The organism is Aquamicrobium sp. (assembly GCF_023954335.1).
Lineage (GTDB): Bacteria > Pseudomonadota > Alphaproteobacteria > Rhizobiales > Rhizobiaceae > Aerobium.
Map to the genome: position 1 here is coordinate 1 of NZ_JAMLIE010000004.1, position 56317 is coordinate 56317.

55 protein-coding genes and 1 pseudogene (1 of these 56 cut by a window edge) are annotated in these 56317 nt (G+C 67.1%); 21 read left to right on the plus strand and 35 right to left on the minus strand.

Features of this window, described 5'->3' with window-relative positions; genetic code table 11:
• Positions 1–748: phosphotransferase family protein (locus M9945_RS19575; RefSeq protein WP_367946023.1), on the minus strand; the 748-nt coding region annotated here is incomplete at its 3' end.
• Between M9945_RS19575 and M9945_RS19580 the strand changes: the two genes are divergently transcribed.
• On the plus strand, positions 632–892 hold the full coding sequence (locus M9945_RS19580) for a hypothetical protein (RefSeq protein WP_367945888.1): 261 nt from the start codon (positions 632–634) through the stop codon (positions 890–892). The genes M9945_RS19575 and M9945_RS19580 overlap by 117 nt on opposite strands.
• On the opposite strand, the gene M9945_RS19585 is transcribed toward M9945_RS19580, so the two are convergent.
• From M9945_RS19585 to M9945_RS19605, 5 genes are all read right to left on the minus strand, one after another.
• Positions 886–2283: an NAD(P)(+) transhydrogenase (Re/Si-specific) subunit beta gene (locus M9945_RS19585; RefSeq protein WP_367946024.1), complete on the minus strand. Its 1398-nt coding sequence runs from the start codon at positions 2281–2283 to the stop codon at positions 886–888. The genes M9945_RS19580 and M9945_RS19585 overlap by 7 nt on opposite strands.
• Positions 2283–2594 carry a hypothetical protein gene (locus M9945_RS19590; RefSeq protein WP_367945889.1) on the minus strand — a complete coding sequence of 104 codons (312 nt, stop codon included), beginning with the start codon at positions 2592–2594 and terminating at the stop codon, positions 2283–2285. The genes M9945_RS19585 and M9945_RS19590 overlap by 1 nt, the downstream gene beginning before the upstream one ends.
• A 4-nt stretch (positions 2595–2598) precedes the next feature.
• Positions 2599–3021, minus strand: coding sequence for an NAD(P) transhydrogenase subunit alpha (locus tag M9945_RS19595; protein ID WP_367931816.1), 423 nt, complete (start codon positions 3019–3021; stop codon positions 2599–2601).
• Positions 3021–4352 (minus strand): Re/Si-specific NAD(P)(+) transhydrogenase subunit alpha, encoded by a 1332-nt coding sequence (locus M9945_RS19600; protein WP_367945890.1) that lies wholly within the window; start codon positions 4350–4352, stop codon positions 3021–3023. The genes M9945_RS19595 and M9945_RS19600 overlap by 1 nt, the downstream gene beginning before the upstream one ends.
• An 89-nt stretch (positions 4353–4441) precedes the next feature.
• Positions 4442–4669, minus strand: a complete 228-nt coding sequence (locus M9945_RS19605; RefSeq protein WP_367931810.1) for an aa3-type cytochrome c oxidase subunit IV — start codon at positions 4667–4669, stop codon at positions 4442–4444.
• Between the two features lie 321 nt (positions 4670–4990).
• On the opposite strand from M9945_RS19605, the gene M9945_RS19610 reads away from it, so the two are divergent.
• Entirely contained in the window at positions 4991–5638 is a 648-nt protein-coding gene (locus M9945_RS19610) for a hypothetical protein (RefSeq protein ID WP_367945891.1), read from the plus strand.
• A 3-nt stretch (positions 5639–5641) separates the two neighbouring features.
• On the opposite strand, the gene M9945_RS19615 is transcribed toward M9945_RS19610, so the two are convergent.
• From M9945_RS19615 to M9945_RS19665, 11 genes are all read right to left on the minus strand, one after another.
• Complete coding sequence (locus tag M9945_RS19615) at positions 5642–6475, minus strand: ABC transporter ATP-binding protein (protein ID WP_367931808.1); 834 nt, start codon at positions 6473–6475, stop codon at positions 5642–5644.
• Between the two features lie 174 nt (positions 6476–6649).
• On the minus strand, positions 6650–7960 hold the full coding sequence (locus M9945_RS19620; protein ID WP_367945892.1) for an ABC transporter substrate-binding protein: 1311 nt from the start codon (positions 7958–7960) through the stop codon (positions 6650–6652).
• Between the two features lie 143 nt (positions 7961–8103).
• On the minus strand, positions 8104–9180 hold the full coding sequence (locus M9945_RS19625) for a branched-chain amino acid ABC transporter permease (RefSeq protein WP_367945893.1): 1077 nt from the start codon (positions 9178–9180) through the stop codon (positions 8104–8106).
• A 10-nt stretch (positions 9181–9190) separates the two neighbouring features.
• Entirely contained in the window at positions 9191–10150 is a 960-nt protein-coding gene (locus M9945_RS19630) for a branched-chain amino acid ABC transporter permease (protein ID WP_367928988.1), read from the minus strand.
• Between the two features lie 33 nt (positions 10151–10183).
• Positions 10184–10324, minus strand: a complete 141-nt coding sequence (locus tag M9945_RS19635; RefSeq protein WP_367928989.1) for a DUF3096 domain-containing protein — start codon at positions 10322–10324, stop codon at positions 10184–10186.
• Between the two features lie 15 nt (positions 10325–10339).
• Entirely contained in the window at positions 10340–11176 is an 837-nt protein-coding gene (locus M9945_RS19640; protein ID WP_367945894.1) for an ABC transporter ATP-binding protein, read from the minus strand.
• Positions 11173–13149 carry an AMP-binding protein gene (locus M9945_RS19645; RefSeq protein ID WP_367945895.1) on the minus strand — a complete coding sequence of 659 codons (1977 nt, stop codon included), beginning with the start codon at positions 13147–13149 and terminating at the stop codon, positions 11173–11175. The genes M9945_RS19640 and M9945_RS19645 overlap by 4 nt, the downstream gene beginning before the upstream one ends.
• 258 nt (positions 13150–13407) lie before the next feature.
• Complete coding sequence (locus M9945_RS19650; RefSeq protein ID WP_367945896.1) at positions 13408–14082, minus strand: Crp/Fnr family transcriptional regulator; 675 nt, start codon at positions 14080–14082, stop codon at positions 13408–13410.
• 127 nt (positions 14083–14209) lie between these two features.
• Positions 14210–15001: a hypothetical protein gene (locus tag M9945_RS19655; RefSeq protein WP_367928993.1), complete on the minus strand. Its 792-nt coding sequence runs from the start codon at positions 14999–15001 to the stop codon at positions 14210–14212.
• Positions 15002–15187: 186 nt separating this feature from the next.
• Entirely contained in the window at positions 15188–17500 is a 2313-nt protein-coding gene (locus M9945_RS19660) for a putative bifunctional diguanylate cyclase/phosphodiesterase (protein ID WP_367945897.1), read from the minus strand.
• 74 nt (positions 17501–17574) lie between these two features.
• Positions 17575–21051, minus strand: a complete 3477-nt coding sequence (locus M9945_RS19665; RefSeq protein WP_367945898.1) for an indolepyruvate ferredoxin oxidoreductase family protein — start codon at positions 21049–21051, stop codon at positions 17575–17577.
• Between the two features lie 344 nt (positions 21052–21395).
• Here M9945_RS19665 and M9945_RS19670 point away from each other — a divergent pair, with 344 nt between their 5' ends.
• On the plus strand, positions 21396–21908 hold the full coding sequence (locus M9945_RS19670) for a TRAP transporter small permease subunit (RefSeq protein WP_367945899.1): 513 nt from the start codon (positions 21396–21398) through the stop codon (positions 21906–21908).
• A gap of 6 nt (positions 21909–21914) precedes the next feature.
• Entirely contained in the window at positions 21915–23306 is a 1392-nt protein-coding gene (locus M9945_RS19675; RefSeq protein ID WP_367945900.1) for a TRAP transporter large permease subunit, read from the plus strand.
• Between the two features lie 105 nt (positions 23307–23411).
• On the opposite strand, the gene M9945_RS19680 is transcribed toward M9945_RS19675, so the two are convergent.
• Positions 23412–24509 (minus strand): TRAP transporter substrate-binding protein, encoded by a 1098-nt coding sequence (locus M9945_RS19680; protein ID WP_367928998.1) that lies wholly within the window; start codon positions 24507–24509, stop codon positions 23412–23414.
• Positions 24510–24725: 216 nt separating this feature from the next.
• Between M9945_RS19680 and M9945_RS19685 the strand changes: the two genes are divergently transcribed.
• Complete coding sequence (locus M9945_RS19685; RefSeq protein WP_367945901.1) at positions 24726–25367, plus strand: exopolysaccharide biosynthesis protein; 642 nt, start codon at positions 24726–24728, stop codon at positions 25365–25367.
• An 86-nt stretch (positions 25368–25453) separates the two neighbouring features.
• Complete coding sequence (locus M9945_RS19690; RefSeq protein WP_367929000.1) at positions 25454–26227, plus strand: gamma-glutamyl-gamma-aminobutyrate hydrolase family protein; 774 nt, start codon at positions 25454–25456, stop codon at positions 26225–26227.
• An 8-nt stretch (positions 26228–26235) separates the two neighbouring features.
• Here M9945_RS19690 and M9945_RS19695 read toward each other — a convergent pair whose 3' ends face one another.
• From M9945_RS19695 to M9945_RS19715, 5 genes are all read right to left on the minus strand, one after another.
• A complete protein-coding gene (locus M9945_RS19695) occupies positions 26236–26646 on the minus strand; it encodes a hypothetical protein (protein ID WP_367945902.1) in 411 nt (136 codons plus the stop codon).
• 64 nt (positions 26647–26710) lie between these two features.
• Entirely contained in the window at positions 26711–27691 is a 981-nt protein-coding gene (locus M9945_RS19700; RefSeq protein ID WP_367945903.1) for a 2-hydroxyacid dehydrogenase, read from the minus strand.
• Positions 27692–27733: 42 nt separating this feature from the next.
• Complete coding sequence (locus M9945_RS19705) at positions 27734–28753, minus strand: LacI family DNA-binding transcriptional regulator (RefSeq protein WP_367946025.1); 1020 nt, start codon at positions 28751–28753, stop codon at positions 27734–27736.
• Between the two features lie 72 nt (positions 28754–28825).
• Positions 28826–29767, minus strand: coding sequence for a DMT family transporter (locus tag M9945_RS19710; RefSeq protein ID WP_367945904.1), 942 nt, complete (start codon positions 29765–29767; stop codon positions 28826–28828).
• Positions 29768–29856: 89 nt separating this feature from the next.
• The gene (locus M9945_RS19715; protein ID WP_367945905.1) at positions 29857–30360 is read right to left on the minus strand and encodes a MarR family winged helix-turn-helix transcriptional regulator; all 504 of its coding nucleotides are present in this window, start codon (positions 30358–30360) and stop codon (positions 29857–29859) included.
• A gap of 69 nt (positions 30361–30429) precedes the next feature.
• Between M9945_RS19715 and M9945_RS19720 the strand changes: the two genes are divergently transcribed.
• From M9945_RS19720 to M9945_RS19735, 4 genes are all read left to right on the plus strand, one after another.
• Complete coding sequence (locus M9945_RS19720) at positions 30430–31203, plus strand: creatininase family protein (RefSeq protein WP_367945906.1); 774 nt, start codon at positions 30430–30432, stop codon at positions 31201–31203.
• Between the two features lie 84 nt (positions 31204–31287).
• Entirely contained in the window at positions 31288–32346 is a 1059-nt protein-coding gene (locus M9945_RS19725) for a GTP-binding protein (RefSeq protein ID WP_367945907.1), read from the plus strand.
• Positions 32347–32358: 12 nt separating this feature from the next.
• A complete protein-coding gene (gene imm45 / locus M9945_RS19730) occupies positions 32359–32766 on the plus strand; it encodes an Imm45 family immunity protein (protein ID WP_367945908.1) in 408 nt (135 codons plus the stop codon).
• A complete protein-coding gene (locus M9945_RS19735; protein ID WP_367945909.1) occupies positions 32767–33741 on the plus strand; it encodes a WD40 repeat domain-containing protein in 975 nt (324 codons plus the stop codon). It begins immediately after the preceding gene.
• Between the two features lies 1 nt (position 33742).
• Here M9945_RS19735 and M9945_RS19740 read toward each other — a convergent pair whose 3' ends face one another.
• Positions 33743–34198, minus strand: a complete 456-nt coding sequence (locus M9945_RS19740; RefSeq protein ID WP_367945910.1) for a hypothetical protein — start codon at positions 34196–34198, stop codon at positions 33743–33745.
• 105 nt (positions 34199–34303) lie between these two features.
• Between M9945_RS19740 and M9945_RS19745 the strand changes: the two genes are divergently transcribed.
• Both M9945_RS19745 and M9945_RS19750 read left to right on the plus strand, forming a co-directional pair.
• Positions 34304–35686 carry an aspartate aminotransferase family protein gene (locus M9945_RS19745; RefSeq protein ID WP_367945911.1) on the plus strand — a complete coding sequence of 461 codons (1383 nt, stop codon included), beginning with the start codon at positions 34304–34306 and terminating at the stop codon, positions 35684–35686.
• A pseudogene (locus M9945_RS19750) lies at positions 35683–37074 on the plus strand (glutamine synthetase family protein). Before M9945_RS19745 ends, M9945_RS19750 begins: the two are co-directional and overlap by 4 nt.
• A 4-nt stretch (positions 37075–37078) precedes the next feature.
• On the opposite strand, the gene M9945_RS19755 reads toward M9945_RS19750, so the two are convergent.
• Positions 37079–37954 carry a MurR/RpiR family transcriptional regulator gene (locus M9945_RS19755; protein ID WP_367929012.1) on the minus strand — a complete coding sequence of 292 codons (876 nt, stop codon included), beginning with the start codon at positions 37952–37954 and terminating at the stop codon, positions 37079–37081.
• A gap of 143 nt (positions 37955–38097) precedes the next feature.
• Here M9945_RS19755 and M9945_RS19760 point away from each other — a divergent pair, with 143 nt between their 5' ends.
• The 4 genes from M9945_RS19760 to M9945_RS19775 all read left to right on the plus strand — a co-directional run bounded on the left by M9945_RS19760 (position 38098) and on the right by M9945_RS19775 (position 41912).
• The gene (locus tag M9945_RS19760; RefSeq protein WP_367945912.1) at positions 38098–38940 is read left to right on the plus strand and encodes an N-formylglutamate amidohydrolase; all 843 of its coding nucleotides are present in this window, start codon (positions 38098–38100) and stop codon (positions 38938–38940) included.
• A complete protein-coding gene (locus M9945_RS19765; protein WP_367945913.1) occupies positions 38933–39445 on the plus strand; it encodes a TRAP transporter small permease subunit in 513 nt (170 codons plus the stop codon). The genes M9945_RS19760 and M9945_RS19765 overlap by 8 nt, the downstream gene beginning before the upstream one ends.
• Entirely contained in the window at positions 39442–40767 is a 1326-nt protein-coding gene (locus M9945_RS19770) for a TRAP transporter large permease subunit (protein WP_367945914.1), read from the plus strand. The genes M9945_RS19765 and M9945_RS19770 overlap by 4 nt, the downstream gene beginning before the upstream one ends.
• Before the next feature lie 77 nt (positions 40768–40844).
• Positions 40845–41912: a TRAP transporter substrate-binding protein gene (locus M9945_RS19775; protein ID WP_367945915.1), complete on the plus strand. Its 1068-nt coding sequence runs from the start codon at positions 40845–40847 to the stop codon at positions 41910–41912.
• A 139-nt stretch (positions 41913–42051) separates the two neighbouring features.
• Here M9945_RS19775 and hupB read toward each other — a convergent pair whose 3' ends face one another.
• The 10 genes from hupB to M9945_RS19825 form a co-directional block, all read right to left on the minus strand.
• Entirely contained in the window at positions 42052–42324 is a 273-nt protein-coding gene (hupB, locus tag M9945_RS19780) for a DNA-binding protein HupB (protein WP_367929017.1), read from the minus strand.
• A 195-nt stretch (positions 42325–42519) separates the two neighbouring features.
• Positions 42520–44943: an endopeptidase La gene (gene lon / locus M9945_RS19785; protein WP_367929018.1), complete on the minus strand. Its 2424-nt coding sequence runs from the start codon at positions 44941–44943 to the stop codon at positions 42520–42522.
• Positions 44944–45287: 344 nt separating this feature from the next.
• Positions 45288–46559: an ATP-dependent Clp protease ATP-binding subunit ClpX gene (clpX, locus tag M9945_RS19790; RefSeq protein WP_367929020.1), complete on the minus strand. Its 1272-nt coding sequence runs from the start codon at positions 46557–46559 to the stop codon at positions 45288–45290.
• Positions 46560–46853: 294 nt separating this feature from the next.
• A complete protein-coding gene (locus M9945_RS19795) occupies positions 46854–47480 on the minus strand; it encodes an ATP-dependent Clp protease proteolytic subunit (RefSeq protein ID WP_367929021.1) in 627 nt (208 codons plus the stop codon).
• A gap of 137 nt (positions 47481–47617) precedes the next feature.
• Positions 47618–48721, minus strand: coding sequence for an NAD(P)/FAD-dependent oxidoreductase (locus tag M9945_RS19800; protein ID WP_367945916.1), 1104 nt, complete (start codon positions 48719–48721; stop codon positions 47618–47620).
• 208 nt (positions 48722–48929) lie between these two features.
• The gene (locus M9945_RS19805) at positions 48930–49286 is read right to left on the minus strand and encodes a cupin domain-containing protein (RefSeq protein WP_367945917.1); all 357 of its coding nucleotides are present in this window, start codon (positions 49284–49286) and stop codon (positions 48930–48932) included.
• A gap of 36 nt (positions 49287–49322) precedes the next feature.
• Positions 49323–50606 carry an O-acetylhomoserine aminocarboxypropyltransferase gene (locus tag M9945_RS19810; RefSeq protein ID WP_367945918.1) on the minus strand — a complete coding sequence of 428 codons (1284 nt, stop codon included), beginning with the start codon at positions 50604–50606 and terminating at the stop codon, positions 49323–49325.
• Between the two features lie 42 nt (positions 50607–50648).
• Positions 50649–51170 carry a CoA-binding protein gene (locus M9945_RS19815; protein ID WP_367945919.1) on the minus strand — a complete coding sequence of 174 codons (522 nt, stop codon included), beginning with the start codon at positions 51168–51170 and terminating at the stop codon, positions 50649–50651.
• Positions 51167–51655 carry a VOC family protein gene (locus M9945_RS19820; RefSeq protein WP_367945920.1) on the minus strand — a complete coding sequence of 163 codons (489 nt, stop codon included), beginning with the start codon at positions 51653–51655 and terminating at the stop codon, positions 51167–51169. Before M9945_RS19820 ends, M9945_RS19815 begins: the two co-directional genes overlap by 4 nt.
• A gap of 10 nt (positions 51656–51665) precedes the next feature.
• Entirely contained in the window at positions 51666–52490 is an 825-nt protein-coding gene (locus M9945_RS19825; RefSeq protein WP_367945921.1) for an enoyl-CoA hydratase, read from the minus strand.
• A gap of 250 nt (positions 52491–52740) precedes the next feature.
• On the opposite strand from M9945_RS19825, the gene M9945_RS19830 reads away from it, so the two are divergent.
• The 5 genes from M9945_RS19830 to argC all read left to right on the plus strand — a co-directional run.
• Positions 52741–53199, plus strand: a complete 459-nt coding sequence (locus M9945_RS19830; protein ID WP_367945922.1) for a PaaI family thioesterase — start codon at positions 52741–52743, stop codon at positions 53197–53199.
• A gap of 251 nt (positions 53200–53450) precedes the next feature.
• On the plus strand, positions 53451–53915 hold the full coding sequence (gene rplM, locus M9945_RS19835; protein ID WP_367945923.1) for a 50S ribosomal protein L13: 465 nt from the start codon (positions 53451–53453) through the stop codon (positions 53913–53915).
• The gene (gene rpsI, locus M9945_RS19840) at positions 53915–54391 is read left to right on the plus strand and encodes a 30S ribosomal protein S9 (RefSeq protein ID WP_367945924.1); all 477 of its coding nucleotides are present in this window, start codon (positions 53915–53917) and stop codon (positions 54389–54391) included. Before rplM ends, rpsI begins: the two co-directional genes overlap by 1 nt.
• 213 nt (positions 54392–54604) lie before the next feature.
• Positions 54605–55555, plus strand: a complete 951-nt coding sequence (speB, locus tag M9945_RS19845; RefSeq protein ID WP_367945925.1) for an agmatinase — start codon at positions 54605–54607, stop codon at positions 55553–55555.
• A 57-nt stretch (positions 55556–55612) separates the two neighbouring features.
• A protein-coding gene (gene argC / locus M9945_RS19850) for an N-acetyl-gamma-glutamyl-phosphate reductase (protein ID WP_367945926.1) crosses the window boundary here: on the plus strand, positions 55613–56317 show its 5' portion. It continues 234 nt past the right edge of the window; the window shows 705 of its 939 coding nt (coding positions 1–705); its start codon is at positions 55613–55615; its stop codon lies beyond the right edge, outside the window.

A 56317-nucleotide genomic window follows, 5' to 3' on the forward strand; every position in this document is an offset into this window, starting at 1 on the left:
CGACCGCCCGCTGCGAGAACCAGTCGAGGACGAGGTCGCGGGTCCAGTCGACGGCGCCGCCGGTCTCGATCTCGCCGGCCAGCTCCGACAGCCGCATCGCCGCGGTGTGCAGGAAGACGCGCCTGCGCTCGACCGCGCGCCCGGTCAGCCGCTCATAGGCGCGGATCGTCCTTGCCGTCAGGTCGGGGTCGATCAGGGAAACCGGCGCGAACTCGCGATGGACCGGGCCGATGCCGGAATCGGCGAAATCGAAGATGCCGTTCAAGACGCCCCGCTCCGCGTCGAAGGCCATGTTCCAGCCATGCGCGTCGAAGAAGCCGTAACGCTCGCCGAGCGGGTCGGCACGAAGCGCGCGATACGCATCGAGCGCGGCACGGGCCTGTATGCGGCATGCCGGCGGCAGCAGGTCCCACACCGGCTCCAGCGTTCCGTCGCGCGTGTCCCATACGCCGACGGGAAGCGCGCCCGCTGCCAGCATCTCGGCCGGGTCGAACGCGTGAAGCTGCGCGAAGAACAAGGCGAGGTCGTCGGCGAGCCGGTCCCGCGCAGCAACGCCGAGCCGCCGGTAGCTGTCCGGCAGCAGCGTCTCGCCCGGCAGCTTCGCATGCGCCGAAAACAGCGGCGGCCCCTCGTGCAGCGTCATGCGCGGCACCGGCAGCGCAAGGTGCGGCGCGACGGCGGCGAGCAGCCGCGCTTCGCGCCGCAGCGCGGCGCGGGCTTCCTCGCCTTCTGGGAACTTGAAGATCAGGCGGCCGTCCGCCTCGACCGCGAGGCTGTGCCAGCCCTTGCCGGCGACCGAGAACGCCGCGCCGGCAAGCTCGGGATGGGCCGAAACGACAGCCCGGCGCAGATGCGCCGGGACGTCCTGCGGAACCGATGGACCGATCAGTGATCCATCGCCTTGACGATTTCCTCGGTCATCTTCTTGGCGTCACCGAGCAGCATCATGGTGCCGTCCTTGTAGAACAGCGTGTTGTCGATGCCGGCATAGCCGGAGCCGAGCGAGCGCTTGACGAAGAGGCACGTGCGCGCCTTGTCGACGTCGAGGATCGGCATGCCGTAGATCGGCGAGGTCTTGTCGTCGCGCGCCGACGGGTTGGTCACGTCGTTGGCCCCGATGACATAGGCGACGTCGGCCTGCGCGAACTCGGAGTTGATGTCCTCGAGCTCGAACACCTCGTCGTAAGGCACGTTGGCCTCCGCCAGCAGCACGTTCATGTGGCCCGGCATGCGGCCGGCGACCGGATGGATGGCGTACTTGACCTCCACCCCGTTGGCCTTGAGCTTGTCGGCCATCTCGCGCAGCGCGTGCTGCGCCTGCGCCACCGCCATGCCGTAGCCCGGCACGATGATGACCTTCTGCGCGTTCATCATCAGGTAGGCGGCGTCGTCGGCCGAGCCCTGCTTGACCGTGCGCTCGATGCCGTCGTCGCTGGCCGCCGCCGTCTCGCCGCCGAAGCCGCCGAGGATGACGGAGATGAACGAACGGTTCATGCCCTTGCACATGATGTAGGACAGGATGGCGCCCGACGAGCCGACCAGCGCGCCGGTGATGATCAGCGCCAGATTCCCGAGCGTGAAGCCGATGCCGGCCGCCGCCCAGCCCGAATAGGAGTTGAGCATCGACACCACGACCGGCATGTCCGCGCCGCCGATCGGGATGATGATCAGCACGCCGAGCAGCAGCGACAGCGCGACGATCATCCAGAACACCGTGTTCGACTGGGTCGAGACCAGCATGAAGACGAGGACGACCAGCGCGATGGCGATCGCCGCGTTCACCACGTGGCGGCCCGGCAGCATGATCGGCTTGCCGGACATGCGCCCGTCGAGCTTCAGGAAGGCGATGATCGAGCCGGTGAAGGTGATCGCGCCGATGGCGACGCCGAGGCTCATCTCGACGATGGCCTGGGTGTGGATGTGGCCGACCGTGCCGACGCCGAAGCTTTCCGGCGCATACATGGCGGCGGCCGCAACCAGCACCGCGGCGAGGCCGACGAGCGAGTGGAAGGCGGCGACGAGCTGCGGCATCGAGGTCATGGCGATGCGCTTGGCGATCACGGCGCCGGCGCCGCCGCCGATGGCGATGCCGGCGACGATCAGCACCAGCCCGCCGAAGGAGGGCGCGGCGAGGATCAGCGTCGTGGCGACCGCGATGGCCATGCCGATCATGCCGTAGAAATTGCCCTGGCGGCTGGTCGTCGGGTGCGACAGGCCGCGCAGCGCCATGATGAACAGCACGCCGGAGACGAGATAAAGGAAGGAAGCGAGGTTTTCCGACATCATTTACTCTCCCCGGCGGAGGAAGGCGAACCGGCCTTGATGGAATTGTGGATCGCCAGCGCCTGCACCGCCATCGCGGCAAACAGAACCACGCCGCCGAGGATGAGCAGGGTCGCGCCCTGCCCGAGGCTCGCCGCGGCAACCCCGCGCGACAGGAAGAACAGCGCCAGCACCGGCAGCGCCAGATTGACGAGGAACAGATGCCCCTTCAGCGCATAGATCCTGTCGCGCCACCTGTACGCGCCAAGGGCGAACAGGATGATGCTGGCATAGAAGAGGAGCTGGAAGACGGGAACGAGATAGTCTCTCATCGCCTCACTTCTCTTTCTTCTTGTACATCGCCAGCATGCGCTGGGTGACGAGGAAGCCGCCGAAGATGTTGACCGAGGCCAGCACCAGCGCGACGAAGCCGAAGCCGGTGGCGAGGCCCGAGGCCGAGATGCCGACGGCCAGCAGCGCGCCGACGACAATGACCGACGAGATCGCGTTGGTGACGGACATCAGCGGCGTGTGCAGCGCCGGCGTCACTGACCACACGACGTAGTAGCCGACGAAGATCGCCAGCACGAAGATCGCGAAGCGGAAGACGAAGGGGTCGATGCCGGTCGCGGCGGTCGCGCCGGCGGCGATGGCTTCCGCCGCCTGCCCTGCCCGCTCGTCCTGAAACGCCATCCGCACCGCGGCGGCCGCCTGCTCAAGCTGGTTTATCGCCTGTTCCAGAGCGCCATTCTGTTCCATCATGCGCCTCCCTTGCCCGTGGTGGCCCTATCGGTGGTGGCCTTCGCCGCGCGCGGTTTCTTTGCTGCGGCCTTCGCCGCCGGCTTCTTCGGCGCGGCCGCCTTGGGCGCGGCGGCCCTCGGCGCGGTGGCCTTGGGTGCAGCGGTGGCCTTGGGTGCGGCGGCGGCCTTCGCCGTCGCGGGCGCGGCGTCGGCCTTCACGACCGCGAAATTCGGATGGACGATCCTGCCCTCGTGGGTCAGCAGCGTCGCCTTGACCAGCTCGTCCTCGGGGTTGACCTTGAGGGTCCTGGTCTCCTTGTCGACCAGCGTCTCGACGAAGGCGTAGAGGTTCTTGGCGTAGAGCAGCGAAGAGGAGGCCGACACCCGGCCCGGCACGTTGAGGTGGCCGACGATGCGCACGTCGTTGGCCGTGGTCACGACCTTGCCCGGCACCGCGCCCTCGACATTGCCGCCGCGCTCGACCGCGAGGTCGACGATCACCGAGCCCGGCTTCATCGACGCGACCATGGCGGCCGAAACGAGCTTGGGCGCCGGCCGGCCGGGGATCAGCGCCGTGGTGATGACGATGTCCTGCTTGGCGATGTGCTCGGCCGTCAGCGCTGCCTGCTTGGCCTGATATTCCTTCGACATCTCCTTGGCGTAGCCGCCCGCCGTCTCGGCCTGCTTGAACTCGTCGTCCTCGACGGCGATGAACTTCGCGCCGAGCGAGGCGACCTGCTCCTTGGCGGCGGGGCGCACGTCGGTCGCCGTCACCACCGCGCCGAGACGGCGCGCCGTGGCGATGGCCTGAAGGCCGGCGACGCCGACGCCCATGATGAAGATCTTCGCCGCCGGCACCGTGCCGGCCGCCGTCATCATCATCGGCAGCGCGCGGTCGTACTCGGCCGCGGCGTCGATCACCGCGCGGTAGCCGGCGAGGTTGGCCTGCGAGGACAGGACGTCCATCACCTGCGCGCGGGTGATGCGCGGCATGAACTCCATGGCGAAGGCGGATACGCCGGCCTTGGCCAGCGCCGCGACCGCGTCCTCGTTGCCGTAGGGGTCGATCGTTGCGATGACCAGCGCGCCCTTCCGGTAGCCGGAAAGCTCGGCCGCATTCGGCCGGCGCACCTTCAGCACCAGATCGGCCTTGGCGACGTCCGACGCCGCGCCGATCGTCGCGCCCGCGGCGGCGAAGTCGGCGTCGGGAATGCGCGAGGCCGCGCCCGCGCCCTTCTCGACGACCACGGAAAAGCCGAGGCCCGCCAGGCGCTTCACCGTGTCGGGCGAAGCCGCCACGCGCGTCTCGTTCGCGTCGATCTCTTTGGGAATGAAAACAGTCTGCGCCACCGGAAATCCTTTCAGGGGAACCCCCTCCGAACACCGACGGCCCGTCTTGCGGGCCGCCGGGAATAGTCCTCGCCTGATGTCAGACGGCGTCAGCGCAGGATGAAGGCGCCGACAGCGACAAGCAGGACGTAGAGGATCGTCGCGGAGATGAAGCCTGCCGAGGTGAAGAAGCCGAACGCCATGGCGATCAGCAGCGCCACGGTCGCAAGCGTCCCGTATTTCGTCAGCGCGAGGAAGACGGAATAGGTCTTCTCGTGCTCGGCGTAATCCATCTTGGCGCCCAGTTCGACGGGGCCGTCAGAGGCATGGTCTGCCATGGTCGAATTCCCTCCGCATAGCGTGATACCCGCTGATAGCGAAAACGGAACCGAAGGGCAATGGTGCGCTTGCAGCTCGATGCGGCCTTGGCCGAAGCCGACCGGACGGGCGCGGCATGCGTCATTTTCGACACGCCCGACGCGAAATCGCGCCGGCCTCCGAAACGTGATTGGGCGCGGCGGCCGGGCGGGACTATGTCGGGACGCGGCGCGGAACGATCCGGCGCGCAAGGGTGCCGGCTTCGCGCAGCATCCGGACACGGGCGGCCGTTCGCCCCGTTCCCTACGGTCACACGGCTTCACTCTCGCACAGGTTCACCGATGCGGACTCTGTTTCTCCATGCCGCCATGGCGGCGGCGCTTACGATCCTGCCCCCGATCCCGGGGGCGGCCGCGCAGGAGCGCCCGCTGATATGGGAGTTCACGCGCAACGCCCCCACCGCCTACACCGCCCGGCTGGGGAGCCGCCTGCCCATCGGCGCGGACGCCGGCATGGGCGCGGAGATCGGCGTGCGCGGGCCGGACCTGATGGCCTCGCGCCAGCCCGTCACATGGTGGGCGATGCTGAAGACGGAAGGGACGGAGCTGCGCGGGACGACGCGCACCACGCGCATCGACCTGCGCGCGTCGAAACTTTCCGGCAGGCGCACGCTGTCCGTGAACAACGTCCTTGCCGGCCGGCTGGGTGTGCTCGACACGCAGTTCGTCCATAACCTCGCGCTCGACCACAACCCGGCAGGGAGCGAACGGGTCGACATCCGCACGACGCGCAGCATCCGGCTTTCGTCCCTGCGCACCGGCGGCGTCCTCGTCGCGCGCGCCTCGCGCACAACGCAGACGCAATGGGTCACCAGCATCGGCGTCGAGCAGCCTTTCCGCGACGCCGTCCGCTTCTCGGCCACGGTCGAGCACCCCGGCCCCCGCGACTGGCGGGGCAGACTCGGCGCGAGCTACAGCCGCCGCTGGTAGAGGTCAGGCCAGCCAGCGCTTGCGGCGCTTGTAGTGCTTGACGTCGCGGAACGACTTGCGCCCCTCGCCGCCGACGCCGAGATAGAATTCCTTGACGTCCTCGTTCTCGCGCAGGGCCTTCGCCTCGCCGTCGAGCACGATGCGGCCCGATTCGAGGATGTAGCCGTATTTGGCGTAGCGCAGGGCGATGTTGGTGTTCTGCTCGGCGAGCAGGAAGGAGACGCCCTGCTCCTCGTTCAGCTTGCGCACGATCTCGAAGATCTCCTCGACCAGCTGCGGCGCGAGGCCCATCGACGGCTCGTCTAGCAGGATCATCTTCGGCCGGCTCATCAGCGCCCGGCCGATGGCGGTCATCTGCTGCTCGCCGCCTGAGGTGTAGCCGGCCATGGACGAGCGCCGCACCTTGAGGCGCGGAAAATACTGGTAGACCATGTCGAGGTCTTCGCGGATCGCCGCCTGGCCGTCGCGGCGCGTGAACGCCCCGGTGAGCAGGTTGTCCTCGACGGAAAGATGGCCGAAGCAGTGCCGGCCCTCCATGACCTGGATGCAGCCGCGCCGCACGAGGTCGTTGGGCGACAGCGCCTGCACCTCGTCGCCCTCGAAGACGATGCTTCCCTTCGTCACCTCGCCGCGCTCGGCGTGGAGAAGGTTCGAGATCGCCTTCAGCGTCGTGGTCTTGCCCGCCCCGTTGGCCCCGAGCAGCGCCGTGATGCCGCCGCGCGGCACCGAAAGTGACACGCCCTTCAGCACCAGGATGACGTGATCGTAGATCACCTCGATGTTGTTGACCGACAGGATGGTGTCGGCGGGATCGGAAGCGGGTGCTGGCGCGGTCATGACGGCTCCGGTGCGGCTTTCCCTTCTCCCCGCTTGCGGGGAGAAGGTGGCCCGAAGGGCCGGATGAGGGGCGGCGCCTTCGGTGAGGTTGGGAAATACATCGTCAAGGCCGGCGCTGCCCCTCACCTGCCTGCCGGCATCCTCTCCCCGCGAGCGGGGAGAGGAGAGCCTTCATTACGAGCCGCATTCCTCGTTGATCGGCCACGGCGCGTTCGACTCGGCGTATTTCTTCGCCTCGGTCTCCACCAGCGGCGCGATCATGTCGGCATCGGCCACGAGCAGGTCGGAGACGGGATTGAACTTCGCCCCGTCCCATTCGAGCATCCAGCCGCCGGCGCTGCCGGTGTGGTTGGAGCACGAGGTCGAGAACGGGCCGACCATGCCGGTGAAGCCGAGCTCCTCGAGCGCCGCCTCGTCGAGCTTCAGGTTCTCGAGCCCCCAGCGCAGCTGCTCGGCGTTGACGACCTTGGTGTCGAAATGCGCCTGCGCCGCCTTGGCCGCCTCGACCGCGAACATCGAGATGACGATGCCGCGCTGGTAGAAGACATAGTCGAACTCGTTCGGCGGCAGCAGCGACTTGCCGGCGTCGACGACGTGCTTCTTGACGTCCTGCATCACCTTGGATTCGGAGTTCGGCACGTTCCACGAGATCGAGCGGTAGCCCTTGCCCGCCTCGCCGACGGTCTTGAGGTCGGCGTCCGAGCCCGACCACCAGATGCCGACGAACTTCTCCATCGGGAAGCGCGTCTTGACGGCTTCCGTCAGCGCGCCGGCGTTCATCGCGCCCCAGCCCCACATCAGCACGAAGTCGGGGTTCTCGCGGCGGATCTGCAGCCACTGCGCCGACTGGTTCTGCATTTCCGTCACGCCGACCGGGATCGGCAGGAAGGTGAAGCCGTGCTTGGCCGCATAGGCTTCGAGCAGCGGGATCGGCTCCTTGCCGTAGGGCGCGTCGAGGTGCAGCAGCACGATCTTCTTGCCCTTCAGGCTGTCGAGATCGCCGCCCGAGACGTGGCCGAGGATCATCGACGCGCCTTCCCAGTAGGAAGCCGGCGGGTTGAACGCCCACTGGAACACCTTGCCGTCCTGCATCGGCGAGAAGCCGTAGCCGGGCGCGAGGATCGGGATCTTGTCGACATTGGTGCGCGGCAGAACCTGGAGCGTGATGCCGGTCGACCAGGGTTGGGTCACGATGCTCTGGCCCTTGGTCTGCTCGTAGCACTCGGCGCCCTTTTCGGTGTTGTAGCCGGTCTCGCACTCGTCATAGACGATCTCGACGCCGTTGATGCCGCCGTCGCGCTCGTTGAGCATGATCATGTAGTCGCGCTGGCCGTTCATGACCGGCGTGCCGGTCGCGGCGAACGGGCCGGTGCGGTAGGACAGGTTGGTGATGTGGATCGAGTCCTGCGCCAGCGCCGGCGCGGCGAGCATCGTGGCCGAGGCAAGGGCCGCCGACAGGACAGTCATTTTCCGAAGCATCTTCATTTCGTCTCCTCCACTCGTTCGTTTCTCCAAACCGGATCGGGCGAACTCACCCCGTTTTCCCGGCGGCCGGAACGCCACCTTTGGTAGATTGCGGCCCGAAGACCGCCTTGGTTGGACCGCGGCCGGAAGGCCGCCTGATCGCGTCAGTGCGGGAAAGGCCAGATGATGAGCTTTTCCCTGATGATCGCCCAGTAGCGGGCGAGGCCGTGCGGCTCGAGGATCAGGAACGTGATGATCAGCGCACCGATGATCATGATGTTCAGATGCTCGACCATGGACGGCGAGATCGGCAGGCCGAAGGCGCGCGGCACGGTCGACAGGATGACCGGCAGCGCCACGATCAGGATCGCGCCGAGATAGTTGCCGAGGATCGAGCCGAGCCCGCCGATGATGGCGATGAACAGCACCCGGAACGACAGCGGAATGTCGAACAGCACCGCCTCGGCCGCGCCGCGCCACAGGAACACGAACAGGGCGCCGGCGACGCCGACGATGTAGGACGACACGAAGAAGGCCGAGAGCTTGGCCTTCATCAGGTTGATGCCGACCAGCTCGGCGGCGATGTCCATGTCGCGCACCGATTTCCAGATGCGCCCGATCCGCCCGCGGGTGATGTTGATGGCGAAGAAGGTGATGACGCAGACCAGCGCGAGCACGAAATAGTACTGGACGATCGCCGTCGCGTTCGGCCCGGCGACGGTGATGCCGAACATGTCGATGTTCGGCACCTGGATCGCGCCCGAGGTGTTGTAGTTGTAGAGCCACGCCCATTTCTGGAACAGCCAGACGAGGAAGAACTGCGCCGCGAGCGTCGCGATGGCGAGATAGAACCCCTTGATGCGCAGCGAGGGCAGGCCGAAGGCGACGCCGATGGCGGCCGAGAAGAAGCCCGACAGCGCGATGGCGACGACGATGTTCATGCCGGGGAAGATCGTCACCAGCTTGTAGCAGGCGAAGGCGCCGACGCCCATGAACGCGCCCGTGCCGAGCGAAAGCTGCCCGGCATATCCGGTCAGGATGTTGAGGCCCAGCGCCGCCAGCGAATAGATCAGCACCGGGATCAAGAGGGCCCGGAAGGCGAATTCGTTGGCCGTCATCGGGAAGACGACGAAGGCGAGAAGGAGGATGAAGGCGAGCAGCCAGGCATCCTGCCGCACCGGGAACAGCGCGTAGTCGGCCTTGTAGCTGGTCTTGAATTGTCCGGCGACGCGATAGAGCATCGATATTACCTCACACGCGCTCGATGATCTTTTCGCCGAACAGGCCTTGCGGCCGGAACAGCAGGACGAGAAGCGCCAGCATGTAGGCGAACCAGACCTCGGTGTTGCCGCCGAGCAGCGGCTGGCCCCAGTAGATCTCGAACAGCTTTTCCAGAATGCCGATCATCAGCCCGCCGATGATCGCGCCCATCACCGATTCCAGCCCGCCGAGCATCAGCACCGGCAGCGCCTTGTAGGCGATGACCTCGAGCGCGAAGGAGACGCCGGCCCGCGCGCCCCAGACGATGCCGGTGACGAGGGCGATGACGCCGGCGATGAACCAGACCAGCACCCAGATGGTCGACAGCGAGATGCCGACCGACAGCGCCGCCTGGTGGTCGTCGCCGAGCGCGCGGATGGCGCGGCCCATCTTCGACTTGTTGAGGAAGAGGAGCAGGCCGACCACCAGCAGCACCGCGCCGGCCACGGCCGTGAGGTCCTTCTGCTCGATGGAGACGAATCCGCCGAACGGCTCGAAGATGAAGCTGCCGGTCGGGATGCCCAGCTCCTGCGTGATCATGCGCTTGTTCTCGCCGCCGAAGATCGTCTCGCCGAAGCCGATCAGGAACAGCGTGATGCCGATCGTGGCCATGAACAGGATGATGTCCGGCTGGTTGACCAGGGGCCTGAGCACGACGCGCTCGATGCCCACGGCGAGGAAGAACATGACGAGCAGCGTCAGCGGCACGGCCAGAAGCGCCGGCACGCCGCGCTCGTGCAGGCCGACCAGCGTCAGCGCCGCGAACACGACCATGATGCCCTGCGCGAAGTTGAAGATGCGCGACGACTTGTAGATCAGCACGAAGCCGAGCGCGATCAGCGCGTAGAGCACGCCCGAGACCATGCCCTCCCACAGCACCTGGATCAGGAAGTCGGGCGCCGCCGCCATGTCGGCGAAGGGCTTGACGAAGATAGAATTGAGAAAATCCATGCCCGGCCCCCTATGCGCGGTTCCGGCGGGCGCTCAGCCCGCCAGTTGCGGAAACAGGCCCACCAGCCCGACGATGATGAGATAGATCGCGACGATGTAGTTGAGCAGCCGCGGCATGATCAGGATGAGGATGCCGGCGATCAGCGAGATCAGCGGCGTAAACGGCAGGTCCATGGGATTTCCTTTCCATCAGTGCGCCACCCCGAGATAGGCGTCGATGACCGCCTGATTCGACTTCACCTCGTTGGGCGCGCCGTCGGCGATCTTCTTGCCGTAGTCGAGAACGACGACGCGGTCGGAAAGGTCCATGACCACGCCCATGTCGTGCTCGATCAGCGCGATGGTCGTGCCGCGCTGCTGGTTCACGTCGATGATGAAGCGGCTCATGTCCTCCTTCTCCTCGAGGTTCATGCCCGCCATCGGCTCGTCGAGCAGGAGAAGGGACGGCTCCATGGCGAGCGCCCGGCCGAGCTCGACCCGCTTCTGCAGCCCGTAGGGCAGCTTGCCGACCGGCGTGCGGCGGATGTGCTCGATCTCGAGGAAGTCGATGATCTCCTCGACCTTCTCGCGATGCGCGATCTCCTCGTTGAGCGCCGGCCCGTGCCACAGCATCTGCCAGCCGATGTTGCGGTGCATGTGCACCGAGCGGCCGGCCATGATGTTCTCCAGCGTCGTCATGCCCTTGAACAGGGCGACGTTCTGGAAGGTGCGGGCGATGCCCTGGCGCACGGCATGGTGCGGCTTCATCGCCCGGCGCTCGACGCCGCGGAAGGTGATGATGCCTTCCTGCGGCGTGTAGAAGCCGTTGATGACGTTGAGCATCGAGGTCTTGCCGGCGCCGTTGGGGCCGATGATGGCGCGGATCTCGCCCTTGCGCACGTCGAAGGAGATGTTGGTGATCGCCTTGACGCCGCCGAAGGCGAGCGAGACGTTGTCCACCTTGAGCAGCACGTCGCCCCGGGCGATGCCGTCGTCAAACCCGGCGAAGTGGCCACCGGCGTGATCTGCGGCGGGGTGTGCGTTCATTCTGCGGCCTCCGCATGCGGCCGCGCGGGCCGGCCGTGAACGGCCGCGTCGGCGATCTTCACCGTGGCGCTGATCCTGCCCTTGCGGCCGTCCTCGAACGTCACTTCCGTCTCGACGAACTTCTCGGCCGAGCCGTCGTAGAGCGCCTCGATCAGCTCGCCGTAGCGCTCGGCGATGAAGGAGCGGCGCACCTTCTGCGTGCGCGTCAGCTCGCCGTCGTCGGCGTCGAGCTCCTTGTGCAGGATCAGGAAGCGCGAGACCTGCCCGCCGGCCATCATCGGCTCCCTGGCCAGCCGCCGGTTGGTCTCGTCGACGTTCTTCGCGATCATCTCGTAGACCCTGGGGTGGCCGGCGAGCTCCTGATAGGAGGCGTAGGCGATGTTGTTGCGCTCGGCCCAGTTGCCGACCGCCGTCAGGTCGATGTTGATGAAGGCGGCGCAAAAGTCGCGCCCGTCGCCGAAGGCCACCGCCTCCTTGATGTTGGGGAAGAACTTCAGCATGTTCTCGATGTATTTCGGCGCGAACAGCGAGCCGTCCTTCAGCTTGCCGACGTCCTTGGCCCGGTCGATGATCTTGAGCTGCCCGTCCGCCTCGAAGAAGCCGGCGTCGCCCGTCCGGATGAAGCCGTCCTGCGTCAGCACTTCGGCCGTCTTGTCGTCTTCCTTGTAGTAGCCGGTGAACTGGCCGGGCGAGCGGAACAGCACCTCGCCATTGTCGGCGATGCGGATATCGACATTGGGCGCGGCCGGCCCGACCGTGTCGGCCCGCACCTCGCCGTCCTTCTGCGCCGTGACGTAGAGGAAGGCCTCGGTCTGGCCGTAGAGCTGCTTCAGGTTGATGCCGAGCGAGCGGAAGAACGAGAAAAGGTCGGCGCCTATCGCCTCGCCGGCCGTGTAGGCGACGCGGATGTTCGACATGCCGAGCACGTTCTTCAACGGGCCGTAGAGCAGGAAATCGCCGAGCGCGTAGACCAGCCGGCCGGAGAACGGCACCGGGCGCTTCTCTAGGATCGCCTCGCCATATTTGCGCGCCACCCCGGTGAAGTGGCGGAAGATCCACTGCTTGAGGCGGCCGGCGTCCTCCATGCGGATGGTGACGCTGGTCAGCAGCGATTCGAACACGCGCGGCGGCGCGAAATAGAAGGTCGGCGCGATCTCGCGCAGGTCCTGCGGCACGGTCTGCTGGCTCTCGGGGCAGTTCATGCAGAAGCCCGAGACATAGCCCTGCGCGAAGTTGAGGTAATGATCGCCGACCCAGGCCAGCGGCAGGTAGGCGAGCACGCTGTCCTTCTCGGTCAGGCGGTCGAAGGTGACCGTGTCGAGCGCGGCCTGGACCGAGGCGGCCGCCGTCAGCACCACGCCCTTGGAGCGCCCGGTGGTGCCGGAGGTGTAGAGCATGACCGAGACGTCGTCGCCGCTTCCCTGCCGGATGCCGTCCTCCCAGTCGCGGCCCACGGCGGGATCGGCGGCGAGCAGCGCCCGCCCAGTCGCCTGCACCTCGGCGAAATCGTGCAGGCCGTCCCGCGGATAGTCGCGCAGGCCGCGCGGCTCGTCGTAGATCACGTCGGTCAGCGCCGGGATCGTCTCGCGGAAGGTCAGCAGCTTGTCGACCTGCTCCTGGTCCTGGGCGACGGCGAAGCGCACCCCGGCATGGTCGAGCACATAGGCCATCTCCTCGGCCACCGCGTCGGCATAGACCGGCACCGGCACGCCGCCGAGCGACTGCACCGCCGCGAACGTCCAGTAGAGGCGCGGGCGGTTGGCGCCGACGATGGCGACCCGGTCGCCGTGCCCGAGGCCGAGCGCCTTGAGGCCGAGCGCGAAGGCGCGGATCTCGTCGCGCTGCTCGTCCCACGTCCAGCTCTGCCAGATGCCGTAGTCCTTGTGGCGCATGGCCGGCAGGCCGCGGAACCGCTCGGCGTTGAGCAGCAGGTACTTCGGAAATGTGTCGAGCGCGGCCGCGGACTGAGCCATGACCCGGTTCCTCCCTTCGGGCGGGTGCGTCCCGCCCTGCCCCATCCGGCCGGGACGTTCCTCCCACCCCGCCGGATTGTTCGCATTTCATAGGAAGTTTTCACGAAATGGCCCGGCAGGCAACACGGGGCTTGACAGACAGGGCGCCGTGTTGTCCTTTCAATGGGCGTTCTTGTGAACTGAACGCGCTCCCTGATTCATGGACACTGCATGCGAGGACGCCGGCGACGGGCTTGCGCATGCGGTGGCGCGCGCGGATCAGGCCTCGTAGAGCATCAGCCCCGGTATATCGAGCGCGACGATGCGGCCGTGCTCCACCTTCAGCAGCCCCTCGTCTTCCAGCTCCTGGAGGCTGCGGTTCACCACCTGCCGCGAGACGCCGGCCAGCAGGCCGAGCTCCTCCTGGCTGATTTCCACCGAATCGCCGGCATTGGGATAGAGGACGCGGTTGAAGAACCACGACAGGTTGCGCGCCACCCGCGCCTTGGGGCCGAGGATGCGGTCATATTCGATGGTGGCGATGAACTGGCCCATGCGCTCGTTCAGCGCCCGCACCAGATAGCGGTTGAAGCCGCGGCTGTTCTCGTAGAGCCACATGAAGGTCGAGCGCGTCATCATGGCGAGGCGCGTGTCGCGCAGCACGACGAGGTCGTAGCGCCGCGGCTCGTCCTTCAGCACCGAGCCCTCGCCGAACCAGCCGCCGTCGGTCGCCCCGGCGAAGGTCATCGCCTTGCCGTCGCGCGAGATCGCGCTGATCTTGACGAGGCCGGTGACGACGCCTGTCCAGTGATCGAGCCTGTCGCCGCGATGGCAGATATAGGCGCCCTTGGCGAACTGACGCTCGACCAGGCCGCGCCGGGCGCGCTCCAGCTCTTCCTCGGTCAGTTCGCCGGCCCAGATGGCCGAGCGGGCAATGTCTTCGCGTGCATTCATGGGCCTCTGACGCGCGGGCCGTTTGGCCATGCAGCCCGCATCCGCGAAGGCTTATGAACGTCTCGCGGCCGAAAGACAAGGCGGGGCGGCTTCGGCGCGGCCGCAGCTCCCAGCCGGGACCGGCTCGTCAGGCCGCGCGGTCCATGTAGCGGGCCGTGGGCAGGATGGTCAGCGGCGCGGGCTCGCCCTTGGCCGTGACGCCGAACATCAGCCTCTGCTCCATCGGCGTCGAGCGGAAGAACGGGAACCGCACGAACGAGCGCAGCCGGATCGCGCTCACGTCGGCCTGATAGAGGACGACCTGATAGTTGAGGCCCGGATAGTCGCGAAGGTCGCCGACCTGCTCCGACTCGTAGATGCGCCGGTAGAAACCGGCATGGTCGGGACGGATCGTCGACAGGCAGTAGGGCGCGCCGAAATGGAAGCAGGCCATGCCCGCCAACCGGAGCGTCAGATAGGGTATCTGGGGATAGAGCTTCGACCATTCCGGATCGGCGGCGAAACGGCTCGGATCGATGAAGCTCTGGCCGGCGGCAAGCCGCGGCATCAGAACGTCGGGATAGACCGTGGCGGACGGCGAGGCGGCGTGCGCCTGCGTGACGTGATGGATGCGCAGCGTGCTGACCAGCTCGCCGTCGATATAAACGCCGAAGCGGTAGCAGTTGGGCAGGTCGTCCAGCTCGTCATAAACGGTATGGTCCGGGTTTTCCGGCACCATGTCGGTGCGGCGATACGCCTTGTAGCGCAGGCGGTAGATGTTCTCGACATCCTCGCCGCTCTCGCAACGCCGGTACTCGGTGCGCTCCAGTATCGAGAAGATGTTCCTGACGAAGCTGGAAAGCTCCTTGCCCGCGGCGTCCTCGCCGGCAGCTCCGTGGGCATTTCCCCCGCCGCGCAAAGCGGTGACATTCGCATCCATGACCGGTCCCCGTAATCCGCCCAGAAAAGCCGCTGTTAACGTCCGATTAAGGATATTGTCGGACGGCGCACAATCAAAGGCGAAAATGCCGGTAATCCGGTTAACCTAACGTTAACCTTAACAAACGGTTAACAAAAGACCTTCACCCGCCGGGGCGGAACGGCATTCACTGCGGGAACGAAAGGATCAGGCGCGGGAGAGAAGCTTGGACGGGGCCGTGTCCGGAGTGAACGGCCAGGTGGCGTCGGACATCACGCGGATGCCCGAGGCGGTCAGCGCCGAGCCGAACAGGAAGCCCTGCACGAGATCGGGCTTGACCTCGACGGCGAGCGCCTTGAGCTGGTCGAACGTCTCGACCCCCTCGATGGTGACGGCGAGGCCGAGCGTGCGCGACAGGTCGACCACGCCCTTGAGGAGCGCCAGCGAGCGGGCGCTGTGGTTGATGTCGACGATGAACGAGCGGTCGATCTTGACCTTGTCGAGCGGCAGCGTGTGCAGGTAGCTCAGACTCGAATAACCGGTGCCGAAATCGTCGAGCGCGATGCGCACGCCCAGCGCCTTCAGCTCCTCGATGCAGCGGCGCATCTGGGTCGTGTCGTCGAGCAGCGCCGTCTCCGTCACCTCGATCTCGAGCCGCGCCGGATCGAGGCCCGACGCCGCCAGCGATTCCCTCACCCGGTCGATGATGTCGTCGTTGCGGAAATCCTTGGCAGAGAGGTTGACCGAGACGCAGACCGGCTCGGGCCATTTCGAGCATTCGGCGGTCGCGGCCTTGAGCATGAAGGCGCTGATCGCCGAGATGATGCCCATCTCCTCCGCCAGCGGGATGAAAACGGCCGGCGAGACCGGGCCGAGCTCGGGATGGTCCCAGCGGCACAGCGCCTCGCAGCTGGCGATGCGCATCGTCTGCATCGACACGATGGGCTGGTAGACGACGCGCAGGCCCTCGCTGTCGACGGCCTGGCGCAGATGCGCCTTCATCACCTGCCGGTCGCGGAAGGCCCTATCCATCGCGTCCTCGAACAGCTGCCAGCCGTTCTTGCCGCTTTCCTTGGCCTTGTAGAGCGCAAGGTCCGCGCGCACGATCATGGCGTCGACCGCGGCGTTTCCGGCCCGCGCCAGCACCGCGCCGGCGCTCGCCTGGATGCGCAGCGAATGGCCGGCGACGTCGACCTCGCCGTGCAGGCTGCGGAAGATGGAATCGACGGCGTTCGAGAAGGCGTCCTGGTCCTTCACGTCGTTGAAGAAGATCATGAACTCGTCGCCGCCGAACCGGCTGACCTTGACGTCGTCGCCGGCGAAGCGCGACAGCCGCTCGCCGACGGCGTAGATCAGCCCGTCGCCGACCGGATGGCCGAGCGTGTCGTTGACGCTCTTGAAGTCGTCGAGATCGAAGACCACCAGGCCGACATGCCGGCCCGGATCGCCGACCGAGACGTAGTCGGAAACCAGCTCGTGGAACCAGGCCCGGTTGGGCAGGCCGGTCAGGCTGTCGTAGCGCGCCATGGTGCGGATGCGCTCCTCGGCCTCGACGCGCGCCGTCACCTCGTCGAAGGTGATGACGCCCAGCTCCTCGCGGCCCTCGCGCGCCGAGAACTCGAAATAGCGGCCGTCCTCCAGCCGCAGCACCACCTTGCGCCCCCTGCCCTCGCGCAGCGCGCGGGCGAGCTGGGTCTCGGTATAGCGCGAATCCTTGAGGCTGAGCACGCCGCCGGCGACGCCGCGCATCAGGAGGCCGCGCAGCGAGCGCCCGAGCAGCCTGTCGGGATGGCGCACCCGCATCAAAGCGGCGGCCTCCGCGTTGGCGACCACCACCCTGCCCTCGGGGCTGAGCATGACGAGGCCCGAGGTCATGGTGTTCAGCGCGCGGTCTAACCGGTGGGCCAGCCGCTTGGCCGTCTTCTCGGCGCTCAGCGCCGCGAACAGCACGTCCCGGACATTGGCGGCGAAACGCCGGATCGCGAAGAAGAACGGAATCGACAGGCAGCCGAGCAGGACGTGGTAGACATCCCCGCGCAGGATGAACCCCATCGAGATCGGCCACGTCATGGTCACGATGAACAGCATGACCATGCGCGGCGAGCCGTAGTTGCGCCCGGCGATGGAGGTGGCGGACGCCAGCGTCACGCAGACCGAGGCGATCTCGCCGAAATAGTCGGGCGACCAGTAGATGGCGAGAAAGCAGAACACCCCGAGGAAGAGGCCGTGGGCCGCGCCGTAGACGATATAGACGCGCTCGCGCTCCTGCGCTTCGGCAAAGGTGGATGGCGGCGGCTTGCTCGCATAGTGGCGCACGCTTCTCAGGCGCAGCACCGCCAGCACGCCCATCACGACCGCCAGCCAGAGATAGATCGGGTCCGAGGTATTGAGGTAGACGAGGACGATCAGGAGAATCTGCGCGGCGAAGCCGACAGCAAGGGTCACGCTGTCGCGAAACAGCGTCTGGACGAACGGTATATATATGTCGAGCGGAAGCTCGTTTCTGGCTCTTTTTGGCATACCGAAGCACCGCCCCCGGAACCCGGACAATGCCAAGATCGCATTAAGAAATGCTTATTAAGCCGAGAACGGCGCTATTCGGCCGCCTTCAGCACCGGAGCCGGCGGCGCGGCGAGCCGCTTCACCTGCCTTTCGCGCTCCGCGCGGGCTTTTCTGACGCTCTCCTCCTTGACGTGGCCATAGCCCCGGATCAGCGCCGGCGCGGAGGCGAGGGCCGCGGCGGCCGCGATCCTGTCGGGCGCGAGCGCGGCGCGGATCACATCGAGATCGGCCTCGTATTCGGCGAGCAGCCGGCGCTCCATGCGCCGCTCGGCGGTGTAGCCGAAGACGTCGAGGATACTGCCGCGCAGGCCCTTCATCGCGGCAAGCGCCGCGAAACCCTTCATCATCCACGGCCCGAAGCGCGACTTCACCGCCTTGCCGTCCGGCCCCTTGCGGCCGAGGATCGGCGGCGCGAGGTGGAACTCGAGCTTGTCCCAGCTCTCGAACTGGCCGGAGAGCTGGCGCGCGAACGAGCCGTCGCTGTAGAGCCGCGCCACCTCGTACTCGTCCTTGATCGCCATCAACCGGAAGAGGTTGCGTGCCACGGCCTCCGCGACCGCGGTCGAGCCCGGGACGGCCGCCTCCTCGGCGGCGCGGATCGAGGCGACCGCCGAACGGTAGCGCGCGGCATAGGCCGCGTTCTGGTAGCCGGTCAGGAACCGCGCGCGGCGCTCGATCACCTCGTCGAGCGTCTGGGCGATCTCGCGTCCGGCCATGGGGTCGCGGGCGGCGTCGACGAGGCCTTGGACGAAACCCGGCTCGTGCGCGGCGCGCCGGCCCCAGCGGAAGGCGTCGATGTTCATCTTCACCGCCTGCCCGTTGAGCGCGATGGCCTGCTCCACCGCCTGCGTCGACACCGGCAGCGCGCCCTTCTGGCAGGCGATGCCGAGCATGAACATGTTGGCGCCGAGCGAATTGCCGAACAACACGGTGGCGGCGCGGGTGGCATCGAAGAAATGCGCGTGGCTCTCGCCCGCCGCCTCCCGGATCGCCTTCTTCAGCCGCTCGACCGGCAGCGAGAAGTCGGCCGAGCGCGCGAAATCGCCCGGCATCACCTCGGCGGTGTTGACGACGAAGGCGGTCTCGCCCTCGCGCACCGCGGCCAGCACCTTGCGCGAACCGGACACGACGAGGTCGCAGCCGAGGATCAGATCGGCCTTGCCGGCCGAGACGCGGATCGAATGGATGTCCTGCGGCGTCGCCGCGACGTGCAGATGCGAGAACACCGCCCCGCCCTTCTGGGCAAGGCCGGCCATGTCGATCATGCCGCAGCCCTTGCCCTCGAGGTGGGCCGCCATGCCGAGCACCGCGCCGATGGTGACGACGCCGGTGCCGCCGATGCCGTCGACGATGCCCGACCAGCCGTCGCCGCCGAGCGCGAAGGGAACCGGCTCGGGCACGCCGTGCAGCGGGTCGGCCGAACCTGAAATGCCCTGCGCCTTCCTGATCCTGGCGCCATGCACGGTGACGAAGGACGGGCAGAAGCCCTCGACGCAGGAAAAGTCCTTGTTGCAGGAGGACTGGTCGATGCGCCGCTTGCGGCCGAACTCGGTCTCGACCGGCTGCACCGAGACGCAATTGGAGGCGATGCCGCAATCGCCGCAGCCCTCGCAGACCAGCTCGTTGATGAAGACGCGCCGGTCGGGATCGGGGAAGGTGCCGCGCTTGCGCCGCCGCCGCTTCTCGGCCGCGCAGGTCTGGTCGTAGAGAAGGACCGAGACGCCCTCGACCTCGCGCAGCTCGCGCTGCACGGCGTCGAGCTCGCGCCGGTGGTGGATGGTCACGCCCGCCGGGAACGACACCCGCCCGGCATATTTCTCCGGCTCGTCGGTGACGACGGCGATGCGCTCGACGCCCTCGGCGCGCACCTGCGCGGCGATCATGTCGACGGTCAGCCCGCCCTCGTGCGGCTGGCCGCCGGTCATGGCGACCGCGTCATTGTAGAGGATCTTGTAGGTGACGTTGACGTTCGCCGCGAGCGCGAAGCGCAGCGCCAGCGAGCCGGAATGGTTGTAGGTGCCGTCGCCGAGGTTCTGGAACATGTGGCCGCGGCTGGTGAAGGGCGCCTGCCCCACCCATTGCGCGCCCTCGCCGCCCATGGCGGTGAAGCCGACCGTCGAGCGCCCCATCCACAGGGCCATGAAGTGGCAGCCGATGCCCGCCCCGGCGATCGAGCCTTCCGGCACCTTGGTCGACGAGTTGTGCGGGCAGCCCGAGCAGAAATAGGGCACGCGCACCGCCACGTCCCTGGTGTCGGCCAGCATCGCCTGGAACTGCTTCAGCCGCGACACGCGCGCAGTGATCTCCTCCGAGGGGCCGATGGTCTTGAGGATGCGCTCGCCCAGCGCGATGGCGATGTCGTTGGGGTCGAGAGCGCCGGCGGCCTGGAAGAGGCTTTCCCCGCGCTCGTTCTTCTTGCCGAGGATCAGCGGCCGGTCGGGACGGTCGTAGAGCGCCTCGCGAAGCTGGGTCTCGATCAGCGAGCGCTTCTCCTCGACGACGACGATCGTCTCGAGGCCGCGCGCGAACTCGGCGACGTGCTCGTAGTCGAGCGGCCACGGGCATGCGATCTTGAACAGGCGGATGCCGAGCCGGTTCGCCTCTTCCTCACCGATGCCGATGTCGTCGAGCGCCTGGCGCACGTCGAGATAGCTCTTGCCGATGGTGGCGATGCCGAGCCTGGCGTTCGCGCCGCCGGAATAGACGATGCGGTTCAGCCCGTTCGCCCGGATGAAGGCGGCGGCGGCGGCCCGCTTGAAGTCGTGCAGGCGCTGCTCCTGCGCGAACTGGTCGAGCTCGTGGCGGATATTCAGCCCGCCGCGCGGCATCTCGAACTCGGGCAGGACGATGTTCAGCCGGTCGAGCGACACGTCGACCGACGCGGTCGATTCGATGTTGTCCTTGACGCATTTGACCGCGACCCAGGTGCCGGAGAACCGCGACAGCGCATAGCCGTAGAGCCCGTAGTCGATCAGCTCCTGTACGCCGGCCGGGTTGAAGATCGGCATCATCGCGTCGACGAAGGCGAACTCGGTTGCATGGGCGTTGGTCGACGATTCGGCGGTGTGGTCGTCGCCCATCAGCGCCAGCACGCCGCCATGCTTCGACGAGCCGGCGAGGTTGGCGTGGCGGAAGACGTCGCCGGTGCGGTCGACGCCCGGCCCCTTGCCGTACCAGAGCGCGAACACGCCGTCGTGCTTGCCGTCGCCCATCATCTCGGCCTGCTGCGTGCCCCAGCAGGCGGTCGCGGCGAGCTCCTCGTTGAGCCCCGGCTGGAAGACGACGTCGCCCGCCTCCAGCGCCTTCTTCGCCAGCCACAATTGCTGGTCCAGCCCGCCGAGCGGCGAGCCGCGATAGCCGGTGACGAATCCCGCCGTGTTGAGGCCGGCCCGACGGTCGAGCTCCCGCTGCATCATCAGCATGCGCACGACCGCCTGCGCGCCGGATATGAAGATCCGCTCTTTCGCCAGATCGAACTTGTCCGAAAGCGAAACCTCGTGAAGCGTCATTCCAGCATTCCTCCGGGGTGGCCGCTTCGCGAAGCGGCGTGCCTGCCCCCAGTGTTCCCGCCTCTGCGGTGCACGTCAAACGAAATCCTGACGAAATCCCGCCCAACCCGCGCAAGTCGAGAAAACGACGCTGTCTTGCTTTTCAAGCGTGGTCCAAGCTGCTATTGCGCCAGATCGCAAATGCCGCGCAGCAACAAGCGACATTGCAGGAGGGGAGGCCGGAACGGGGGAGGAACAGGCTTCATGGCCATGCTTTCCGTTCACTTGGCGTCTTCATCGAAAATCGAGGTTCGGAGACGGAACCCATGAATGCTCTCGCCTTTGTCGTACGCGCGATAGGTGCGTTGAATCGCCTTATCGGCAATACTTTCGCCTGGCTCTCGCTGGTCATGGTGCTGGTCTGCTTCACCGTCGTGGTGCAGCGCTATTTCTTCGGTTTCACCATCCTGTGGATGCAGGATCTCTATGTCTGGCTGAACGGGGCGATGTTCACCGCCGTCGCCGGCTTCGCGCTGCTGCGCGACGACCATGTGCGCGTCGACATCTTCTACCGTCCGGCGACGATCCGCACCAAGGCGATCGTCGACCTCATCGGCGTCTTCATCTTCCTGCTGCCGTTCTGCTGGGTGGTCTACGCCTATAGCTGGAACTACATCGCCCGCTCGTGGCGGCTGCACGAGGCCTCGGGCAATGTCGGCGGCATGCCCGGCCTGTACATACTCAAGAGCTTCATCCTCGTCTTCGTCGCCGTCATCGCCCTTCAGGGCATCGCCATGGCGCTGCGCTCGATCCTCGTTCTGCGCGGCCGGGAAGACCTGCTTCCCGAAAAGCTGCGCTACCCGGTACATCAGGAGTAATCGCATATGGATCCGGTTCTTATCGGCGAGATCCTCGCCGGCCTGATGTTCTTCGGCATCATCGGCTTCCTCATGCTCGGCTTTCCGGTCGCGTTCTCGCTGGCCGGCGTCTCGCTCATGTTCGGCGTCGTCGGCATGGCGTTTGGCGTCTTCGACCCGTCGAACTTCGGCTCGCTGGCCAACCGCTATATCGGCTTCATGACCAACGAGGTGCTGGTGGCGGTGCCGCTGTTCATCTTCATGGGCGTGCTGCTGGAGCGCTCGCGCATCGCCGAGCAACTGCTGATCACCATGGGCAAGCTGTTCGGCAACATGCCGGGCGGCCTTGGCATCTCCGTCATTCTCGTCGGCGCGCTGCTTGCGGCCTCCACCGGCGTCGTCGGCGCCACCGTCGTCACGATGGGCCTGATCTCGCTGCCGGCGATGCTGCGCTCGGGCTACGACCCCAAGCTCGCCTGCGGCGTCATCTGCGCCTCCGGCACGCTCGGCCAGATCGTGCCGCCCTCGACCGTGCTGATCTTCATGGGTGACATGCTGACCGGCATCAACGCCCAGGTCCAGATGGCCAAGGGCAATTTCGCGCCGACCCCCGTCTCGGTCGGCGACCTGTTCGCCGGCGCGCTGCTTCCCTCCCTGCTGCTCGTCACGCTCTATCTCTGCTGGGTGATCCTGAAGGCGATCTTCGACCCCAAATCCTGCCCGCCGACGGCGGTGCCGGACGAGGACAGGAAAGGCCTCATCAAGGAGGTCATCGTCGCGCTGATCCCGCCGCTGGCGCTGATCGTCGCCGTTCTCGGCTCGATCCTCGGCGGCATCGCCACCCCGACGGAAGCCTCGTCCGTCGGCGCGGTCGGCGCGATGATCCTGGCGGCCATGCGCGGCCGGCTGAATCTCGGCGTGCTGCGCGAGGCGACGATCTCCACCGCGTCGATCACCTCGATGGTGTTCATCATCCTGTTCGGCGCGTCGGTGTTCTCGATCGTCTTCCGCCTGATGGGCGGCGACAACCTCGTCCACGAATTCCTCGCCGGACTGCCGGGCGGCATCGCCGGCGCGATCTTCGTCGTCATGCTGATCATGTTCCTGCTGGGCTTCATCCTCGACACGTTCGAGATCATCTTCATCGTGCTGCCGATCACCGCGCCCGTCCTTCTCAACATGGGGGTCGATCCGGTCCTTCTCGGCGTGATGATCGGCGTGAACCTGCAGACCTCGTTCATGACGCCGCCCTTCGGCTTTTCGCTGTTCTATCTGCGCGGCGTCGCGCCCAACAGCGTCTCGACCGGCATGATCTACAAGGGCATCATCCCCTTCGTCGCGATCCAGGTGATAACGGTCGCGCTGCTCTTCATGTTTCCGGCGCTCGCCACCTGGCTGCCGAAGGCGATCTACAGCTAGGGAAGGACAAGGCCGGCGCGCGCGGCGCGCCGGTTTCCATCCTTGCAAAGGAAAGGCCCGGATGTCTCCATCCGGGCCTTTTTCATGTCGCGGTCGCGGCTGCGATCAGAGGTGGAAGTACTTCTCGCGGGCCAGGATGAACGGCGAATCGGTGCCTTCGGTCTTCTGGCGCACGATGTTGAGCGCGGAGACGAAGCTCTCGGCGGTCTTCTTGGTCAGCGCGTCGCTCGAATCGAGCAGCTCGGTGAGGATTTCCTTGGCGGCATTGGCGCCCGCCTCGAGGATTTCCTCGGGGAACTGACGCACCTGCACCCCGTGGTCGTTGACCAGCGTCTGCAGCGCGCGCGGATCGTTGGCCGCGAAGTCGGCGGCAACCGAGTCGTACTCGGCCTGGCAGACGTCGCGGATGATCGCCTGAAGATCGGCCGGCAGCGCCTGGTACTTGGCCTTGTCGACGACCAGCTCGGTGGCGAGGCCCGGCTCGATGAAGCTGGGGAAGTAGTAGTTCTTGCAGATCTGGTAGAAGCCGAGCGCCAGATCGTTATAGGGACCGACGAACTCGGCCGCGTCCAGCGTGCCCGACTGGAGCGCCTGGAAAATCTCGCCGGCCGCGAGGTTGGTCACGGACACGCCGAGCTTCTGCCACACCTGGCCGCCGAGGCCCGGGGTGCGGAAGCGCAGGCCCTGAACGTCGGCAACGCCGGTCAGCTCGTTCTTGAACCAGCCGCCCGCCTGCGTGCCGGTGTCGCCCGACAGGAAGCCCTGCACGCCGAACTGGTCGTAGATCTCGTCCCAGATCTCCTGGCCGCCGAGATAGCGGACCCAGCCGGTCAGCTCGCGCGAGGTCATGCCGTAGGGAACGCCGGTGAAGAAGCTGAGGCCCGCGCTCTTGTTCTGCCAGTAATAGGCGGCGCCGTGGCTCATCTCGGCATTGCCGTCGATGACGGCATCGAGCGACTGCAGCGGCGGCACCAGCTCGCCGGCCGAATAGACCTGGATGGTCAGGCGCCCGCCGGACGCGGCGGTGATTCGGTCAGCAAGGCGCTGCGCGCCGACGCCGAGGCCGGGGAAATTCTTCGGCCAGGTCGTGACCATGCGCCAGGTCTGGTTGCCCTGCGCGATGGCCGGAGCTGCAAGCGACGACGCGGCCACCGCGCCGGCGCCGGCAAGGCCGGCTTTCTTGATGAATGAACGACGATCCATGATCTCCTCCAGGTTATAGACGCCTCTTTGCGGATGAAGCACGCGAGGCGCTCCGCCTGCATCAATACACACGTTTTTCCTCGCATCCAACTGCCGCGATAAGCAAAATCGCAGCATCGAAAGACGTCCCGAAAGGTCAAGGTTGAACTCGCGCGCGCGTGTTCCTAAAAACGCCGGTACACCCGGCGCATCCCCCAGCCCAGATAGGAACCTTCCTTGACCAGTGACTTCCGCGACAATTCGCACACGCTGCGCGCGACGCTCGAAGAGACGGCCCGCGCGATCGACGGAAAGGCGGTGACGCTGCGCGAGATCCTGGCGCTGATCGGCGAGCAGGGCCTCCTGCTGATGTGCGCGGTGCTGACCGTCCCCTTCCTGCTGCCGGTGTCGATCCCCGGCGTAAGCACCGTCTTCGGGCTGGCCATCATCCTGATCTCGATCGGCATCACCACCAACCGCCAGCCCTGGCTGCCGCGCCAGATCATGGACCGCCCGATCGACGCCGAGAAGCTGGTGCCGACGCTGGAGAAGGGCGCCGGCCTCGTGCGGCGCATCGAGGCCGTCATCCACCCGCGCCTCCACGGGCTGACCGGCAGCGCCGCGATCAACCGCTTCAACGGGCTGGTGCTGATCCTCGGCGGCGTGCTGCTGATGTTCCCGCTCGGCCTCGTGCCGTTCTCCAACACGCTGCCGGCCTTCGCGATCCTCTTCCTGTGCATCGGCATGTCGCAGCGCGACGGCTGGTTCGTCGTCGCCGGCTATGCGGGGACCATCGCCACCATCGTCTATTTCTCCGCCCTCGCCTGGCTCGCCGTCATCGCCGGCAGGGGCATCGCCTCGATGGTCGGCTCGGGTTGACGCGGCGACTGGAAAGGCGTGGCGAAATCGCTAGATTATAGGCGTCACGGCCGCTTGCCGGCCATGGAACGCAGGACCCGCTGATCATGACGAAGCCCCTCGTCGCCGTGTCGACCGACGTGCGACAGTTCGAGAACTACACCTGGCACGCCGCGCCGCGGCAGTATCTGGAGGCCGCCGTTTCCGCCGCCGGGGTCACGCCCGTGCTCGTCCCGTCCTTCGGCGAGCGGCTCGACCTCGAGGGGCTCATCGAGCGCGTCGACGGCGTGATGCTGACCGGCTCGAAGACCAATGTCGATCCCGCGCTCTACGGCCTCGAGGCGACGGAAGAGAACGGCCCCTACGACCGCGACCGCGATGCGACCACCATTCCGCTGATCCGCCTCGCCATCGCCCGCGGCGTGCCGCTGCTCGCCATCTGCCGCGGCCTGCAGGAGCTGAACGTCGCGCTCGGCGGCACGCTCGATTCCGAGATTCAGGAGATGGAGGGGCGCATCGACCACCGAGCGCCCGTCAGCGACGATCAGGATTTGCGCTTCGCCATCCGCCAGAAGGTCGAGATCAAGCCCGGCACCTGCCTCGCCGGCGTGTTCGGCGCGGGCGAGATCATGATCAATTCCGTCCACCGCCAGGCGGTCGGCCGGCTGGGCGGCAGGCTTCAGGTCGAGGCGGTGGCCGAGGACGGCACCGTCGAGGCCGTGTCGGTGATCGACGCGTCGGCCTTCGCCGTCGGCGTGCAATGGCATCCAGAATACTGGGCGAAGTCGGACGATAACTCGGCGCGCATCTTCCGCGCCTTCGGCGAGGCGGCCGCGGCCCATGCCGCCGCGCGCGGGCGCGGGCGCATCGCCGCGGAATAGCGCCGGCGTCACTCCGCCGCGAGCAGCGTCATCACCGGGAAGCGTGGGTTGTAGGATTCATAGGCCGCGCCGTCCGCCAGCGCGAACTCGGCCCGGACGCGGCCGTCGGCGCCGGCGAGCGCGACCGTGCCGTCCGGCCTGTCGAGCCAGAAGCGCATTGCCGCCAGCTCCGGACTGGCGGCGAGGCAATCGGGCGCGAGGGTGATCTGCCGCATCGTTCCGTGCGGGGCCTGCTCGGCGATCAGCATGCAGGCCGTCTCGTCGCCGGCCGAAACCAGCATGAAGCGCGCCTCCTGCCCGGAAGCGGGGGCGATGGCCGACGTCGTCGTCTCGTCCAGAACCGGCCCGCCGGAAAACGCGCCGATCGCCGCCAGCGCACCCGCCAGAACCACGGCCTTGCCGGCATGGGCGATGATCATCTGCCGTCCCTTACGTAACCTGTCCGTCGAGAAAAATGCGCCGGTTTGGTTAACGGACCGATAATCAGTGTCGCACCGCCACCGCCCGCGTCTCGGCAACCGGCGTCAGCGCGCCGCGGCCGGCGAACCAGCCCTCCAGATTGTCGGCGAGGAGATCGGCCATGGCGCGGCGCGTGTGCTGCGAGGCCGAGCCGACATGCGGCAGCAGGCTGGCGTTTTCCGCGCGCAGCAGGGCCTCGGGCACGTTCGGCTCGTCGGCGAAGACGTCGAGGCCGGCGGCGAGGATCGTGCCGTCCGCCAGCGCGGCGGCGAGCGCGTCCTCGTCCACCGTCGAGCCGCGGCCGATATTGACGAACACGCCCTCCGGCCCGAGCGCCGCCAGGATCTGCGCATTCACCGCCTTGTCTGTCGCTGTCCCGCCCGGCGCGACCGAGATCAGCGTGTCGACATTGCGGGCGAGATCGAGAAGCGTCGGATGATAGGCGTAGTCGACGCCCGCCACCGGATTGCGGTTGTGGTAGGCGATCGAAAGCCCGAACGCCTCCAGCCGGCGGGCGATGGCGAGGCCGATGCGCCCGAGGCCGAAAATGCCGGCCTTGCGGCCGCGCAGCGTGCCGCGCGTGAACGGATAGGCGCCGGTGCGTCTCCACTTGCCGTCGCGCAGCCAGCGTTCCGCCTTCGGCAACTCGCGCACGGTGTTGAGGAGAAGGCCGAGCGCCGTGTCGGCCACTTCCTCGGTCAGGACATCGGGCGTGTTCGTCACCATAACGCCCTTGCTTGCCGCATGCGCGGCATCGACGGCGTCGTAGCCGACACCGAAATTGGCGATGATCTCGAGAGCGGGCAGCGCGTCGATGAAGGCGGCGTCGATCCGCGTCATTCCGGCGATGCCGCGGATGCGCGCCCGCTCGCCCTCCGGGAGCAGGGAGGCGTCCGCGCGCTCGATCCGGATCGCGTCGAACGCCGCCTCGATGCGGGCCACGGCATGCTCGTGCAGGCGGCCCGGAATGAGGATCGCGATGTCTTTCGTCGATGCCACGGTCATGTTCCTTGCTGTCATGGAAGAAGATGGGCGACCGGCGGGCGCTCAGCGATCCGACGGTTTGCCCGTCGACTGGCGCACATGCAGCTCCGGGCGGATCAGCTCCTGCCCGCCATGCACCTCGACGCCGTTGAGCCGGTCGAGCAGCGTGCGCGCGGCGCGGCGGCCGACCTCGCGCTGGCCGTTCCACACAGTGGTCAGCGCCGGCGTCGCGATGGCCGCCTCCTCGAGGTCGTCATAGCCGACGACGGAGATATCGATGCCCGGCACCAGACCGGCGCGGGCGATGCCGTTCATCAGCCCGATGGCGACGAGGTCGTTGAAGCACACCGCCGCCGTCGGCCTGTCGCCATGGGCGAGGAACGCCTGCGCCGTCTCGAAGCCCGCCTGCTTGGTGCGCGGGCCAGGCATGCGCCAGCCGGGCCTGGGCTCCATGCCGGCCGCGCGCATGGCGGCGAGATAGCCCTGGTAGCGGTCGCGTCCGGTCGAGGTCTGGTCGGTGCCGCCGACCATAGCGATGCGCTCGTGGCCGAGCGAGATCAGATGGTTGGTGGCAAGGCCGGTGCCGTAGGAATCGTCGCCGCGGAACACCGGCACGTCCGCGCCCTCGACCGAGCGCGCGATCAGCACCACCGGCAGGCCGTTGTCCTCGGCGAGGCGGATGTCCTCGGCGGGCGTGCCGATGGCCGGCGACATGATCACCCCGTCGGCGCCGAGCTGGAGCAGCGTGTCGACGAAGGTGCGCTGCTTCTCCAGCTTATCGTAGTGGTTCGACAGCAGGAAGGTCTGGCGGCTGCGGTCGAGCTCGCTCTCGATGGAGCGCAGGATCTCGGCGAAGAACGGGTTCATGATGTCGTGGACGACGACGCCGAGGATCCCCGAGCGCGACGTGCGCAGCGAGGCGGCGCGGCGGTTGTAGATATAGCCGATTTCGCGCGCATAGGCCTTGATCCTGTCGCGCGTGGCGTCCGCGACCAGCGGGCTGTCGCGCAGCGCCAGCGATACGGTCGCGGTGGAGACGCCGAGCGCGTCGGCGATCGTCGAGAGCTTGATCTTCTGTGCCAGTGCTCCGCCTCCCACGGTCGAGCCAGCTTTTTAAACTGTTTAAAATTCCTTATGCCATCGCCCCGGGGCAATTCAAAGCTTTTTTGCCAGCTCGCGCTCGTCGGCGCCCAGCATGGCGCGGCTGGCCAGCCGCAGCTTGTGCTCGCGGTGAAGGATGTAGAGGCCGCTGGCGACGATGACCCCCGCGCCGACCATGGTCCACAGGTCGGGCAGGTCGCCGAACGCGACCCAGCCGAGGCCGATCATCCAGACGATCTGCGAATAGGGATAGGGCGCGAGCGCGGCCGTCGTCGCCTGCTTGTAGGCCTTGATCAGCAGCCAGTGGCCGAGCGCGCCGCAGAGGCCGGTGACGAGGAGCAACCCCCAATGCAGCGCGCTTTGCGGGATCGACCCGTAGAGCGGCACCACCGGCAGCATGAACAGCGCCGGCGTCAGCGCCGAATAGAAGATCAGGCTTTCCGAGCTCTCGCTCGCGCCCATGCGCCGCGTCATGATGATGTAGAGCGTGTGGCAGACGACGAAGCAGAACGAGAAGATGTAGCCGACCTTGAAATCGCCGAAGCCGGGCCGCGTGACGATGAGCACGCCGACGAAGCCGACGAGGATGGCCAGCCAGCGCCGCCAGCCGGCCCATTCGCCGAGAAGCGGCCCGGCGAGCGCGACGGTCAGCATCGGCGAGAAGAAGGCGATGGCGATCGTCTCGGCGAGCTGCAGCGTCTGCAGCGCGATGAAATTGAACACAGTCGAGCCGAACAGGAACGCGCCGCGCAGAATCTGCCCGGCCAGGTTGCCTGTCCGGAGGGCCGCGAGGTTCGTCCAGACGCGCAGCATGAGCGCGACGAGCACGAGATGGATGGCGAACCGGGCCCAGGCGACGAACGGCGCGGCCATGCCCTGCAGCACGAGATACTTCGCGCTGGCGTCGAGGAAGGAGAACAGGAAACAGGCCGCGACGACGAGGAGGATCGCGGAAGCCGGGGTCGCCGCCTCGGGAATGCTGGGTCTGGGGTTCAACTCTGCCGACCGATGCTTGGGGGGAGGATGGTCCAGCTATCGGCCAGCGCGGCTGACAAGGCAAGTGGAAACTGCGGCGCGCGCGCGGCCTATGCCTCGGCGGCTGCCGCCTCGGCCGGGGCATCCTCGGCGAGGTCGTCGGCCTCGTCGTCGATCTGCGTGCGCGTGTCTCCCAGATTGGCCTCCACCCGGGCGAGAAGATCGAACAGCATCTTGCGCTCGCCCTTGTCGAAGCCGGCGAAGGCGATCCGGTCGGTCTTGCGCACCGCCTTCTCGATGTCGCGGATGGCGTTGCGGCCGGTCTCGGTCAGGAAGATGTTGGCCTGCCTCGCGTCGACCGTGTTGCTGCGCTTGGCGACATAGCCTTGGGCCTGCAGCCGGCCGATGGTCTTGGTGACGGTCGGCGGCCTGACGCCGAGGCGGGCGGCGAGCTGGCCCGGCGTCTGGCCGTCCTCGCGGTCGAGCGCCAGCATGATCTGCTCTTGCCCGGCATAGAAGCCGTGCGCCAGAAGCCGCGCCGCCAGCGTCGTGCGCGACAGCCTCGCCGCGGCCTGCAGGCTGTTCATCACCGCCTTGCGCTTCACCTTCGCCATAGGCACATTCTCCGTTCCATCATCACCTGCCGATTGCGGCGGACCATGTCACGGCTACATAACCGAACGATGACAGCCAGCGAAACACCTTCCACCGATCACACCTCCGGCCTGGACGCGATCGCCGTCCTGCCGCTAGGCGCCACCGAGCAGCACGGCCCGCACCTGCCCTTCGAGACGGATACGATCATCGCTGGGAGCGTTGCGGCAAGAGCCGCCGCGCTCCTCCCGCCCTCTCTCGACGTCACCTTCCTGCCGCCTGAGCCGGTCGGCTACTCCATCGAGCACATGGATGTCGCCGGCACGAGGACGCTGCGCTTCGGCGAGGCGGTCGAGCGCTGGATCGGCATCGGCGAAGCGTGCCTCGCGCAAGGCTTCCGCCGCTTCGTCATGCTCAACGCCCATGGCGGCAACGCGCCGCTGATGACGGTGGTGGCGACCGAGTTGCGCGTGCGCCACGCCATGCTCGCGGTGGCGACGAGCTGGACCCGCTTCGGCTATCCGCCCCAATTCGTCGACCCGCGCGAGAAGGCGCTCGGCATCCATGGCGGCCTGATCGAGACGAGCGTGATGCTGGCGCTCCGTCCCGATCTCGTCGACATGGCGCGCGCGAAAGACTTCCCCTCGGCGCAGGAAGGGTTCGAGCGCGATTTCCGGCATCTGCGCGCCTACGGCCCGCACGCCTTCGGCTGGAAGATGCGCGACCTGTCGCCGGAAGGCGTCGCCGGCAACGCCGCGGCGGCCACCGCCGAAGCCGGCCACGCCATCCTCGACCATGCCGCGCGCGGCTTCGTCGAGCTGCTCGAGGACGTCTCCCGCTTCGACCTCTCGACATTGCGATAGGACGCCGCCCGGCCCCCGTGCATTCCGCCGCCGGCCGTCCTATATGGGGATCACGACCATCCGCTCACTCTTCGGGACAAGACCATGACGCAGGCGCAAATCCCGGTCACCGTGCTGACCGGCTATCTCGGCTCCGGCAAGACCACGCTGCTCAACCGCATCCTCAGCGAGGACCACGGCAAGCGATACGCCGTCATCGTCAACGAGTTCGGCGAGATCGGCATCGACAACGACCTGATCGTGGAATCCGACGAGGAGATCTACGAGATGAACAACGGATGCGTCTGCTGCACGGTGCGCGGCGACCTGATCCGCACCGTCGAGGGCCTGATGCGCCGCCCCGGCCGCTTCGACGCCATCCTCGTCGAGACGACCGGCCTCGCCGACCCCGCGCCGGTGGCGCAAACCTTCTTCATGGACGACGACGTGCGCTCGAAGACCCGGCTCGACGCCGTGGTGGCGCTGGTCGACGCTAAGCACCTGCCGCTCAGGCTCAAGGATTCGCGCGAGGCCGAGGACCAGATCGCCTTCGCCGACGTCGTGGTGCTGAACAAGACCGACCTCGTCGACGAGCGCGAGCTGCGCGACGTGGAAGTAGCCGTGCGCGCCATCAACCCGGCGGCGCGCATCCACAAGGCGCAGCGTTCCGACGTGCCGCTGACCGAGGTGCTCGACCGCGGCGCGTTCGACCTGAAGCGCGCGCTCGACAACGATCCGCATTTCCTCGACGCACACGATCATGACCACGACCACGATCATGAATGCGGGCCGGACTGCGACCACGACCATCACCACCATCATCATCACCACGATCATGGCCATGGGCATGTCTCGCCGATCCACGACCTTACCGTGAAGTCGATCTCGCTGCGCGGCGGCGAGATGGACCCGAAGAAGTTCTTCCCCTGGCTCGACAAGATCACCCAGATGGACGGCCCGAACATCCTGCGCCTGAAGGGCATCGTCGCCTTCGCCGACGATCCCGAGCGCTATGTCGTGCAGGGCGTCCACATGATCGTCGAGGGCGACCACCAGCGGCCGTGGAAGGACGACGAGAAGCACGAGACGCGGCTCGTCTTCATCGGCCGCGAGCTCGACGCCGAGCGCCTGAAGCGCACCTTCGAAGCCTGCCAGGCGGCGTGAGCGCGCACGGCGATGCTCAAATGGCAGCGCACGGTCGAGCAGCGGGAGGAATGGCGCCTGCTCGACCGTCCCACGGAAAGCCTGTGGCGCGGCGACATTCTGCGGCTCGCCCATAATCCGGGGCTGGGCCCCAATTCCCCGCCGCTCGACCTCATGCTCTTCGAGATGTGGGCCTATGACGACAGGCTGGGCCTTATGATCCTCGACGGCTACAAGGCCGGCATGCCGATGCTCTATTTTCCCAGGGAAAGCCAGGGGCAAGGCAAGATGTCGCTCGAAACCTCGTGGCTGATCGCCCACTGGGATCAGTGGATCTGCTATTTCGACCATATGGACGAGGCCGACTCGCCGGTTCCCCTCCCCATCGAGGAGACCGTCGTGATCCGCCGCCCGCAACACATGCCGGACCTGAACATCTGAATGCCTACCGTCGCTCCCCTCGATCTCGAAGGCCACTGCATCGCCGCCGTATGGCTCGGCGATATTCCCCATTTCGCGCTGGCCGACGGCGCTGTCCACCGGCTCGACAACGGCCACAAGAGCGCGCAGGTGCATGACGGGCTGCTCTGTGCCGTGCCCGCGCTCGACGGCAGGACGCTGCTGACCGGCGGCGAGGACGGCCGCGCCTGCGCCGTCACTGCGGACGGCGGCGTCACGGAGCTTGCCGCCATCGGCCGCAAATGGGTGACGGCGATCGCCGCCGGCCCGCGCGATGCGGTCGCCTTCGCCAGCGGCCGCACCGCCTATGTCCTGCTGCCGGGCGGCGAGGTAAAGGAAATCGCCCACCCGCGCAGCGTCGAGGGGCTGGCCTTCGCGCCGAAGGGCATGCGCCTCGCCGTCGCCCGCTACAACGGCGCGACGCTGCACTTCCCGGCCGCCGCCGGCAAGCCGGCCGAGCTGGAATGGGCCGGCGCGCACACCGCCGTCACCTTCTCGCCGGACGGCAACTTCCTCGTCACCGCCATGCAGGAAAACGCCCTGCACGGCTGGAAGCTCGCCGACGGCAAGCACATGCGCATGGCCGGCTACCCGGCGAAGGTGAAGAGCCTGTCGTGGAGCGCGAAGGGACGCTGGCTGGCGAGCTCCGGCGCGCCGGCGGCCATCGTCTGGCCGTTCCAGACCAAGGACGGGCCGATCGGCAAGGCCCCGGCCGAGCTCGGCACGCGCGGCGATTCCATGGTCACCTGCGTCGCCTTCCACCCGGCCGAGGAAATCCTCGCCATCGGCTATGCCGACGGCATGGTGCTCGCCGCCCGCGTCGCCGACGCCAAGGAGGTGCTGCTTCGGCGCCCCGGCAAGGGCGCGGTCACAGCGATGGACTGGGACGGCGAAGGCCGCCGCATCGCCTTCGGCACGGAAAGCGGCGACTGCGGCGTCATCGACGTCGCGGGCTGAGCTACTCCCCGGAGCAGGCGATCGCGCCGGAGATTTCTTCCGTCGCCGCCTCGCCGTTCGCGGCCTCCGTCATGTCGTAGACCGTGACCGCGTAGTCGCCGCGATAGCTACCGTCCCGGTCGGCGATCGTCTCCAGCACGATCTCGACATAGCCGTGCGGAGCGTCGCCCTCCCGCTCGCGGTAGAGCCTGAGCTTCAGCTCCCTGTCGTCGAACCAGTATTGCGCGACATGCTCGCGCCCGAAGGACGAGGCCCGCAGGTCGCCGGTGATCTTCTCCGACCGCAGCCCCGCCTGCCCGGCGAAGTTGAACAGCGCGCCTCCCATGCCGTACGTCACGCCGCCTTCCAGCGACAGCACGACCCCATCGTCCTCGACCGCGCAGGAAATCCCGCCGGCGGCGACCGCCGCGCCGCCCAACAGGGCGACCATCGCCAGAGAAACCACAAGACGACGCATCGCAAACCTCGCTGCAAGACACGGAAAGCGTCCTGCTCCATGATCGGCAGTTGCGGGTTTATTGCGGCACGGCTAGGGATTTCTCCTCCAAGGGGGAAGCCGGACGTGACAGGAAGGACCGACGCCAGCATTGCCATCGGCGGCGTGCCGCCCGCGCGCATCGCGGCGTTCCGCGCTCGCGAGGCGGCGGCCTATCGGCGCGCGCGGCCGCGCTCGCACCAGACGATGGCCGGCGGCGCGGAAGGCTTCCTCGCCGGCGTGCCGATGCACTGGATGCGCGACTGGCCGATGCCCTTCCCCTTCGTGGTCGACACGGCGAAAGGCGCGACTCTCACCGACATCGATGGCAACGAACTGGCCGACTTCTGCCTCGGCGACACCGGCGCGATGTTCGGCCATTCGCCGGCTCCGGTGGCGAAGGCGATCCGCCGGCAGGCGAGCTGCGGCCTCACAACCATGCTGCCGGGCGAGGACGCGATTGCAGTCGGCCGGCTGCTCACGCAACGCTTCGGCCTGCCGCTGTGGCAGGTCGCCACCACCGCCACCGACGCCAACCGCTTCGCGCTCAGGGTGGCGCGCGCCGTCACCGGCCGCGACGCGATCCTCGTCTTCAACGGCTGCTACCATGGCGCGGTCGACGAGACGATGGTGCGGCTGAAGGAGGGCCGCCCGGTCAACCGCCCCGGCCTCGCCGGCGAGTTCCGTGACCTGACGGCCCGCACCCGCATCGTCGAGTTCAACGACATCCCCGCGCTCGAAGCCGCCCTTGCCGATGACGACATCGCCTGCGTCATCGCCGAGCCGGTCATGACCAATTCCTGCATGGTGCTGCCCGAGCCGGGCTTCCATGCCGCGCTGCGCACCGCGGCCCGCCGTCACGGCACGTTGCTGCTGATCGACGAGACGCATACCATCTCGACCGGCCCCGGCGGCTACACGCGCGCCCATGGCCTCGAACCCGACCTTTTCGTGCTCGGCAAGCCGGTGGCCGGCGGCGTGCCGGCGAGCGTATGGGGCATGAGCGCCGAGGTTGCCGAGCGCTGGAACGCCTATTGCGACGCGAAGGAGCCCTTCTATTCCGGCATGGGCACCACGCTTTCGGCCAACCCGCTCCAGTTCGCGGCCATGCGCGCGACGCTGGAGGAGGTGATGACGCAAGACGCCTACCGCCACATGGAAAGGCTCGCCGCGCGGCTCGAAAAGGGGCTTTGCGCGGCCATCGCGCGGCACGGCCTGCCCTGGCACGTCGCCCGCGTCGGCGCGCGCGTCGAGTTCGTCTGCGCGCCCGGTCCGCTGAAGAACGGCTCGGAAGCCGAGGCGGCGCATGCGCCCGAACTGGAAGCGGCCATCCATCTCGGCCTCGTCAATCGCGGCTGCCTGATCGCGCCGTTCCACAACATGATGCTGGTGTCGCCGGCGACGCGGAAAAGTCAGGTCGACCGCCTAGCCGCCGCCTTCGATGCCATCGCAGGAGAGCTTTCCCGATGAGCGTTTCCCCCTCCGGCTCGAGCCTCGACGAGGCACAAGAATTCCTCGACGCCCATTCGGACATCGAGGCGTTCGACATCGTGCTGGTCGACGCCAACGGCATCGGCCGCGGCAAGATCGTGCGCCGCCACGAGCTCCCCGGCATCTACGAGAACGGCCGCCACATGCCGATCTCGATCCTCGGCCTCGACATCACCGGCGAGGACGTCCACGAGACCGGGCTGATCTGGGACACCGGCGACGGCGACCTGCGCGCCTGGCCGGTGTCCGGCACGCTGAAGCCGCTGCACGGCACCACGCCGCCGCGCGGGCAGGTGCTGGTGTCGATGTACGACCTTGCCGGCAAGCCGATGGGCAGCGACCCGCGCCACGCGCTGAAGCGGCAGGTCGACGCCTTCGCCGGCCGCGGGCTCTACCCCGCCGGCGCGTTCGAGCTGGAGTTCTTCCTCCTCGCCAACGAGCGCGACGGCGAGGGCCGGGTGCAGCCGGCGCGCGCCGTGCTCGACGGGCGGGCGAGCGGCAAGACCGAGGTCTATTCGGTCGATCACCTCCACGGCATGGAGCCGCTGTTCTCCGACATCTACGCCGCCGCCGAGGCGCAAGGCATCCCGGCCGAGACCGTGATCTCCGAATACGCGCCCGGCCAGTACGAGCTGACGCTGAACTACCGCGCCGACATCCTGCGCGCGGCCGACGACCTGATCATGCTGAAGCGGCTGGTGCGCATGCAAGCGCGCCGCCACGGCGTCACCGCCTGCTTCATGGCCAAGCCCATCGAGCGCTATGCCGGCTCCGGCATGCATCTCCACGTCTCGCTGCGCGATGGCACCGGCGAAAACGTCTTCACCGAGGCACGGGACGGCGAATGGAAGCCGTAGCTTCTCCACGCGCTCGGCGGGCTTGCTGCCACGATGGGCGAATCGATGCTGGTCTTCGCTCCGCATGCCAATTCCTGGCGGCGCTTCGTGGCGCAATCCTATGCCCCGGTCGCGCCGACATGGGGCGTCAACAACCGCTCCGTCGCGCTGCGCGTGCCGGCTGGCGCGAAGGCCGCGCGCCGCATCGAGCATCGCCCCTCCGGTGTCGACGCCAACCCCTATCTCGTCGCCGCGACAGTGCTCGCCGGCATCGCCAAGGGACTGGACGAGAAGCTCGACCCCGGCCCGGAAACCACCGGCAACGGCTACGATTCGGGCGTGGGCGATGCCCCCGCCATGCCGCATGACTGGCTGACGGCGATCAACGCCGCGGAAGGCTCGGCCTTCCTCAAGGCCGCGCTGGGCGAGGAGATGCACCGCACCTTCACCGCCATCAAGCGGGCGGAATATCTGCGCGTCGCCCGCACGGTGAGCGAGCTCGACTACCACCTCTATTTGCACGAGGTCTGAGGCTTCAGACGAACTTGCGGAACAGCCGCGTGCGGTCGAACAGCTCGTCGAGCGTCTTCATCCGCTCGCGGGTCTCCTCCCAGTCGGCGTCCTGCACGGCGGCGATCAGCGCCTCGAGGATGAACAGCGTCACCACCGACGAATCCCACGCCGAAGGCGCCTCGATGCGGGCATGGAAGGAATGCGTAGCAAGGCGCGCCACCGGCGAGCCCCACTGGTCGGTGAACAGCACAAGCACCGCGCCCCTGCCCTTGGCCATCTCGGCCAGCTTCAGCATCTCCTGCTGGTAGCGGCGCACGTCGAAGGCGACGAGCACGTCGCCCGGCTTCATGTCGATCAGGTAGTGCGGCCAGACATTGGCGCTGGCCGCGAGCAGCGTCACCCCGCCGCGGATCATCTGCATGTGGGTGAAGAAATATTCGGCGAGCGTGCGGGTGATGCGCCCGCCGGCGATATGGATCGCGCGGTTCCGGTCGGAGATGAGGTCCGCCACCGCGTTGAAGGTTTCCGGCGAAAGCTGCGCCAGCGTCTGGCGCAAGTTCTCCTCCACCTGGCCGGCGAAGCGGTTGAGGATGTGTGCGTCCGGCGCGCGGCCGGCCCAGCGGTCATGCTTGGCGATCGGGCCGGAGATCGTCGCCTCCAGCTCGCCGCGCAGCGCCGCCTGCATCTCGGGGAAGCCGGCATAGCCGAGCTTCTTCGCCATGCGCACCACGCTCGCCGCGGAAACGCCGGCCGCCGCCGCGACGGCGGTGATGGAATCGAGGCCGAGCAGCGGATAGTTGGCCAGCATGGCGTTGGCGAGCTGCCGCTCGGCCCGCGTCAGGCCGGCAAAGCCCGCCCGCATGCGCTCGGCCACGGTCAGCGTCTCGGCAGGCTCCATCCCATCGTCTCCTTCCCGTGAACAGGATGCATCAGCCGCCCGTAAATGGAAAAGAAAATTTCAAAACGGCTTGACTGCATCCTCCTCTCTGGAATGATGACCCCGATCACGCTGCGGCAAAGACGGCGGACGAGGGCGAACGGATGACAGAGGCGTACAAGGCCGACACTCCCCTGCACGACACGCCCGTCGAAGTGCGCAACGTCGCGGGCAGCGGCCCCTTCCTCCTCGTCTGCGAGCACGCGTCGAACTTCATCCCGCCCGAATACGCCACGCTCGGCCTCGACGGCGCGGCGCTGGAGAGCCACATCGCCTGGGACCCCGGCGCGCTCGCCGTCGCCGACGAGATGGCCCGGCTGCTCGACGCGCCGCTTGTGGCCGCCCGCGTCTCGCGCCTTGTCTACGACTGCAACCGCCCGCCGGAATCGCCCTCCGCCATGCCGGCCGAAAGCGAAATCTATCGCATTCCCGGCAATGCCGGCCTTACGGACGCGGCGCGGCAGGCGCGGACGCAAGCCGTCTATGTCCCGTTCCGCGAGGCGCTCGCCCGGGCGATCGACGCCCATGGCGCACGCTGCGGTCCGCCCGCCATCGTCACCGTCCATTCCTTCACGCCGGTCTGGCGCGGTGCCGCCCGCGCGGTCGAGATCGGCATCCTGCACGACGACGATGCCGGCCTCGCCGACGCCATGCTGCGCGCCGCCGGCGACGGCGGCGGCGGCTTCCTCGTGCGCCGCAACGAGCCCTACGGGCCGCAGGACGGCGTCACCCACACGCTGCGCGAGCACGCCTTGCCGCGCGGCCTCGCCAACGTCATGATCGAGATCAGGAACGACCTGATACAAACCCCCGACGACGTGCGGACCATGGCCGGCCGGCTTGCCGGATGGCTGGTCGCGGCGCGCGCCGAGGCGGACGGCGGCAACGCACGGGAAAGGGACATGCCGGGAAAGGACATATCGGGAAAGGACATGGCGCGTGGGTAAGGCGCTCAGGCTCTTCGTCCGCACCGTCGACAGCTTCAACCTCTGGGTCGGCCGCTTCGCCATGAACCTGCTCTACGTCATGGGCGCGATCATGGTCTATGCGATCTGCTCGCGCCTGTTCCTCGGCCAGCCGGTCAACTGGGTCATGGAGATGTCGCAGTTCCTGCTCGCGGCCTACTACCTGCTCGGCGGCGCCTATTCGTTCCAGCTCGACGCTCATGTGCGCATGGACCTGTTCTACGGCCGGCTCTCGCCGCGCCGGCGTGCCATGACCGACGTCTTCACCATCCTGTTCGTGCTGTTCTATCTCGGCGTGCTGATCTATGGCGGCCTGTCCTCGACCGAATATGCCTGGAGCTTCAACCAGAAGAACTACACCTCCTGGGCCCCGCCGATGTGGCCGATCAAGGCGATCATGACCTTCGGCATCTTCCTGATGCTGCTTCAGGCGATCTCGGCCCTCATCAAGGATGTCGCGATCGTGCGCGGAAAGCCGATTGCATGAGTTCGGAGCTCATCACCCTCTTCATGTTCGCCTCGATGCTGCTCCTGATGGCCACCGGCCAGCGCGTCTTCGGCGTCATCGGCTTCGTCGGCGCCATCGCCGCGCTGTGGCTGTGGGGCAAGGGCTCAGCGGAAATGCCGTTCAACGCCACCATCCAGGTGCTGAACTGGTTTCCGCTCATCACCGTGCCGTTCTTCGTCTTCATGGGCTACATCCTGTCGGAGTCGGGCATCGCCTCCAACCTCTACCGCATGTTCCACGTCTGGTTCGGCGGGGTGCGTGGCGGGCTGGCGCTCGGCACCATGGGCCTGATGGTGCTGATCTCGTGCATGAACGGCCTGTCCGTCGCCGGCATGGCCATCGGCGCCACCGTGGCGCTGCCGCAGCTTTTGAAGCGCGGCTACGACAAGACGATGGTCACGGGCGTCATCCAGGGCGGCTCATCGCTCGGCATCCTGATGCCGCCCTCGGTGGTGCTGGTGCTCTACGCCATGATCGCGCGCCAGCCGGTGCTGCAATTGTGGCTTGCCGGCATCGTGCCGGCGCTGATGATGGCCGGGCTGTTCACCGCCTATATCTACATACGCTGCCGCCTGAACCCGGCGCTCGGGCCGGCCCTGCCCAGGGAAGAGCTCGACGCCATCCCCCGCGCCGAGAAGCTGAAGCTCTTGTCGGCCGGCATCCTGCCCATCGGCATCTTCGCCGGCATCATGGGCCTGTTCATGACCGGCGTGACCAGCCTGGTCGAAAGCTCGGTCGTCGGCGCGGTGCTCGCCATGCTGGCCGCGCTCGTCACCGGGCGGCTGAGCTACAAGGTGCTGGAGACCTCGACCCGCAACACGCTCGCGGTCTCGTGCATGTTCCTGTGGATCATCCTCGGCGCGCTGTGCTTCTCGTCGGTCTATGACGGGCTCGGCGCGGTGCGCGCCATCGAGACGCTCCTGCTCAATACGTGGGATCTGAACCGCTGGGAGATCCTGATCGCGATGATGGCCTCGTTCATCATCCTCGGCATCTTCCTCGACGACACCGCCATGCTGGTCATCGTCGCGCCGCTCTACATCCCGCTGGTGCGCAGCCTCGGCTTCGACCCGATCTGGTTCGGCGTGCTCTACACCATCACCTGCCAGATCGCCTACATCACCCCGCCCTTCGGCTACAATTTGTTCCTGATGCGTGCCATGGCCCCGCCGGAGATCTCGCTCGGCGACATCTACCGCTCGATCTGGCCGTTCTTCTTCCTGATGGTGCTGTCCATGGTCATCATCATGATCTTCCCGCAGATCGCCCTGTGGTTGCCCAATCTCTACACGGGCCGGTAAGCTCGGGAAGGAAAGCGCGAACAACAAGCCCGGGAGAACCGGCGAACCGTCAACGAACCGAGAATGGGAGAACTGGCATGACAACCAAACGCATCGTCACCAAGCGAGACTTCCTGAAGAAGGCCGGCGTCGCCGGCGCGGGCGCTGTCGGCGCGACGACGCTCGCCGCGCCCTACGTCAAGGCCCAGGCCCCGATCCGCTGGCGGCTGCAGACCTATGCCGGCGCCTCGCTCGCCGAGCACGTCATCAAGCCGTCCATCGACGCCTTCAACAAGGCCGCCAACGGCGAGATGGTCATCGACCTCTACACCGCCGACCAGCTCGTGCCGCAGGGCGAGCTGTTCCGCGCCGTCCAGACCGGCACCATCGACGCCGCCCAGTCCGACGACGATTCGGCTGCCTCGCCGGTCGACGTCGCCGTGTTCGGCGCCTATTTCCCCTTCGCCTCGCGCTACAGCCTCGACGTGCCGGTGCTGTGGGAATGGTACGGGCTGAAGGAGATCTGGGAGGAAGCCTATGCCGAGGTGCCGGGCGTGACCTGGCTGTCCTCCGGCGCGTGGGACCCGTGCAACTTCGCCACCACCAAGCCGATCCGCTCGCTGGAGGACCTCAAGGGCCTGCGCGTCTTCACCTTCCCGACCGGCGGCCGCTTCCTCGAGCGCCTCGGCGTCGTCCCGGTGACGCTGCCGTGGGAGGATATCGAGGTGGCGATCCAGACCGGCGAGATCGACGGCGTCGCCTGGTGCGGCTCGACCGAGACCCACACGGTCGGCTGGGCCGACATCACCAAATACTACCTGACCAACAACATCTCCGGCGCCTGGGCCGGCTCGTACTTCGTCAACTCCGACCGCTGGAACGAGGTGCCGGAGCACCTGCAGCAGATCTACCGGCTGACCATCGATTCCTCGCACTACTACCGCCAGCACTGGTACTGGTGGGGCGAGGCGCACTACCGCACCAGCGGCGGCAAGCTCGAGCTGACCACCATCCCCGAGGCGGAATGGAAGACGGTCGAGGACGAAGCGATGAAGTTCTGGGACGAGATCGCCGCCCAAAGCCCGCGCAACGCCCGCGTGGTCGACATCCTCAAGAAATACGCCGAGACCATGCGCGCCGCCGGCGCCCCCTATCGCTACGGCTGAGGCAGGCCGGAACGCAGCATCACACCCACGAAAGGGCCGGCGGCAACGCCGGCCCTTTCATTTCGCGCTCTACCTGTCCCGCAAAAAGAAAAGCCGGGCGTAACCCGGCTCTTCAACGAGACAGAAGGGAAGCGGCGTCTCAGTTGACCGCGTCCTTGAGGCCCTTGCCGGCCGAGAACTTCGGCACGTTGCGGGCCGGAATCTTCACTTCCGCGCCGGTCTGGGGGTTGCGGCCGGTGGAAGCCTCGCGCTTCGAAACCGAGAAATTGCCGAAACCGACCAGGCGCACGTCGCCACCCTTCTTCAGCTCCGACGTGATGGCGGCGAAGACCGCATCGACGGCGGTCTGCGCGTCACCCTTGGAGAGCTTGGCGGCATCCGCCACGGCGGAAACGAGTTCGTTCTTGTTCATTGAGAATTCCCTTCCCTGTGAAAGACCGGCGATTCGATTCAGCCGGCAGGATCGGGAGTTTAGAAAATCCGCTCATCCCCACCAAGCAGGAAACCCGCAGAAAACCGGGTTTTTCCCGGTTTTCTGCGGGTTCCGACAAAAAGGCCGGGCAAAAGCCCGGCCTTCCGTGTTTCAAAACGACCTGGACGGTCGTTTTCAGTGCGCCACGGGCTGCGTTCCGGTCCCGTCGGCCTTGGCGGTGGCCGCCTCGACCGGCTCGACCCACTCGATCGGCTCCGGCATCCGGACCAGTGCATGGGAGAGCACCTCGCCGACGCGGCTTACCGGCACGATCTCCAGCGCGTTCTTCACGTTTTCCGGGATTTCCGCCAGATCCTTGGCGTTCTCCTCCGGAATCAGCACCTTCTTGATGCCGCCGCGCAGCGCTGCGAGCAGCTTCTCCTTCAGGCCGCCGATCGGCAGGACCCGGCCGCGCAGCGTCACCTCGCCTGTCATGGCGATGTCCTTGCGCACCGGAATGCCGGTCAGCACCGAGACGATGGCCGTGACCATGGCGATGCCGGCCGACGGGCCGTCCTTCGGCGTTGCGCCCTCCGGCACGTGGACGTGAATGTCGCGCTTGTCGAACAGCGGCGGCTCGACCCCGAAATCGATGGCCCGCGAGCGCACGTAGGACGCCGCCGCCGAGATCGATTCCTTCATCACGTCGCGCAGATTGCCGGTGACGGTCATCTTGCCCTTGCCGGGCATCATGACGCCCTCGATGGTCAGCAGCTCGCCGCCCACCTCGGTCCACGCCAGCCCGGTGACGACGCCGACCTGGTCCTCGCCGTCGATCTGGCCGTAGCGGAAGCGCGGCACGCCGAGATAATCGGCAAGGTTCTTGTCCGTCACCTTCACCGACTTCTTCTTGGTGCGCAGAATCTCCGTCACCGCCTTGCGCGCCAGCTTCATCAGCTCGCGCTCGAGGTTACGGACGCCCGCTTCCCGCGTGTAGAGCTGGATCGCGGCGCGCAGCGCCTCGTCGGTGATCGAGAACTCCTTCGGCTGCAACGCATGGTCGCGGATGGCCTTGGGCAGCAGGTGCCGCTTGGCGATCTCGACCTTCTCGTCCTCGGTGTAGCCGGCGATGCGGATGATCTCCATCCGGTCCATCAGCGGCGGCGGGATGTTGAGCGTATTGGCCGTCGTCACGAACATCACGCTCGACAGGTCGTACTCGACCTCGAGGTAATGATCCATGAAGGTCATGTTCTGCTCGGGGTCGAGCACCTCGAGCAGCGCCGAGGACGGATCGCCGCGATAGTCCTGGCCGAGCTTGTCGATCTCGTCGAGCAGGAACAGCGGATTCGACTTCTTCGCCTTCTTCATCGACTGGATGACCTTGCCGGGCATCGAGCCGATATAGGTGCGCCGGTGGCCCCTGATCTCGGCCTCGTCGCGCACGCCGCCCAGCGCCATGCGGACATATTCGCGTCCGGTGGCCTTGGCGATCGACTTGGCGAGCGAGGTCTTGCCGACGCCGGGAGGACCGACGAGGCACAGGATCGGCCCCTTCAGCTTCTTCTGCCGGCTCTGGACGGCGAGGTACTCGACGATGCGCTCCTTGACCTTGTCGAGGCCGAAATGGTCGGCGTCGAGCACTTCCTGCGCGAAGTCGAGGTCCTTCTTGACCTTGGACTGCTTCTGCCACGGGATGGAGAGCAGCCAGTCGAGATAGTTGCGCACGACGGTGGCCTCGGCCGACATCGGCGACATGGTGCGCAGCTTCTTCAGCTCCGCTTCCGCCTTCTCGCGGGCTTCCTTCGACAGGCGCGTCTTCTTGATGCGCTCCTCGATCTCGGAGGCCTCGTCGCGGCCGTCCTCGCCCTCGCCGAGCTCCTTCTGGATCGCCTTCATCTGCTCGTTGAGGTAGTACTCGCGCTGGGTCTTCTCCATCTGGCGCTTGACGCGCGAGCGGATGCGCTTCTCGACCTGGAGCACGGAGATCTCGGCTTCCATGAAGCCCATCGCCTTCTCCAGCCGGTCCTTGACCGACAGGGTGGCAAGCATCTCCTGCTTGTCGGCGATCTTGACCGCGAGGTGCGACGCGACCGTGTCGGCGAGCTTGGAATAGTCGTCGATCTGGCTGGCCGCGCCGACCACTTCCGGAGAAATCTTCTTGTTGAGCTTCACGTAGTTCTCGAAATCGGCCACCACCGAGCGCGCCAGCGCCTCGATCTCGACCTCTTCCTCCTGCGGCTCGGTCAGCGCGGCGGCCTCGGCCTCGTGGAACTCGTCGCGGGCCGTGAAGCCGGTGATGCGCGCGCGCGCCGTGCCCTCGACCAGCACCTTGACGGTGCCGTCGGGCAGCTTCAGCAGTTGCAGCACGTTGGCCAGCGTGCCGACCTCGTAGATGGCGTCGGCCGCCGGATCGTCGTCGGCGGCGTTCTTTTGGGTGGCGAGCAGGATCTGCTTGTCCGCGCCCATGACGTCCTCGAGCGCCCTGATCGACTTCTCCCGCCCGACGAAAAGCGGCACGATCATGTGCGGGAAGACGACGATGTCGCGCAGCGGCAGGACCGCGAAGACGCCGGAACCGGAGGGCGTAGGGCCGGAGGACTGGGGGGATGTGGTCATTGTCCAACCTTTCATATCGCGGCCGCCGAAAGCCAACCGCGATCTTCGATACTAGCGACTGCCGCGCTTCACGCCTATCCCGAGAACATGCCCGATGAACTTGTCGTCGATGGGCTTGCCCGGGGCTTGCAGCACGCAACGCGCGGCCGTCATGTCGATGCTTAGTTGGCGTTGCGCCGCACAAAGATCAAGGGGCGCGCAGCTGGCGGGCTGGCCGGCGACCGCACAGGGCCGCCGGGATTGTGGATCATGCCCAGCCTCGGCACGATCCGCTTGTCATGAACCCCTGACGGAGTGGCATCGCCGCTCCCGAACAGGAAAGCCGGCAAGGCGGGTGCGCGGCCTCAGGCGGTAGCCGCGCTGCCCTTTTCCTTCTCGGCGTAGATGTAGAGCGGGCGGGCGTTGCCGGTGACGACCTCGTCGGAGATCACCACCTCGCGCACGCCTTCCATGGCCGGCAGCTCGAACATGGTGTCGAGCAGGATCGCCTCCATGATCGAGCGCAGGCCGCGCGCGCCGGTCTTGCGCTCGATCGCCTTCTTGGCGATCGCCGACAGCGCGCTCTCGTGGAAGGTCAACTCGACGTTCTCCATCTCGAACAGGCGCTGATACTGCTTGACCAGCGCGTTCTTCGGCTCGGTCAGGATCTGGATCAGCGCCGGCTCGTCGAGGTCTTCGAGCGTCGCCAGCACCGGCAGGCGGCCGACGAATTCGGGGATCAGGCCGAACTTCAGCAGATCCTCCGGCTCGACCTGGCGGAACAGCTCGCCGGTGCGGCGGTCCTCCGGCGATTCCACCGTCGCGCCGAAGCCGATCGAGGTCTTGCGGCCGCGGTCCGAGATGATCTTGTCGAGCCCGGCGAAGGCGCCGCCGCAGATGAACAGGATGTTGGCGGTGTCGACCTGCAGGAACTCCTGCTGCGGGTGCTTGCGGCCGCCCTGCGGCGGCACCGAGGCGACCGTGCCTTCCATGATCTTCAGAAGCGCCTGCTGCACGCCCTCGCCCGACACGTCGCGGGTGATCGACGGGTTGTCGGACTTTCGGGAAATCTTGTCGATCTCGTCGATATAGACGATACCCCTTTGGGCACGTTCCACATTGTAGTCGGCGGCCTGGAGCAGCTTGAGGATGATGTTCTCGACGTCCTCGCCGACATAGCCAGCCTCGGTCAGCGTCGTCGCGTCCGCCATGGTGAACGGCACGTCGATGATGCGCGCCAGCGTCTGGGCGAGCAGGGTCTTGCCGCAGCCGGTCGGGCCGATCAAGAGGATGTTCGACTTCGCCAGCTCGACGTCGTTGTTCTTGCCGGCGTGGGCGAGGCGCTTGTAGTGGTTGTGGACCGCGACCGACAGCACCCGCTTGGCGTAGGGCTGGCCGATGACGTAGTCGTCCAACACCGCGAGGATCTCCTGCGGGGTGGGCACACCCTCGCGCGACTTCACCATCGAGGTCTTGTTCTCCTCGCGGATGATGTCCATGCACAATTCGACGCACTCGTCGCAGATGAACACCGTCGGGCCGGCGATCAGCTTGCGCACCTCGTGCTGGCTCTTTCCGCAGAACGAGCAATACAGCGTGTTCTTGGAATCGCCGCCATTGTTGCTGATCTTGCTCATGCTCTTCCAACCCTTCCGGCCCAGTCCGCGGCGGCGCGGCGCGCGCGCCCCACGGGCATGAAATCATGGTGGGAACGCGCCCCTGCCAATGCCAACGGTTTCATGGAACCACCCCGTACCCGAGACACAAGCGAGGCGGCGCGACGGCACTGCGAATCCCCGGTCAAAGCTAAGCCGCCGAAACTCAACATAGGCTTAACGTAGGCGTTCGCTCCGACCGAGGAAACACCAAACTGTGACCGAAATGGCGCAGTTGCCTTCAAAATGTCGTCAGCCTCCATTCCGGAAGCGGATTCAAGCCTTCGCCTCGACCGAATCGCGGCTCTCGATGACCTTGTCGATCAGGCCGAATTCCAGCGCCTGCTCGGTGGTCATGAAGCGGTCGCGCTCGAGCGCGTTGACCACCGTCTCGTAATCCTGTCCCGTGTGCTTGACGTAGATCTCGTTCAGCCGGCGCTTCAGCGCCTCGGTCCACTGGGCATGGATCATGATGTCGGTCGCCTGCCCCTGGTAGCCGCCCGAGGGCTGGTGGACCATGATCGAGGCGTTGGGCGTGGCGAAGCGCATGCCCTTCTCGCCGGCGCAGAGCAGCAGCGAGCCGGCCGACATGGCCTGGCCGACGCACAGCGTCGACACCGGCGGCTTGATGAACTGCATCGTGTCGTACATCGCCAGGCCCGACGTCACCACGCCGCCCGGCGAGTTGATGTAAAGGTTGATCTCCTTCTTCGGGTTTTCCGCCTCGAGGAAGAGAAGCTGGGCGCAGACCAGCGAGGCCATGGTATCCTCGATCGGCCCGGTGATGAAGATGATCCGCTCCTTGAGCAGGCGCGAGAAGATATCGTAGGCGCGCTCGCCGCGATTGGTCTGCTCGACCACCATCGGCACGAGGTTCATGTAGGTTTCGATGGGGTCTCTCATCAGATGTCCTCATTCGGAATCGGGACGGCGCGGCGCGCCGGAGAATCGCGTAAGTTCGTCCAGCGTTAGATAGGATGCCGGCTTCGCCTTGCGCAAGTCTGGCGCGCCGGCACGGTAAATGCCCTAAGGTCGCCCCTTCAGGCAGCCTCCGCGCGCAGCCAGCGCTGGAGGGCGTCGACATCGCCGCTCTCCACCGCGTCGGCCGTGCGCAGACCCACCGCCGCGCCGAACTTGTAGCCGTGCCCGGAGCAGGCCGAGACGACGATGCAGCGCCCCTCTCCGGCGGCGAAGAACCGCTCGTCGGCGGTGAAGGTGTAGGCGCAGGTGACGACGTCCTTCACCGCATAGTCGCCGACCCGCAGGATGGGCGGGCAGAACAGGTCGCGGATCGCCTCGCCCTCGCCGGGTTGCGGCAGGCGGTCCGCATCGGCGTCGTCGGCCGGGCGGCGATGCAGCCCGGCGCCGAACTTCAGGCCGCCGTCGCCGGAGCGCGGGACGATGTAGCCGTCCGTCTCGCCGCCGACGTCGAGGATGACCGGCGCGCTTTCCCACGCCTGCCTCAAGTCGGCCGGCGGCTCGAGATAGACGACGGCGGTGCGCCAGGTCGAAAGCGCGCCCGTCAGGGCGGGAAGCAACTTCTTCACCCACGCCCCGGCGGCGACGACGACGCGCTCGCCCGCGAGCCGCTCGCCATCTGCGAGCACCACGGCGCCGGCGGCGCAGTCCACCGATTCGACCCGGGCGCGCTCGCGCACGTCCGCGCCGTTGGCGCGCAGCCATTCGGCCAGCCCCGCGGCGATGCGCCGGCAGTGCAGCGCCCCGCCCTCGGGCGACAGGAACGCGTAGCGCAGGCTCGCCCCGTCGAGGAACGGCCAGCGGGCCGCCGCCTCGTTGGGCGCCAGCAGCTCGAACGGCCAGCCGCCTGCCTTCATGCCCTCGAGATAGCGCTCGCCCTCGTCGCCCGGCACGCGCGACAGGCACAGGAAGCCGCGCTCGTCATAATGGCTCTGGCCGAGATCGGCCCACATCTCGTCCCACGCCCGGTAGGCTTCGCTTATGAGGGCGCCGTAGCCGCTGCCCGCCGCGTAGGCACGGCGGATGATGCGGTGATGATCGCCCGAGGCGGAGAGCAGGTTGGGGACCGGCCCCTGCTCCAGCAGCGTGACCGCGTGGCCGCGCCGCGTCAGCGCCCAGGCGGTGGCAAGGCCCGCAATGCCCGCGCCGATGACGATGACCTTCATGCCCTCCGCTCCGGATTCCAGCCGCCGGACGCCGCCGGCGGGCAGACCATACGCGCTGGGGTGCCCGGCGCAAGCGGCCGGGGTGCCGCAGGCCGGGAGGCAGGCGTCTGGAGCATTTTGCAGTCAAGTGCAATCACTTGACGTCGCATAAATGCGGCGAAACAAACAGGTAGAACGGCAGCCCGGATTTATCCGGGCGTCCGCCGCTCTAGGCCGGCACGCGGATCACATATTCCTTGCGCGTCGTCTCGACGACTTCCCACGTTCCCTTGAAGCCGGGCCGGATGACGAAGCTGTCGCCGGCCTTGAGCGTGCGCGCCTCGCCGCCGTCCTCGGTCAGGATCGAGACGCCGGCGAGGATGTGGCAGAATTCCCACTCGTCATATTCGACGCGCCATTTGCCGGGCGTCGCTTCCCAGATGCCGGCGTAGAGGCCGCCTTCGGCCTCGTCGGCGTTCCAGGTCCTGAAGGCGGGCCGGCCGGCGATCAGCCTGTCGGGGGCGGGCCTGCCCTCTTCCGGCTCGATGCCGGCGATGGAAAGGTGAAGAAAGCGCGTCACATACATCGTCTCTCTCCTCGGGTCTCTCCCCCTGATCAGTCCTCACGCCTTGGCCAGCGCCTGCTCCAGATCGGCGATGATGTCGGCGACGTCCTCGATGCCGATGGAAAGACGCACCACGTCAGGCCCGGCTCCAGCCGCGACCTTCTGCTCGTCCGACAATTGCCGGTGCGTGGTCGAGGCCGGATGGATGATGAGCGACTTGGTGTCGCCGATATTGGCCACGTGCGAGAAGATCTCGACGCCGTCCACCACCCTGACGCCCGCCTCGAACCCGCCCTTCAACCCGAAGGTGAACACCGCGCCCGCGCCCTTCGGCGAATATTTCTGCTGGAGCGCGTGGTTGGGATCGTCGGCCAGGCCCGGATAGGAAACCCACGCCACCTTGGGATGGTTCCGCAGCCATTCGGCCACTTTCAGCGCGTTGTCGCAATGGCGTTGCATCCTGAGCGGCAGCGTTTCCAGCCCGGTCGCGATCAGGAAGGCGTTGAAGGGCGAGAGCGACGGACCGAAATCGCGCAGACCCAGCACCCGGCAGGCGATGGCGAAGGCGAAATTGCCGAAGGTCTCGTGCAGCACCATGCCGCCATATTCGGGCCGCGGCTCGGACAGCATCGGGTACTTGCCGGATTTCGACCAGTCGAAGGTGCCGCCGTCGACGATGACGCCGCCCATCGAATTGCCGTGGCCGGCGACGAACTTGGTCAGCGAATGGACGACGATGTCGGCACCGTGCTCGAACGGCCGCATCAGATAGGGGCTGGCCATGGTGTTGTCGACGATCAGCGGCAGGCCGTGACGCCGCGCAACCTGCGCGATCGCCTCGATGTCGACGAAGGTGCCGCCGGGATTGGCGAGACTCTCGACGAAGATCGCCCGCGTCCGGCCGTCGATGGCCGTCTCGAAATCGGCGATGTTGGCGGGGTCCGCCCAGCGCACCTCCCAGCCGAAATTCTTGAACGCATGGCCGAACTGGTTGATCGAGCCGCCATAGAGCCTGCGCGCCGCGACGAAATTGTCGCCGGAGGTCATCAGCGTGTGGAAGACGAGAAGCTGCGCCGCGTGGCCGGACGCCGCCGCCACCGCCGCCGTGCCGCCTTCGAGCGCGGCCATCCGCTCCTCCAGCACCGCCGTCGTCGGGTTCATGATCCGGGTGTAGATGTTGCCGAACGCCTTCAGCCCGAACAGCGAGGCGGCGTGGTCGGCATCGTCGAACACATAGGCCGTGGTCTGGTAGATCGGCGTCGCCCGCGCGCCGGTGGCGGGGTCCGGCTGGGCGCCGGCGTGGATGGCAAGCGTGTCGAAACCGGGCGCGCGCTGTGACATGTCATTCCTCCTGATTGCCTGCCCCGCCTTTGCGCGGAGCGCCTATTTCCGCCGGATGCCGAAGCTCTGGAAGCCGGCCTGCATGAGCGGCTTGCGCGACGAGATCACCCGGCTGTTGACGCCGTTCCAGCCGATCTCGCGCGCCAGCCGCGCATATTCGATCTTCGGGCAGCGGTTCATGACGACCTTGATCCCAGCCGCTTCCGCCCTTGCCGCCGCCGCGTCGTGGCGCACGGTCAGCTGCATCCAGATGACCTTCGGCCGCGGGTCGAGCGCCAGCGCCTCGTCGACGATGGCCGGCGCGGCATCGGAGGCGCGGAACACGTCGACCATGTCGATCGGCTCCGGCACGTCGGCGAGCCGCGCATAGGCCGGGCGGCCGAGGATTTCCCTGCCCGCATGGCCCGGATTGATCGGGAAGACCGTATAGCCCTTGTCGATCAGGTACTTGGTCACGAAAAAGGAGGGCCGCACCTCGTTTGCCGAGGCGCCGACGATGGCGACCGTGCGCACCTCCTGGAGGATGCCGGCGATATAGGCGTCGTCATACGTGTCGTGGTTCATTCAGGCAGCGAGATACGCCCTTCCTCGTCGATGGGAAAGCCCGGATTGTGCGCGACCTCCCAAAGATTGCCTTCGCTATCCTCGAAATAGCCCTGCATGCCGCCCCAGACGGCGCGGGCGGCCGGCTTCAGCACGCGTCCGCCGGCCGCCTTAACCATGGCCAGCACCTCGGCGACCTCTTCCTCGGAGCGTGTGTTGTAGGCGAGCGCGACGCCGGAGAAGCCCGGCAAGACGCGCTCGACGAACCCGCGCTCGCCCCTCCGCTCGACGGCGACAGCCCGGACCGGCCGCGGCGAGTACGCCTTGCCCGCGTCGCGCGCCATCTCCTCGCGCGGCCACAGCGCCAGGATCAGCCCGCCCATCTGGAAGAAGGCGACGCCGTCGGTGAACCGCTCGTGCCGCTCCAGCCCCATCGCCTCGTAGAAGGCGACGGCGCGGTCGAGATCGTCGACCCCGAGCGTGACGAGCGAGATGCGCGGTTCCACGGTTTTTCGCCTATTCCTCTGTCCATTGCGGCTTGCGCTTGGCGATGAAGGCGTCGATGCCTTCTTCCGCGTCGCGCGCCAGCATGTTCTCGACCATCACGCCGGCGGCGTAGTCGTAGGCCCCGGCCAGCCCCATCTCGGCCTGCCGGTAGAACGCCTGCTTGCCGAGGCGCAGCGCCGTCGGCGACTTGGCGGCGATGGTCGCGGCATATTTGTCGACGATCTGGTTGAGATATTCCGGCGGCACAACCCGGTTGACGAGACCGAACTCGCGCGCCGTCGCCGCGTCGATCATCTCGCCGGTCAGCAGCATCTCCATCGCGTGCTTCGGCTTGACCTTGCGCGACAACGCCACGGCCGGCGTGGTGCAGAACAGGCCGACATCGATGCCGTTGACGCCGAAGCGCGCGCGCTCGGAGGCGATGGCGAGGTCGCAGCTCGCGACGAGCTGGCAGCCGGCGGCGGTGGCGATGCCGTCGACGGCCGCGATCACCGGCTGCGGCAGGTTGACGACGCTCTGCATCAGGAGCGCGCAGTCCCGCATCGTCCGGTCGAAGAACGCCCGGCCCCGATCGGCATCCGCCCGGCGGGCGTTCATCTCTTTCAAATCGTGGCCGGCGCAGAACACCTTGCCCGGCGCGCCGAGCACGACGACGCGCGCGCTGCGATCGGCTGCGCAGGCGTCGAGCGCCTCCTGCAAGGCGGCGATCATGTCGAGCGACAGCGCGTTGGCCGGCGGGTTGTTGAGCGTGAGCCGCACGATGCCGCCCTCGCGCACGGTCCTGACCAGCCCCGCGCTGTCCTCCCCGGCGCGAATTGCCACGATCTCGGCCATGTCTTCCTCCTCATATCCCGCCCAGCGGCAAGGCGCCGGAACCGCCCCGGCCTTTCCCTGAAAGCCGCGAGGCAATCCTCGTCCTTGCCTCGCGCAGCCCGGCATGGAAACGCCGCCGGAGCGGCCGTTTCGCATCGCTCGCGGGCTGCACCAGCGAAAACTACCACTTGCCGGGTTGAAGGAAAGCCCGGAAATGGCCAAACTTGATTTGACGTTTACGGAAACGGAAGCTTGGGAGGCCGGACAGGCAATGACGACGCTTACCCCGAAGAAGACGGCCCCGCAGATGACGGCCGAAGAGATCAACGCCTTCCTGAAGCAGGTCTATCCGCAGCTCAACGACGATTTCTCCGACTATCTCACCACGGACGTCTTCCCCGGCGGCTGCACGGTCCGCCTCAACGCCGGCGAGCGACATCTGCGGCCGGGCAACACCGTCTCCGGCCCGTCGCTGTTCACGCTGGCCGACATCGGCGGCTATGTCTGCGTGCTCTCCCATGCCGGGCCGGACGCGCTGTCGGTGACCACCAACCTCAACATCAACTTCATGCGCAAGGCCGAGGCCGGCCCGATCGACGGCCATTGCCGCATCCTGAAGCTCGGCAAGAGCCTGATGGTCTACGACGTGACCATGACCGCCGGTCCCGACAACCATGTCGTGGCGCACGCAACCGGCACCTACTCGATCCCGCCGAGGCGGAACGGATGAGGTATTTAAATACCTCTTTTTTAAGTTATTGATTTTGCTTTATTATTAATCGTAGGTTGCGCGATGCGCCGATTGACGCGGCACGGGATGCGCTTTATAAGCCGCCCTGAACGCAGCGGTCCTCTCCGGGGCCGCCGTTTTCATGTTGGCGCGAGGCTCTGGCGAGCGCCAACGCAAGCAACAAGAAACGCCCTTTTCGCCTTCCCCTTTCCCGGGGCACGCGCAAGGGTCATGACAAGAAAGCAACGACCATGACAACCTTTTCGCAGAAGCCTGCGGATGTGGTGAAGAAGTGGGTGCTGATCGACGCCGAGGGTCTCGTCGTCGGCCGTCTCGCCTCCCTCGTCGCCAACCGTCTGCGCGGCAAGCACAAGCCCACCTTCACCCCCCATGTCGACGATGGCGACAACGTCATCATCATCAACGCCGACAAGGTGGCGCTGACGGGCCGCAAGTACACCGACAAGAAGTACTACTGGCACACCGGCCATCCCGGCGGCATCAAGGAGCGCACCGCGCGCCAGCTTCTCGAGGGGCGCTTCCCGGAGCGCGTGATCGAGAAGGCCGTCGAGCGCATGATCCCGCGCGGCCCCCTCGGCCGCCGGCAGATGAAGAACCTGCGCGTCTATGCCGGGCCGAACCACCCGCATGAAGCCCAGCAGCCGGAGACGCTCGACGTCGGCTCGCTCAACGTCAAGAACAAGAGGGCCGCATAATGGCTGATCTCTCCTCCCTCGCCGAACTGGGCCAGGCGACCGCCGCCGAGCAGCCGGCCGCGCCCGTCCATGTCCAGAAGCTGGACAAGCACGGCCGCGCCTATGCCACCGGCAAGCGCAAGGACGCCATCGCCCGCGTCTGGGTCAAGCCCGGCACCGGCAAGATCGTCGTCAACGACAAGGAGTACGACAAGTACTTCGCCCGTCCGGTGCTCCAGATGATCCTGCAGCAGCCGATCGTCGCCACCAACCGCAACGGCCAGTACGACGTCATCGCCACCGTCACCGGCGGCGGCCTGTCCGGCCAGGCCGGCGCGGTGCGTCACGGCATCTCCAAGGCGCTGACCTATTATGAGCCGGGCCTGCGCGCCGTGCTCAAGAAGGGCGGCTTCCTGACGCGCGACAGCCGTACCGTCGAGCGCAAGAAGTACGGCAAGGCCAAGGCCCGCCGCTCGTTCCAGTTCTCCAAGCGCTGATCATTCCGCGCCACGGAACAGACAGGGAAGCGGGCCTCACGGCCCGCTTTTTTGTTGCGCCCTTGCCATATCCGGCCGATAGGATGGCGCATGGCGGAACCACTCGAACCCGTGAGGGTTCGCAAGCCCGACCGGGCGTCGCGCGGCCAACGCGCCCCCCGCGGAGGCGTTTCGCGAAGCGAAACTGCCGCGAGCGAAAAAGGAAACCCACACATGCCATCCAACGCCATCGACCGCGCCTTCACCGCCCGCAAGACGACGGGCAGCGAGCCGGAGCCGACCTATGCCGGCGCGCTTTCCTTCATGCGCCGCAAGTTCTCCAAGGACGTGAAGGGCGCAGACGCGGTGGTCTGGGGCATTCCCTTCGACGCCGCCGTATCCAACCGGCCGGGCGCGCGCTTCGGCCCGCAGGCGATCCGCCGCGCCTCGGCGATCTTCGACGTCGACCCGCAATATCCGTTCGCGCTCGACCTGTTCGAGAATCTCGCGGTCGTTGACTATGGCGACTGCCTGCTCGACTACGGCAACCATTCGAAGACGCCGGCAGCGATCGAGAGAGAGGCGGCGAAGATACTGAAGGATGCCGGCTTCCTGCTGTCTCTCGGCGGCGACCATTTCGTCACCTGGCCGCTGCTCAAGGCCCATGCCGCGATCCACGGCCCGCTGGCGCTGGTGCAGTTCGACGCGCATCAGGACACCTGGTTCGACGACGACAGGCGCATCGACCATGGCTCGTTCGTGGCCCGCGCCGTGCGCGCCGGCCTGATCGACCCCGGCCGCTCGATCCAGATCGGCATCCGCACCCACGCGCCCGAGGATTGCGGCATCAGGATCCTTTACGGCCACGAGATCGAGGAGATGCGCGCCGCCGACATCGCCTACGCGATCCACGAGCGCACCGGCGGGCGCAAGACCTATGTCACCTTCGACATCGACTGCCTCGACCCGGCCTTCGCGCCGGGAACGGGAACGCCGGTGGCCGGCGGCCCGTCCTCGGCGAAGATATTGTCGGTGCTGCGCCAGCTCGGCGGCCTCGACATCGTCGGCGCGGATGTCGTCGAGGTCGCCCCGGCCTACGACCACGCCGACATCACCGCCATTGCCGGCGCGAGCGTCGCGATGCACTATCTCGGCCTGTTGGCGGAAAAGCGCGCCCGAGGCTGAAAGCGGGCTTTCGACGTCCCATATCGCCAGAACCTTCCAGCCATCCGGAACACGAGCATGAAACCGAAAATCTTCATCGACGGCGAGCACGGCACCACCGGCCTCCAGATCAGGCAGCGCCTCGCCGAGCGCGCCGATCTCGACATACTGTCGATCCCCGAGAGCGAGCGGCGCAATCCTACGCTGCGCGAGGAGATGCTCAACGCCGCCGACATCGCCATCCTGTGCCTGCCGGACGACGCCGCGAAGGAATCGGTCGCCATGGTCGGCGGGGGCAATTCCACCCGCATCATCGACACCTCGACCGCCCACCGCACCGCGCCCGGCTGGGCCTACGGCTTCGCCGAGATGGACGAGGGTTGGGCGCGGAAAATCGCCGAGGCGCGCCTGGTCGCCAATCCGGGCTGCTACCCGACGGGCGCGATCGGGCTGATCCGGCCGCTGGTCAAGGCCGGCCTGCTGCCGGCCGACTATCCGGTCACGGTCAACGCGGTGTCGGGCTATACCGGCGGCGGCAAGCAGCTGATCGCCCAGATGGAGGACGATGAGAACCCCGCCTACATCGCCGCGCCGCACTTCCTCTACGGGCTGACGCTGGCTCACAAGCACGTGCCGGAGATGCAGCTTCACGGCATGCTCTCCCACGCACCGCTGTTCGCGCCGAGCGTCGGCCGCTTCGCGCAGGGCATGATCGTGCAGGCGCCGCTGCATCTGTCGGGGCTGAACGGCGCGCCGCAGCTGGCGGACCTCCACGCGGCGCTG

Excerpts from the sequence above, each read along its gene's own strand:
- M9945_RS19740 (WP_367945910.1), bottom strand. The coding sequence starts at position 34,198 with ATGCGTCGTCTTGTGGTTTCTCTGGCGATGGTCGCCCTGTTGGGCGGC.
- M9945_RS19815 (WP_367945919.1), bottom strand. The coding sequence starts at position 51,170 with ATGAACCACGACACGTATGACGACGCCTATATCGCCGGCATCCTCCAG.
- M9945_RS19695 (WP_367945902.1), bottom strand. The coding sequence starts at position 26,646 with ATGATCATCGCCCATGCCGGCAAGGCCGTGGTTCTGGCGGGTGCGCTG.
- M9945_RS19825 (WP_367945921.1), bottom strand. The coding sequence starts at position 52,490 with ATGGCCGAGATCGTGGCAATTCGCGCCGGGGAGGACAGCGCGGGGCTG.
- M9945_RS19650 (WP_367945896.1), bottom strand. The coding sequence starts at position 14,082 with ATGAATGCACGCGAAGACATTGCCCGCTCGGCCATCTGGGCCGGCGAA.
- M9945_RS19690 (WP_367929000.1), top strand. The coding sequence starts at position 25,454 with ATGACGAAGCCCCTCGTCGCCGTGTCGACCGACGTGCGACAGTTCGAG.
- M9945_RS19735 (WP_367945909.1), top strand. The coding sequence starts at position 32,767 with ATGCCTACCGTCGCTCCCCTCGATCTCGAAGGCCACTGCATCGCCGCC.
- M9945_RS19620 (WP_367945892.1), bottom strand. The coding sequence starts at position 7,960 with ATGAAGATGCTTCGGAAAATGACTGTCCTGTCGGCGGCCCTTGCCTCG.
- M9945_RS19810 (WP_367945918.1), bottom strand. The coding sequence starts at position 50,606 with ATGTCACAGCGCGCGCCCGGTTTCGACACGCTTGCCATCCACGCCGGC.
- M9945_RS19655 (WP_367928993.1), bottom strand. The coding sequence starts at position 15,001 with ATGGATGCGAATGTCACCGCTTTGCGCGGCGGGGGAAATGCCCACGGA.
- M9945_RS19660 (WP_367945897.1), bottom strand. The coding sequence starts at position 17,500 with ATGCCAAAAAGAGCCAGAAACGAGCTTCCGCTCGACATATATATACCG.
- M9945_RS19725 (WP_367945907.1), top strand. The coding sequence starts at position 31,288 with ATGACGCAGGCGCAAATCCCGGTCACCGTGCTGACCGGCTATCTCGGC.
- rpsI (WP_367945924.1), top strand. The coding sequence starts at position 53,915 with ATGGCTGATCTCTCCTCCCTCGCCGAACTGGGCCAGGCGACCGCCGCC.
- M9945_RS19760 (WP_367945912.1), top strand. The coding sequence starts at position 38,098 with ATGACAGAGGCGTACAAGGCCGACACTCCCCTGCACGACACGCCCGTC.
- M9945_RS19830 (WP_367945922.1), top strand. The coding sequence starts at position 52,741 with ATGACGACGCTTACCCCGAAGAAGACGGCCCCGCAGATGACGGCCGAA.
- M9945_RS19680 (WP_367928998.1), bottom strand. The coding sequence starts at position 24,509 with ATGGATCGTCGTTCATTCATCAAGAAAGCCGGCCTTGCCGGCGCCGGC.
- M9945_RS19590 (WP_367945889.1), bottom strand. The coding sequence starts at position 2,594 with ATGAGAGACTATCTCGTTCCCGTCTTCCAGCTCCTCTTCTATGCCAGC.
- M9945_RS19675 (WP_367945900.1), top strand. The coding sequence starts at position 21,915 with ATGGATCCGGTTCTTATCGGCGAGATCCTCGCCGGCCTGATGTTCTTC.
- M9945_RS19700 (WP_367945903.1), bottom strand. The coding sequence starts at position 27,691 with ATGACCGTGGCATCGACGAAAGACATCGCGATCCTCATTCCGGGCCGC.
- M9945_RS19755 (WP_367929012.1), bottom strand. The coding sequence starts at position 37,954 with ATGGAGCCTGCCGAGACGCTGACCGTGGCCGAGCGCATGCGGGCGGGC.
- M9945_RS19595 (WP_367931816.1), bottom strand. The coding sequence starts at position 3,021 with ATGGAACAGAATGGCGCTCTGGAACAGGCGATAAACCAGCTTGAGCAG.
- M9945_RS19585 (WP_367946024.1), bottom strand. The coding sequence starts at position 2,283 with ATGTCGGAAAACCTCGCTTCCTTCCTTTATCTCGTCTCCGGCGTGCTG.
- M9945_RS19805 (WP_367945917.1), bottom strand. The coding sequence starts at position 49,286 with ATGTATGTGACGCGCTTTCTTCACCTTTCCATCGCCGGCATCGAGCCG.
- clpX (WP_367929020.1), bottom strand. The coding sequence starts at position 46,559 with ATGAGCAAGATCAGCAACAATGGCGGCGATTCCAAGAACACGCTGTAT.
- M9945_RS19665 (WP_367945898.1), bottom strand. The coding sequence starts at position 21,051 with ATGACGCTTCACGAGGTTTCGCTTTCGGACAAGTTCGATCTGGCGAAA.
- M9945_RS19645 (WP_367945895.1), bottom strand. The coding sequence starts at position 13,149 with ATGGCTCAGTCCGCGGCCGCGCTCGACACATTTCCGAAGTACCTGCTG.
- M9945_RS19635 (WP_367928989.1), bottom strand. The coding sequence starts at position 10,324 with ATGGACCTGCCGTTTACGCCGCTGATCTCGCTGATCGCCGGCATCCTC.
- M9945_RS19605 (WP_367931810.1), bottom strand. The coding sequence starts at position 4,669 with ATGGCAGACCATGCCTCTGACGGCCCCGTCGAACTGGGCGCCAAGATG.
- lon (WP_367929018.1), bottom strand. The coding sequence starts at position 44,943 with ATGACCACATCCCCCCAGTCCTCCGGCCCTACGCCCTCCGGTTCCGGC.
- M9945_RS19775 (WP_367945915.1), top strand. The coding sequence starts at position 40,845 with ATGACAACCAAACGCATCGTCACCAAGCGAGACTTCCTGAAGAAGGCC.
- M9945_RS19720 (WP_367945906.1), top strand. The coding sequence starts at position 30,430 with ATGACAGCCAGCGAAACACCTTCCACCGATCACACCTCCGGCCTGGAC.
- imm45 (WP_367945908.1), top strand. The coding sequence starts at position 32,359 with ATGCTCAAATGGCAGCGCACGGTCGAGCAGCGGGAGGAATGGCGCCTG.
- M9945_RS19625 (WP_367945893.1), bottom strand. The coding sequence starts at position 9,180 with ATGCTCTATCGCGTCGCCGGACAATTCAAGACCAGCTACAAGGCCGAC.
- rplM (WP_367945923.1), top strand. The coding sequence starts at position 53,451 with ATGACAACCTTTTCGCAGAAGCCTGCGGATGTGGTGAAGAAGTGGGTG.
- M9945_RS19770 (WP_367945914.1), top strand. The coding sequence starts at position 39,442 with ATGAGTTCGGAGCTCATCACCCTCTTCATGTTCGCCTCGATGCTGCTC.
- M9945_RS19715 (WP_367945905.1), bottom strand. The coding sequence starts at position 30,360 with ATGGCGAAGGTGAAGCGCAAGGCGGTGATGAACAGCCTGCAGGCCGCG.
- M9945_RS19615 (WP_367931808.1), bottom strand. The coding sequence starts at position 6,475 with ATGACCGCGCCAGCACCCGCTTCCGATCCCGCCGACACCATCCTGTCG.
- M9945_RS19610 (WP_367945891.1), top strand. The coding sequence starts at position 4,991 with ATGCGGACTCTGTTTCTCCATGCCGCCATGGCGGCGGCGCTTACGATC.
- speB (WP_367945925.1), top strand. The coding sequence starts at position 54,605 with ATGCCATCCAACGCCATCGACCGCGCCTTCACCGCCCGCAAGACGACG.
- hupB (WP_367929017.1), bottom strand. The coding sequence starts at position 42,324 with ATGAACAAGAACGAACTCGTTTCCGCCGTGGCGGATGCCGCCAAGCTC.
- M9945_RS19640 (WP_367945894.1), bottom strand. The coding sequence starts at position 11,176 with ATGAACGCACACCCCGCCGCAGATCACGCCGGTGGCCACTTCGCCGGG.
- M9945_RS19800 (WP_367945916.1), bottom strand. The coding sequence starts at position 48,721 with ATGAAGGTCATCGTCATCGGCGCGGGCATTGCGGGCCTTGCCACCGCC.
- M9945_RS19630 (WP_367928988.1), bottom strand. The coding sequence starts at position 10,150 with ATGGATTTTCTCAATTCTATCTTCGTCAAGCCCTTCGCCGACATGGCG.
- M9945_RS19795 (WP_367929021.1), bottom strand. The coding sequence starts at position 47,480 with ATGAGAGACCCCATCGAAACCTACATGAACCTCGTGCCGATGGTGGTC.